We start from the raw sequence: 57092 nt of genomic DNA on the forward strand, positions 1-57092 counted from the left end.
GTGTCGACACCGACGCGCGCATGGCCGCCTTCGCCCGCGACCGCGGACTGAGCGTGGACGTGGCCCCGTTCGAGACCTGGGACGCCGCCGGGCGCACCTTCGACGCGGTCGTCGCCGCACAGACCTGGCACTGGATCGACCCCGTCGCGGGTCCCGCCAAGGCGGCCCGGGTGCTGCGCCCCGGCGGCCGCCTCGCGCTCTTCTGGAACGTCTTCCGGCCCACGCCCGAGATCGCGGAGGCGCTCGGCGCGGCGTACCGCCGGGCCCTGCCCGACGCGCCCCGCGACCCCTGGACGCGGCCCGCCCTCGACGCGTACGGGACCGTTTTCGCCAGGACGGCCGAGAGCCTGCGCGTCACGGGCGACTTCGAGGAGCCGGATGACCAGCGTTTCGAGTGGGAGCGTGCCTACACCCGCGACGCGTGGCTGGAGATGCTGCGCACCACCGGCGAGACCGGCCGGCACACCCCACGGCAGACCGAGGAGCTCATCGCCCGGACCGGCGCGGCTCTCGACGCCCTCGGCGGCACGTTCACCATGCCGTACACCGCGGTCCTGATCACCGCCACGCGGACCGGAGCCGACTGACCGGTCCGGCCGCCGCCCGGGTTCAGCGGCTGCGACCGCTCGGCCGCTCGAACCAGTGGCAGGCGGCGCCCGCGGCGACCAGCGCGGTGGCGATGAGCAGGCCGTGGCCGACGACGATGCCGACCCCGAGAAGGACCAACGCCAGGATCAGGACGGCCCAGGTACCGCGCCGGTCGTACTCGCGAGGGCGCCGCGGCCTGCCCCGGCTCAGGCCGTCGGCGAACCGGGGATCCTGTTCCTCCAGACGCGTCGCGATGGCCGAGAGCGTGTTGTCGTGGCTGTCCCGCATCTGCGCACCTCCGTGTCGGGTGGTGCCCCCACCGTCGCGTGCGGCGCGCGCCGTGACCATGGGGTGCGACCCCCAGATACGGGGGAGCGCACCCTGCATGCGGGCGGCACGCCCGTGAATGGGTGCTGACCCCGATGGACACCGTGGCCGCTGACCAGGGAGCCTGGACGGAGGCAAGCCGTACCGTCCCACCCGGGAGGCCGCACGTCCGTGTCCCTGTTCTGGCGGATCTTCCTGCTCAACGCCACCGTCCTGCTGGCGGCGGTGGCGCTCCTGCTGCTCGGCCCCGTCACCGTCTCCACCCCCGTCCTGCTGACCGAGACGCTGATCCTGGCGGTCGGTCTGGTGGTGATGCTGACGGCCAACGCGGCGCTGCTGCGCATCGGCCTGTCCCCGTTGCAGCGGCTGACCCGGGCGATGACGACGACCGATCTGCTGCGCCCCGGCGAGCGGCCCGCCACGTCCGGGCACGGTGACGTGGCCGCCCTCATCGAGACGTACAACGCGATGCTCGACCGCCTGGAGGCCGAGCGGGCGGCCAGCACCGCACGGGCCCTGTCGGCGCAGGAGGCCGAACGGCGCCGCGTCGCCCAGGAACTGCACGACGAGGTCGGCCAGACCCTGACCGCCGTCCTGCTCGAACTCAAGGGAGCCGCCGACCAGGCGGGCCCGCCGCTCCAGGACGACCTGCACCGCATCCAGGAGACGACCCGCGCGGGCCTGGACGAGATCCGGCGCATCGCCCGCCGGCTGCGGCCCGGGGTCCTGGAGGAGCTGGGCCTCGTCAGCGCGCTGCGGTCCCTGGCCAACGAGTACACCGACTGGGCCGACACCGTGGTCGACAGCCGGCTGGCGCCGCATCTGCCGTCGCTCGGGGACGAGGCCGAACTCGTCGTCTACCGGGTGGCCCAGGAAGGACTCACCAACGTCGTGCGCCATGCCGGCGCCTCCCGGGCCGACCTCGTCGTGAGCGCCGCCGACGACCGGGTCACGCTCCTCATCCGTGACAACGGGCGCGGCATCGGCAGCCGGGCCGAGGGCGCCGGCATCCGCGGCATGCGCGAACGCGCCCTGCTGGTCGGCGCCGACCTGACCGTCGCCCCCGCCGAGGGCGGCGGCACCCTCGTACGCCTCGACGTTCCGGTCACGGCCCCGGGGCGCGGTCGGTGAGCGCCCGCGAGATCCGCGTCCTGCTGGCGGACGACCACGCGCTGGTGCGCCGGGGCGTGCGGCTCATCCTGGACCGCGAACCCGATCTCACCGTCGTCGCCGAGGCGGGCGACGGGGCCGAGGCCCTCGACCTCGCGCGGACCGAACAGCCCGATCTGGCGGTCCTGGACATCGCGATGCCCCGGCTCACCGGACTCCAGGCCGCCCGCGAACTGGCCCGCCGCCAGCCCGACCTGCGCATCCTGATCCTGACGATGTACGACAACGAGCAGTTCTTCTTCGAGGCACTCAAGGCCGGGGCCTGCGGCTACGTCCTCAAATCTGTGGCCGACCGCGATCTGGTCGAGGCCTGCAGGGCGGCCGCCCGCGACGAACCCTTCGTGTACCCGGGAGCGCTGAAGGCGCTGATCCGGGACCATCTGGAGCGGGTCCGCCGCGGTGAGGGGCTGCCCTCGCGCCCCATCACGGAGCGCGAGGAGGAGATCCTCAAGCTGGTCGCCGAAGGGCACACCTCGCAGCAGATCGCCGAGCTCCTCTTCATCAGCGTCAAGACGGTGGAGCGCCACCGTGCCAACCTGCTGCAGAAGTTGGGCCTGAAGGACCGTCTGGAGCTCACGCGCTACGCGATCCGCGTCGGCCTGATCGAGCCGTGACGGCGGGTCTCCCCGCCGCCCCGGGCCGTCAGTGCGTGTACACCTCCGCCCGGTCCACGCTCACGAAGGAGGCCCCGGACGACGCGCTCCGCTCACCCGTCACCCGGACCCGCAGCGTGTGCTCGCCCGCCGCCAGGCGCGGGCTGAGGTACTGCAGCGTCTCGCCGGTGCGGATCGCGCCGTAGAAGTCGACCCGCTGCTCGGGGCCGCCGTCCACACTGATCGCTGCGATGCCGTTGCCCGTGTCGCGGACGGACAGCAGCGCGATCCGGGTGCCCGTGAAGCTGAACGTCGCGGTGTTGCCCGCCTGGTCGCTCCAGTGGTCGTCGCTCCAGAAGCACTGCGCGGCGCAGCCCGCGCCGGAGTTCCAGGTGCCGGTGTACGCGACCGTGCCGTCGCCGCTGGAGCGCCCGTCGTCGTTGATCCAGTAGTTGCCCGATCCGGGGTCGCCGGAGGGCAGGTCCTGGGTGGCGCCCATGGCGAGCGGGGTGCCGAGGTTCGGGCTGCCGTCCGCGTTCCAGGTGATCTTCTGGGCGCGGGTCGTGCGGTTCGTGTACGTGTTCACCGACGTGGTCTTGGCGTGGTAGACGAGCCAGTCCTCCGTGCCGTCGGGGGACTTGAAGAAGGCGTGGTGCCCGGGCCCGAACACCCCGCGGTCGTCAGCGCGGGAGAACACCGGCCCCGCGTGCCGGCTCCAATTGCCCGGGACGAGCGGATCGGTGGTGTCGGGCAGCGACATCATCCAGACCTGGTAGTCGGGCTTGCCGGTGTCGCAGGTCGAATACGTCATCCAGGTACGGCCGTTGCGGTTCAGGAACTCGGGCCCCTCGCGGACCTCGGGGCAGCCCCCTGCCGCGTCGATCGCGACGGCGTCGCCCGAGACCGTGTACGGGTTCGACATCGGCGCGATGTTCAGGCCGTTGTGCTGGTACGGGTTGATGCCGCTGTAGGCGAGATAGAGCTTCCCGTTGTGCTGGAGGATCCCGGGGTCGATGGCGAAGTCGTTCGTGTGGTTGGGCGGGGTGAGCTTCGCCTTGAAGTGGTAGGGCCCGGCCGGGTCGTCGCGCTCCGACTCCAGCACGAACAGCCGGTGGTGGTCGTCCGTGCCGTCGTCCGCGGTGTAGTAGAGGTACCAGCGGTCGCCGAAGCGGTAGAACTCCGGCGCCCAGATGTGCTGGTTGCGCGAGGCGTCGGTGTCCGTCCAGACCGTGACCGGGTCGGCGTCGAGCAGCGTGCCCAGGGACGGCGAGCGCCACATCTTGATGCTGTCGCCCTGGGTCGTGGTGAGGTGGTAGGCCCCGTTGGCGTACGCCAGGAACGGATCGGGGCCCGTGTTCAGCGGATTGCGGAAGGTGCCCGCGGCTGCGGCGGACGCCTGTCCGGCCGCGGCGGCCTGCGGCGCGCAGACCAGGCCGACGAGCAGGGTCAGGAGTGCGGCGACCAGAGCGGTACGGGGCCGGGCGCGCATGAGCGGCTCCTTACATCGATGTAAGTTCCACGGCTTCAGGACGGTAGGGAAGGGACAGGGGGCTGTCAACGGGGCGGGTGGGCCGGCGAGCCGACACCGCTCACTGGCCGCCGAGGCCGGTGGTCGCCACGGACTTCACGATGTGCCGCTGGAAGAAGACGAACACGATCACGAGCGGCAGCGCGGCGAGCACGGCCGAGGCCATCGTCTGCGCGTACTGGATGCCGTAGGCGTCCTTCACCGACGTGATCCCGACGGGCAGGGTCATCAGCGACGGGTCGGACGTCGACACGAACGGCCACAGGAAGTTGTTCCACGCGCCGATGAACACGAAGATCGCCACGGCGGCGAGCATCGGCCGCGACAGCGGCAGCAGCACCGACCAGAAGATCCGCCAGTGCCCCGCGCCGTCGATCCGGGCCGCCTCCTCCAGTTCCTTCGGCAGCGAGTCGAAGTGCTTCTTCAGGATGAACACCATCACCGGCGCCACCGTCTGCGGCAGGATCACCGCCGCGTACGTGTCCAGCAGGTGCAGGGTCAGCATCTGCTGGAACCACGGCACGATCAGGATCTGCGGCGGTACCAGCACGGCCGCGACCGTCACGGCGAACAGCCAGCGGCGGCCGGCGAACAGGGTGCGCGAGAAGGCGTATCCGGCCATCGCGGAGACCAGCACCGTGATCACGGTGACGGCGGCCGAGATGAGCAGGCTGTTGAGCATCCACAAGGGCAGATCGCCGCGCTCCCAGACCGTCCTGAACCCGTCGAGCGTGAAGCCGTGCTTCGGCCACACCCAGTTCAGCGGGTCGCTCGCGTCCTGCTCGGACTTGAACGCGGTCAGCACGGCCCACGCCATCGGCAGCAGCCAGACCAGGGCGGCGACCGCGAGCACGGTCAGGGCGAGCACCCGGGCCGTGCGGCTCGCCCCGAGCGTCAGGTTCGTCTGTGACCGGGCGGGACGCCGAGGTGCTCTCAACGGACGTACGGAGGTGGTCACGTGGCGAGCGGACTCGGCGCGGACGGGGGTCTCGGTGGAGGTCATGGTCACTTCTCCCGGCGGCGGAGTGCGAAGAACTGGGCGGCGGAGGCGAGGACGACGAGAGCGAAGAAGATGTAGCTGATCGCCGAGGCGTAACCGAGCCGGTAGCCGGTGAAGCCGACGTCGTAGACGTACTCGACCACGGGGCGCGTCGAGCTGTTCGGGCCGCCCTTGGTGAGCAGGTACACCTGGTCGAAGACCTTCAGGGACGCCAGGATCTGCAGCACGGTGATCACCGTCGTGATGCGGCTGAGCTGGGGCAGCGTGATCGACCACAGGCGCCGCCACGCCCCGGCGCCGTCGATCGCCGCGGCCTCGTACAAGTGGTCCGGGATCGACTGCAGGGCGGCCAGGTACAGCAGGAAGTTGAAGCCGACCGTCCACCACAGGGTCGTGAGGGCGATCGCCCACATGGCGACCGACTCGTCACTGAGCCACGCGAACCCGCTGAGACCGACCTTGTCGAGCAGGTGGTTGTAGAGGCCGAGGTCGGGCTGGTACAGCCAGATCCACAGGAGGCCGACGACACCGACCGGCAGCAGATACGGCGCGAAGAACGCCAGCCGCCACACCCACTGTCCGGGCAGCCCGGTGTGCACGAGCAGCGCCATACCGAGCGCCACCACGACCAGCGGGACCGTCGAGATCAGGGTGAACAGGACCGTGTGCCACAAGGACCGCCACATCTCCGCGTCCTGGAAGGCCTCGGTGAAGTTGCCGAGGCCGATGAACGACGGGGCGTGCGCCGACAGGGCCCGGTCCGTCAGGCTCATCCACAGCCCCTGGCCCATCGGCCAGATCATGAACACGGCGAACAGGACGAGGAAGGGCAGTGCGAACAGCAGGCCGGGGGAGAACAGCCGCCGCACCGACAGGGCCCCTGGCCGGGGCGAGGCGTGGGGAGAGGACATCGTTGTGCCTCCTGCGAGGTGGTCGCGGCCGGTCAGGCCGGGCTGGGCTTGGCGAGGAAGGTGTTGAGGCGCCGCACCATCGCGCGCGCCGCACGGTCCGGGGAGAGACCGTCCAGCAGGGCCTGCTGCAGGACCTGCGACATGGAGTTCTGGAAATCGGAGCCCGCGCCCGCGAACCACACCGCCGGGTCCAGGACGACGTGGTCCTGGGCCGCCTTGTAGTGCGCCTGCGGCAGCAGGCCGGCGTACTCCTTCGTACGGGTCACGGGCCCGTACGCGGGGATGTGACCGGCGGTCGCCCAGATCTGACCGGCCTTGAGGATCGCGGCGACCGCCCGGTGCGTGCGGCGGCGGTGCTCCGCGTCGGGGCTCTCGTGGTGGGGGAGCACGAACGAGTGCGAGTCGGCGTACACGGCCGGGGTGCCGAAGACCGTCGGCATCGGCGCCGCGCCCACGTTCTTGTCCGCGGCCCGGAACGTGCCGAGCTCCCACTCGCCCGAAAGGATCATCGCGGTCTGCTTGTTCGTGAACGACGCCAGTCCCGCCGGGTAGTCCAGGCGCTTCGGGTTCACCCGGCCGTCGATCAGCTTGGCCATGAACGCGATGACCTCGGCCATCCGGTCGATGTCCACCTCGGCCGGACCGCCGGTAGGCAGCTTGAACGCGCCGCCGGTCTGCCGGTACAGGCCGTAGAACAGCCGCCAGCCCTGCGCGGTGTCCGTGACGTAGCCGAAGGAGATGCCCTGCTGCCCGGAGGCCCTGGCCAGCTCCTTGCCGGCCGCGAGGAACTTGTCGGGCGACGAGAACGCGTCCGCGTCGAGCGTGCCGTCCTTCGTCAGCAGTCCGGCCTTCTTCACCGGCTCCGGGTGGAAGAACACGATGAAGGGGTGCGTGTCGAGGGGGATCGCGTAGGTCTGCCCCTCGTACTGCGTACGTGACCACACCGCGTCGGTGAAGTCGCTCCGCCGCACGCCGTACTCGGCCAGCAGGCCGAGGTCCCACGGGTCGACGAGGCCGGTGGGCGCGTAGCCCGCCAGGCGCGACATGTGCGACACGGCGACGTCCGGACCGCGCCCGCCCGCCGAGGCCATGGCGAGCTTCGTGTAGTACGGGGTGCCCCACTCCAGGACGGTGCGCTCGATACGCGTGCCCGGCATGTCGGGTCGCGCCGCGCGCACCATGTCGTTGAGCAGGCCGCCGTCGGCCCCGCTGAACAGGTCCCACAGACGGACGGTCGAATCGTCGGCCGCCAGCGCGCTGCCGCAGCCGCTGAGCGCCCCGGCGCCGAGGGCCGTGGCCCCGGCGGCGAGCGCGGCGGTCAGCGCGCGTCGTCTGGTGAGTGCGGGGCGACCGACGGGTGCGGGTGTGCCGGTCATCTGGCTCCTTCCCCGGGTGGCGACGCTGCCACCCGGTCATACATCGATGTAAATCGCGGGCGTGAGTGAGCTAGTTCGAGCCTTCGAAGGCCGCGGGGCGCAGCTGGGCGGCGCGCAGCAGGGCGGTGTCGACCTTCTCGCCGCGGTCGAACCGGTAGACGCCGTTGCGCTCCTGGAAGACGTCCGTGAGCTGGGTGTAGCAGTAGCCGAACATCTCCGGGTCGTCGAGCAGCACGCCCGTCAGACCGGTGAAGCGGTCCACGAACTCCTCGGCGCTGCGCGGCCGTTCGCCGTACCCCCAGGACGCGTCCACCTCGTTGCCCGCCGCCTCGGCGGCCGCCTGCGCGTCCCACCAGATGCCGCCGAACTCGCTGCAGAAGTAGGGCTGGCCGCGGTACGGCTCGGACCAGGGGCGCCCGTCGGGGCCCGCGTTGACGTACGGCTTGTCCTGCGCGAGCCCCTGCATCGTCTTCGCGAACGCGGCCGGGTCCTGCTCGTAGCAGTGCGAGTCGTAGACATCGGTCTCCGGGACCCGGTGCGCGTACCCGGAGGCGTCGATGACGGGGCGGGTGCCGTCGGCCTGCTTGGTGGCCAGGAACATCGCCCGCGTCACGTCGTCGAGCTGGGTGATGCGGTCGTGCAGGTGCTGGTACGTCTCGTTGAGCGGGCACCAGCCGATGACCGAGGGGTGCGAGTAGTCGCGCGCGACGGCCTCCAGCCACTGCGCGACGTACGACGCGTCGGGGCGCTGGTTGTCGTCGCGGACGCCGACCTCGCAGCCCCAGTCGCCGAACTCGCCCCACACCAGGTAGCCGAGCCGGTCCGCGTGGTACAGGTACCGCTCCTCGAAGACCTTCTGGTGCAGCCGGGCCCCGTTGAATCCGGCGGCCAGACCGAGCTCGATGTCGCGGACCAGAGCGGCGTCGCTCGGCGCGGTCATCAGGCCGTCCGGGTAGTACCCCTGGTCGAGCACGAGCCGCTGGAAGACGGGCTCACCGTTCAGGAGCAGCCGCCTGCCGTCGACGGAGACCGAGCGCAGGCCCGCGTACGAGCGGACCCGGTCCACGAGCCCGCCCTGCGCGTCCACGACCTCGAAGGTCAGGTCGTACAGGTGCGGGTCCTGCGGCGACCAGACGCGCAGCCGGTCCGCGGGCACCGGCAGGGCGAGGCGGGGCGTCAGGTCGAGGTCGGCGCGGGCCTCGGCGGTGACGACGGTGCCCATCTCGTCGGCCAGGGTCGCCCGGACCCGGTGACCCGGCGCGTTCCCGGTCAGCGGCAGCTCCAGGAAGAACGAGCCCGAGGCCAGGTCCGGGGTGACGCGCGGGCGCTTGAGGGCGACGGCGCGGGGCACCGGCTCCAGCCACACGGTCTGCCAGATGCCGGTCGTGCGGGTGTAGTGGCAGTGCGTGTTGGCGTACCAGGTGGCCTGCTTGCCGCGGGCCTGCGGTCCGTGCCGGCTGTCGCGGGCCCGCACCACGAGCGTCAACTCCCGCCCGGGTACGGCCACGTCGCCCAGGTCGGCGGTGAACGGGGTGAAGCCGCCGCGGTGCCGGGCGACCTCGACGCCGTCCGCCCACACCGTCGTGTCGTGGTCCACGGCCCCGAAGTGCAGCAGCACCCGGGCGTCGGTCCAGTCGGCGGGCACCGTCACGGTCCGCCGGTACCAGACGGCCTCCAGGAAGTCGGTCTCGCCGATCCCGGACAGCTCCGACTCCGGACAGAACGGCACGGTGATCCGGTCGCTCAACTCGCGCTCGCGCAGGCCGCGCTCGAGTCCCGTGTCGGCCCGGTCGATCTCGAACTGCCACTCGCCGTTGAGATTGAGCCAGGCCTCACGGACGAACTGCGGCCGCGGGTACTCGGGCCGCGGCACGGCCGGGAAATGCGGAACGGGCATGGTGCTCCTTGCTCGTGAGTGCGGTGCCACGTGGTGCGGGGTCATGGCACCATGACGATTACAACGATGTAAATATCCGGGACGGCCGAGGAACCGGCCCGAGACCGATTCGTGATGGTCGGTACGATCACGGACGGCAGACGGAAGGAAAGAACAGCGTGGCGGCCAGACCCAGGATCAAGGACGTGGCGGAGTACGCGGGCGTCTCGCCCAAGACCGTCTCCAACGTGATCAACAACTTCGAGCACGTGTCGGACCGGACCCGTGAAGTCGTGCGCGAGGCCATCGACGCCCTCGGCTACCGGGTCAACATCGCCGGCCGTCAGCTGCGCCAGGGGCGCACCGGCATGATCACCCTGGCCGTGCCCGAGCTCGACGTCGCGTACTTCTCCGAACTGGCCCGGCACGTCATGGCCGAGGCCGACCGGCGCGGACAGACCGTGCTGCTGCACCAGACCGGCGGTGTCCGCGAGCGCGAACTCGCCGCGCTGCACGGCTTCGACGCCCAGTTCACCGACGGAGTCATCCTCAGCCCGCTCGCCCTGCACCCTCGCGATCTCGCCACCCGGGACCGCGGGCTCCCGGTCGTCCTGCTCGGTGAGCGCCCCGCCGAGGGCAGCACCGACCACGTCGCCATCGACAACGTACGGGCCGCGCGCGAGGCCACCGAGCATCTGCTGGCCCGCGGGCGGCGCCGGATCGCCGTGGTCGGCGGTACGGTGCGCGGCCGCCAGGGCACCGACCGGCTGCGCACCGACGGCTACCGCGAGGCGCTGGAGACGGCCGGGGTCCCCTTCGACGGCGACCTGGTGGTCCCGGTGGACGCCTACCACTGGAAGGACGGCGCGCGGGCCGCCGCCGCCCTCATGGACTCGGCGTCCTGCCCCGACGCCCTGCTCTGCCTCAACGACCACCTCGCCCTGGGCGCGCTGCGCGCCCTGCACGAGCGGGGCCGGAGCGTGCCCGGAGACCTGGACGTGGTCGGCTTCGACGACATCGAGGCCTCCCGCTTCAGCGTGCCGAGCCTGACCACGGTCTCCCCGGACAAGAAGGAGATCGCCCGCGCCGCCGTGGCGCTCCTGCTGGACCGGATCGAGGAGCCCGCGGCCGGTCCGTTGCAGGATCATGTGGTGGGTCACGAGCTGAAATTGCGCGAGAGCACCGGGAGTTGACGCCCTGACGGCGAACCGTCTACGGCATTTGCAGGAGTCCGATACCACTTCGTTCTCGGAAACCCCTCGTCACACCTTGCGCAGCTCTTCGACGCGCCGGGTGCGACCGTTAGGATGAATCGCTGAGGCATCCTCAAATGCCGTGGTACACGGGGGAGTTCGTGGAGGACGAGTGACGAGCGTGCTGTTCATCCACGGCACCGGGGTGCGCGCGCCGGGCTACGCGGAGGCGTTGCGGGCGGTGCGCGCGGGGCTCGCCGAGGTGCGGGCCGACGTGACGGTGGCGGAGTGCGACTGGGGTTCCGCGCTGGGCTCCTACCTGCGGGCCGACGGCGCATCCATCCCCGGCTACGTGCCGGACAAGCCGGTCGAGGGACCGCTCCCGCAGGACGAGGAGCGCGCCCGCTGGGCCCTGCTGTACGCCGATCCGGACGCGGAGCTGAATCTGTTCGCCCTGGCCGGGCAGCAGGCGGCGGCGCCCTTTCGGCCCGGCGCGCTGCCCCCCGGACGACAGCTGTGGGCCTGGACGGAGGAGCTCGCGGCAGCGCCCGCCGTCCGGGACGCGTGGCGGGCGGCGGACCTCGGCGCGCGACCGGACGGCGACGTGGCGGCGCTGCTGACGTCGGAGACCTTCCGGCGGGCCTGCGACGCGGCGGACGGCGCGGGCGCGGCCGGCCTGGCCCGGCTGACCGGGAGATCGCTGGCCGCACGCGCCCTCGCCGGTCATCCGGGCGGCCCGGGAGCGGTGCCGCCCGCCGGACGGGACGCCATGGTCGCCGCCGTCGTCGATCAACTCGGCGGCGAGGAGCGGGGGTTGGCGGACGGCCTGGGCAGGGCCCTGGGCGCCTCCGCGCGGCTGCTCGAGCGGGCGGGCGGATCACGGTTCGTCGTCGGCCGGCGCAGCCGGATCAGCGAGCGCTCCCTCGGCTTCGCCGGGGACATCCTCAGCTATCTCGTACGGGGCGAGGCCGTGCGCGCGTACGTCGCGGACCTGGCGCGCCGCCTCCCGCCCCCGGTCGTCCTCCTCGGGCACAGCCTGGGCGGCATCGTCGCCTTCGACCTGCTCGCCGGGGAACCGGGCACGGCGCCCGACGTGGCCCAGCTGGTGACGGTCGGTTCCCAGGCGCCGGTGCTCTACGAGCTGGACGCACTGCCCTCGCGCCCCTACGGCACCGGACTGCCCGCCGCCTTCCCGCGCTGGCTCAACATCTACGACCGGCGCGACCTGCTGTCGTTCGTCGGCGCCGAGGTCTTCGGGCAGCGCGTACGCGACGTCGAGGTGGACAACGGGCAGCCGGTGTCGGCCGCCCACAGCGCGTACTGGACCAATCGGCACCTGTACGAGGTGCTGGCGCAGGAACTTCCCGGGTGACGCCGGATGTTACGCAGTGCGAGGGGGACGCACGTGCCGCAGGGCGCAGACGGACGGCAGGCGAGACAGCGGACCCTGCGGGAGATGGTCGAGGCGCTCGGCGCGTCCACCCCGCTCGCGGACGAACGGGGGCGGCTGCAGTGGGCGCGTGAACTGGGCGACGAGTTCCCGGACCTGGACCTGGAGGGATTCCACACGGCACGGCAGGCCTTCGCGGAGGCGGTCCGGCACTGCAGCCGCCTGGAGGACGGACTCGAACAGCTCGTCATCACCACGGAGTTCCTGGCTCCGGCCGTGGCCGGCCGGCTGCGGCCGCTGCTCGACGAATGGCACGCCATCGACCTCTACCGGGGCCGCGACTGGTCGGCCCTGCGCGAGGGCCTCGACCTCGCCCTGCCCGAGCTGCCCGCACTGGTCGCCGCCGCCACCGAGGACCGGATCCGCCTGCCCCGTCACTGCCGCTCGGCCTGGCACGCCTTCGTGCACCTGGCCTGCCACAACGCGCCGGTCGGCGGTCTCGAACCGAGCATGGCCCTCCTGGAGCACCTGATGCTGCGCACCGAGGCCGCGCACCTGGTGGGCGAGATCCGGTCCTGGAACGACCACTTCGCGGGGGAGTGGGGCAAACGCGAGGGGCCGCGGGGGCTGCGCGCGCTGCGCGAGAAGCTGTCCGGGCGGCCGGATCCGGCCGGACGCAGGGCCGTGACCGACGCGGGGCACGGCTCGGCGGCGCCGGACGACGGGTTCGCGGAGCCGCATGTCCCGGTCATCCGGCTGTTCATCAAGGTCGCCCCGGACCTGCGTCCCTCGGATGCGCAAGCGGCGCGCGAGGGGCGGCCGGAAGCGTACTACCGGATCTCGTCGCGGGTCCGGTACGCCGAGTCCGTGCGACTGCACCGGGAGGACTGCGACCCCGAGGAGCCCGTGCCACGCAGCAGACTCCCGTACGCCGTCGCGGACCTTCTGTCCGCGACGGCCGAGCTGTGGCAGGCTCGGGACGAGAACGTGGTCCTGGAATTCTTCCTGCCGGCGGAGTTGCTCACGGAACCCGTCGAATGGTGGGACAGGAATCCCCGACTGGGGCATTCCAACCCGCTGTTGAGCAAGTACCCGTGGGTGTACGTGCACAGCCTCGAACGGATGCAGCGGCGCGATCTGCACCACGCCTGGCGCAGGCGCTGGACGCGCTGGAAGAGCGACCCGGGTGGCGGACGCGCCCACTGGTGCGACCCGGAGGGTCGCCCCGACACCGAGCATCTCGCCCTGCTGGATGCGCGGATCGGCAAGGAGGAAGGGGTGGTCTGCATGGTGCTCAGCGACACTCCACGGGCGGGCGACGGCACGGGGTCGCACGAACTGCGGCTCGGCCTTGATCTCGGCGTGCCGGTGATGATCTTCCACCGGGCGGCGGACGATCCGGAGGCCTTCCACGGTCTGGTGAAGGAACTGTTGGCCGGGGAGGGTCTGGCCAACCTGCCCGCCACTGCACGACAGTGGAGGAGCGATGCGGCAGCGGGCACGGCGGAGGTACGCGACAAGGCGTTGATCCAACAACTGGGCGTGGTCTGGGACGATCCGCAGCAGCTCCTCGACGGTGATGCGTGCGCTCCCGCCGCCTTCGTAGGGGGGACCGAGTGAACGCGCACGAGGCCAATGGGCTGCCCTACCGCGGCAGCGGCAGGCCGCGCCCCCAGGAACCGTACGACGAGCGGAGCTGGCCCGAGGGCCCGCGCTGGCGGAGCTTCGCCGGGGGACCGGTCCAGCCCCAGCCGCCCGACGAGGACGAGGCCGACCGCAGGCTCGGCCCCGCCGACGCGCCGCGCAGGCCCCCACGGGACGAGACCCGCCTGGTGAACGCTGCGATCCTGCTGCGCCGGCCACTTCTGGTCACGGGCCGCCCAGGTGTGGGCAAATCCGCTCTCGCCTTCCGCATCGCCCGCGAGCTGAGCCTCGGCCGGGTCCTCCAGTGGCCCGTCACCAGCCGCACCACGCTGGCCTCCGGCCTGTTCGAGTACGACGTGATCGGCCGCGCCCAGGCCGGGCAGGCCTGGTATCTGGCCCAGCAGCAGCACGCCGCGGACACGGAAGCGGCGACGGAAGGCGAACTCCCCACGGATGTAGGCCAGTTCGTGCAGTTGGGGCCGCTCGGAACCGCGCTCCTGCCGCACCGCATTCCGAGGGTCCTGCTCATCGACGAGATCGACAAGTGCGACGTCGACCTCCCGCACGATCTGCTGTCGCTGTTCGAGGACGGCCGCTACGCCGTGCCTCCACTCGTTCGTGTGAGCAAGAAGCAGCCCGAGGTCACCGTGCACACCGCCGATCCGGGCGGAGTCGCTCGGATCACGGACGGAATCGTTCGGGCACGCGCATTTCCCATCGTGATCATGACCTCCAACGGCGAACAGGAGTTCCCGGAGGCCTTCTTGCGCCGGTGTCTGCGTTTGGACATGCCGGACCCCGATGCGGAAGGGTTGGGCGAACTGCTCTCCGCCCACTTTTCCGACCGACTCGGTGACATGCACGGCAAGTTGATCCAGGACTTCACGTCCCGCAGCGAGCGCACCGACGGTCTGGCCGCCGACATGCTGCTGAACGCGGCGCATCTGGCGACGTCGGGTGCCTACACGTACGCGGACGGCGACGATGCGGAGTGGCAGGCGGTCCTGCGGGCCATCTGGCACTCGCTGAAGGCCGACGGGACAGGGCTCAGTGACTGAACGCCCGCCCGCTTCCGAGGGCAGGGGACCGGATGCGCACGGCCCGCGTCCGTCCTCCGGCCGCCCACGCCTGCCCGTGGGGGACCTGCACTGGTGGGAAGTGGCCGACGCGCTCTGGATCGCCGAGCAGCACCCCGAACTCCTCGGCGTGGAAAGGGAATCCGCGCCCCCGCCCACGGCGGCCCCGAAGCCGCCGCCGCAGCCCCGGCCGCAGCCGCAGCCTGCCCCGGACGCCACCGCCCCCGTACACCAGGACGAGCACGACGCCGACGCGGGCGCCGACGTGCCCCACACGCCGTTACGAGCCCCGGAGGCGGCCGCCGAGGAGCGCGCGGCCCCGCCTCCCGCCCCGGCCGAGGAGAGCGCGGACGGCGTACCGCGGCAGGGTGCGGGGCGCCGGCGTACGGGTCGCGCGCGCCGCAGGACCGGGCCCTCGGCCAGGAACCTCGGCCGCGCCCTGCGGCCCTTCCGGCAGATCCGCCGCACCTCGCCGGTCGAGGAGGTCGACGAGGAGCGCACCGGCGAACAGTTCGCCGAAGCCCCCTGGCTGCCGCCCGCCCTGCGGTCGGCGCCCGAGGCGCGCTGGGACGTGGTCCTCGTCGTCGACAGCGCGCCCCACATGGCGATCTGGCGGGCCACCGCCGACCGCCTGGCCGGAGTGCTGCGCCGCTACGGCGGCTTCCGCGACATCGTGCTGCGCCGCCTGGACACCGACTCCACCGGCGGCGTGGTGCTGCGCGGACCCGGCCGGCGCGGCGCCACCCACCCCGTGCGCAGCCTCGTCGACCAGTCCGGGCGCCGGATCGTGCTCGTCCTCACCGACGGCGTTGCGGCCGCCTGGCGCAGCGGCGCCGTGCACACCGCGCTCGCCCTCTGGGGCCGGCACCAGCCGCTCGCCGTGCTGAGCACGCTGCCGCAGCGTCTGTGGCACCGCACCGGGCTGCGCCCCGAGCGGGTCAGGCTGCACCTGTCCGGACGCGGGGCCGCCGGCGAGGCCGTCGACTGGGCGCCGACCCGGCCGCACGGCACCGACGACTGGGTGGCGCCGCTGCGCCGGGCCCACGCGCTGGCCGTGCCCGTCCTCGAGGTCTCCGGTGAATGGCTGTCGCCCTGGGCCCGGTTCGTGACCGGCGAGCAGCCGCGCTGGACGGAGGTCGCCGCCCTCATGGTGACGCCCGACGCGCCGCACGAGCCCGCCGTCGAGCAGGAGCCGGCGCGCCAGGACGTCTCCGCGGCCGAACAGGTCGCCCGCTTCCGCGTCTGGGCCTCGCCGGAAGCGTTCGAACTCGCGGTGCGGCTCGCCGCGGTCCAGCTCGACCTGCCGGTCATCGCCGCGGTGCAGCGCGCGATGATGCCCGAGTCGGCGCCGGTCCATCTGGCGGAACTCCTGATGAGCGGTCTGGTCGAGGTGCTGCCGGGGGACGACAGCGCGTACGTGTTCCGCCCGGGCGTGCGCGAGGAACTCCTGGCGGCCGGAACCAAGCGCACCACCTTGCAGGCCTCCCGCAGGGCCGCGGAGGTGCTCGCCTCCCGCAGCGGCGCGGCCCGGGAACTGCTGGCGCACTACGAGGGCCGTGAGCAGCCGCCCGAACCGGAAGTGACGGCGGAGAACGCGCGCTTCCGGGCCGTCGAGCACGCGGTGCTCAGCGTGCTCGCCGGTGAACACCTGCCCAGGGCCAGGCGGCTCGGCCGGCTGATCGCGGCCCACACGGAAACAGCACAGCCGACGGACGCTGGGGAGCGTGGCGGAGTGATATCGGACGAATCACCACGAGGCACAATGAAGCACCCGAACTCGCAAGATGGCCCGAGTCGCACCGATTCCACGTATCCCTCGCAGTCCCCGACCGCCGGGCCCGCAGGCAGGGGATCGGGTGCGCCCGGCCCGCTCCAAGGAGGCACGCCAGTGACCACGGTCGTCCCCGGGACCGCCGCCCCCGCCACCGATGGCCGGGAGGATCCGGCCGGCGCCGCACCGCACCCCTTGCGTGCGGCAGGCCCCGCGATCCTCGGCAACATGCCGCCGCGCAACCTCGTCTTCACCGGTCGCGACGACCTCCTGGACCGCCTGGAGGCCGACCTCGGCGAAGGCCCGACCGCCGTGCTGCCCCATGCCCTGCACGGCATGGGCGGTGTCGGGAAGTCGCAGCTCGCCCTGGAGTACGTGTACCGCAACGCCGCCCGCTACGACGTGGTCTGGTGGATCCCCGCGGAGCGTCCCACGCAGATCGCCCAGGCGCTGGTGGAACTCGCGCTCCGGCTCGACCTGCCGGTGACCGGTGAGGCGAACACGGCCGTGCCCGCGGTTCTGGAGGCCCTGCGCACGGGACGCCCCTACGCCAACTGGCTCCTGGTCTTCGACAACGCGGAGAGTCCCGAGTCGGTGCAGAGCTACTTCCCCCTCACCACGGGCGGCGGCTCCTCCGGTTCCATTCTCGTGACGTCGCGCAACCCGCAGTGGAACACCCTGGCGCATCCCCTTGAGGTCGACGTGTTCAAGCGCGAGGAGAGCATCCAGCTGCTCCAGCGGCGCAACCCGGACCTGCCCCACGACGAGGCGGACCAACTCGCCTCCGTCCTCGGTGACTTGCCGCTGGCCGTGGAGCAGGCGTCCGCCTGGCGCGCGGAGACGGGCATGCCCGCTGAGGAGTATCTGCGGCTGTTCGCGGAGAAGCGGGCGGAACTGATGGCGGTCTCCCCGCCGACCCAGTACGAGCAGACGGTGGCGACCGCCTGGAACGTGTCCCTCGACCACCTGGAGGGCAAGAACTCCGCCGCGCTGCAACTCCTCCAGGTCTGCTCGTACTTCGCCCCCGAACCGATCGCCCGCTCGCTCTTCTCCGGAGCGCCCGTCGAGCCGATCGCCCCCGACCTGGACCGTGCGCTGACCGACCCGCTGCGGCTGGGCCGCGCCATCCGCGAGATCAACCGCTACTCCCTCGCGAAGATCGACCACCGCACCAACTCGATCCAGATGCACCGTCTGGTCCAGGCCGTGCTCAACGCCCGCATGTCGCAGGAACAGCGCGACCGGCTGCAGCACGGCGCCCACCTGCTGCTCGCCGCGGCCACCCCGCGCGACCCGCAGGACCCCTCGCACTGGGGCCGCTTCGGCGAGCTCTATCCGCACGTCGTCGTCTCCGACGCGATGAGCTCACCTTCCCGGCACGTCCGCCAGATGGTGCACGCCGTCGCCGAGTACCTCTACTACTGGGGTGACCACGAGGGGTCGCGGGAGTTCTCCCAGCGGGCGTACGACATCTGGTCCGAGCTGCACGGCGAGGACGACCGCCAGACGCTGATGCTCGGCCGCCACCTGCGCTACGTGCTGTGGGCCCTCGGCCGCTACCACGACGCCGCCGCCCTCAGCACCCGCATGCTCGCGGTCCTCGAGGAGCGGCCGGGCTCCGACGTGGACGACGAGTTCCTGCGCGTGCGCGGCCTGGCCGCGTCCGACAGCCGGGCCGGCGGCGACTTCAAGGCGGCCCGCGACATCAACCAGGAGGTCTACCAGCGGGCGGTGCGCGCCTACGGCGACGACGACCCCGAGACCTTGATGCACGCCCACAACCTGGGCGTCAGCCTGCGGGTGAACGGCGACTTCAGGGCGGCGCTGGAGCTCGACCGGCAGACCTGGCAGCGCCGGGCCCAGATGTTCGGCGAGGACTCGCTGAGCAGCATGCTCACCGAGTCCAGCATCGCGCTCGACCGGCGTGAGCTGGGCGAGTACGTCGACGCCGTGCAGCTCTTCGAAGGCATCACCGAGCGCTACCAGCTGCAGATCGGCGCCAACCACCCCAACACCCTGCGCAACGTGGCCCGCCTCGGTGTCTCCCTGCGCAAGGCGGGCCGGCACGCGGAGGCGGCCGAGCTCACCCGGCGGGCCCGCAAGGAACTCCTCAGCCGTTACGGGCCGGAACACCCCGACTCCCTGGTCGCCTCGCTCAACCTCTCCGTCGACCTGCGCCAGTCGGGCGAGCTCAGCGACTCGATGCGGCTGGGCGAACAGACCCGCGACCAGTTCGCCCGCGTCTTCGGGCCCGACCACCCGCACACCCTGGAAGCCGAGATGGATCTCGCCATCACCTACCGGCTGCTCAACAAGGTGGACGAGGCCCGCAGGCTCAACGAGTCCGCGCTGGAACGCTGCTCGGCCCTGCTCGGCGAGGGCCACCCCGACACCCTGGTGTGCCGGATCAACCTCGCCAGCGACCTGTTCGCCCAGGGGGAGGTGGCCGCCGCCCTCGCCCTCGACGAGACGACCCTGCGCGCCGCGAAGGAGACGCTCGGCGAGGACCACCCGACGGTCCTGGTGCTGACCAGCAACCTGTCCCAGGACCTCAGGGCGCTGGGCCGGCGCGCGGAGTCCGAGGAGCTGCGCCGCATCGCCGTCGAGGGGATCGCCCGGGTCCTCGGCGAACAGCACCCCGCCCACGCCGACGCCGTGGCCTCCCGCAGGGCCAACTGCGACATCGATCCCATGCCGATCTGACGGGCCTGCCCGGTCCCGTCAGGCCGGCGCGAGTCCGTCGAGCCAGGTGACGAACGCGACGGGGCCGGGGGCCGCCCCGCCCCGGCGGCCCAGTGCGCGGTGCACCGCGCACGCCAACTCCGGCTGTCTGCGGGCGACATGGCCCGGAGCGTCCGGCCCCCGTGCGCGCAGGGCCAGCAGGAGATCGGCCCATGACGACGTCCGGCCCGTGCCGTCCTCCAGCAGGGCGGTGACCGCGGCGCGCACCGCCCCCGCCTCGTCCCCCTGGACGTGGAGGGCGTGGGCCGGGCGCGCGTCGTGCGGCAGTTCGGGCTCGGCGTGCCCGGTCAGCCGGAGCCGGTACAGCGCCGCGACGACGTCGAGGCGCGGCACCTCGGGGCTCGGCCGCAGCCGGGCGGCACCGGTAGGGCCGGGCGTCAGCGGGGCGGGCCAGGCGTCGGCCAGCGCGGTCACCGTCGCCGGGTCCGCCGTCATGTGGTGCAGCCGCCAGCTCATCGTGTGATGGTCGGCGGCATCGCGTGCCATGGCGTCCACGGCGCCGAACCGCTCGGGGTGCTCCCACTGCGTCACGGCCTCGCCCAGCGTCCGCACCAGTCTGCGGCCGAGCGCCGTGAGCCCCTTGTGCGTCTCCAACTCGCCCAGCACCCGCAGCAGCTGACGCCGCCACAGGGCGTACTCGAAGCGGGCCGTGGTCCTTGTCTGCGGGGCGAGCAGGGCGCGGCCGCGCCAGAACCGGGTCACCGCGGTGAACGCGTAGACGCCCTGGAGCAGTCCGCGCAGCGGGCGTGGTTCGTCGCGCCACGGGGTGTAGAACAGGGTGTCGTCGTCGGGCTCGTACAGCTGGTAGAGGTGCATCAGCACACTGAGCTTGGTGTGCTGGATCTCGTGCGCGAGGACCGCCGCGAGCTGCTCCGCGTCCGCGGGCCGGGCGGAGGCCAGGCGCCCCGCGCCGTCCCCCGACGTGGCGCTGGTCAGCCGCTCGCCGTCGGTCCGGGCCAGTGGCTCCACGCTGTGCAGCAGCACCGAGACGTCCGCGGCGGACTGGGCGTCCGCCTCCGCGAGCAGGGGAGTCGCCTCCCGCAGCAGGGCGGTCCAGCGGTCCGCCTCGTCGGCGGGCAGCCGCCCCGGGGGCCGGCCCTGCGGGGTCGGCACGATCCGGTGCAGGCCCTGGTCGTCGAGGAGTACGGAGCGCCTCTCGCCCAGCGCCGTGAGCCGGACCCTGCGGGCCGGCTCCCAGTCCGGCCCCGGAGCCGTGTACGGGGCGGGCGCCCGGACCGTGTGCTCCCCGATCTCGACACTGACCTCCCGCGCGGAGCCCGTGACGCGGGCCCGGCCCCAGGGGGCGCCGCCGGGCACGACGGCGCGTCCGACGCCGGGCAGCCACACCGTGCCGTGCCGCGAGGGCACGGTCAGCGTGAAGTCGGCACCCGTGCGCAGCGCCGCGGCGGCCGCCAGGGCGTGGAAGTGCCCGGTCTCCACCCACAGCGGTACCGGTGTCGCGGCGGGAGCCGCCGTGCCGCGCAGCGTGCGCAGGGTCCCGGCGAGCCACAGTCCGGTCTCGGGCGCCATCAGCAGCTCCTCGACCGCGGCGTGCCCGCGCCGGTCCGCTTCGACGAGCAGCTGCCACGGCTCGTCCGCCGGGTCCAACGGGCCCACGGACCAGGGGTGCTCACGCAACAGGTCCAGGAAGAGATCGATCAGGAGGAGGCGGTGGCTGCGCTCGGCCCGCCACAGGCTGCGCAGCACGCGTGTGCTGCCGCCGCCTCCGGCCAGGTCGTCGAAGTCCGCCTCGGAGAACCCGTGCCGCCGCAGCGCGCCGGTCGAAGGGGTGGGCTCAGCGGACATCGTCCGGCCCCGGCCCCCTGCCCGCCGCGCCGCGGGGGCGCTCAACTCTTGTCGTCGCCGCCGAAGTTGACGTCGGGATCGTCGAGCTTGCGCAGCAGTCTCCGTTTGCCCTGCGCCCGCTCGGCTCCGGTATGCGCGCGTAGCTGCTCAAGCGTCCATCCCCCGAGGTCTACAAGCTCCGACTCGACAGCGCTGTCGGCGTGATCCATGGTGCCGTTGCCCTCCCAGCATCTGGGCCGCCGATGCCGCCGACGCCGACCCCTTGTGCTCCATCATGTCCCCTGCACTCATGCTCGGGAACCCCGCGTCTCAGTCATCCTTTTCGGTCAACTCCCGTGCTCTGGCCGAGAATTCGGTGTACGCCAGCGTTCCCGGGTCCACCATTTCCAAGGCGTCGCACAACTCGTCGAGACCGTCGGGAAACTCCAGACAGGTGTCGACGAGGTCCAGCAGCGCGGGTCTGGTGATCGCCGACTGCGGCACACTGGCGGCGATCTCCGGCGGCAGCTGCCGGATGACCCGGGCGCGCGCGTCGGGCTCCCGCATCGCCGGGACCCGCTCCAGCGCGAGGACCAGCTCACGGCGCCGGGCGCGCGCCGGACGTGCCGGGCCGGCCGGTGCCGGGGCCGGCCGCCGCCACTGCTCGCTCTGCCCCTGTGGCCCACAGTGCCAGAAGTACGTGGGCGTCTGCGCCGCCGTGCCCTGGGCGGCGACCCGCTCGCGCACCTGGTCGGCGAGGGCCCGGGGGTCCGCGGGCCAGGAGCCCGCCCCGCCTCCCTCGTCCCACAGGTCGTGCACGGCGGCGGTGAAGACGCCGGGTCCGCCGGTGCGGCTGCCGCGCGCCGACTGGCCCGGGGCGCACGCGAACAGGGCGTGCTGGCCCGGGCGTTCGCGCAGCGGCCGCACCGGGACGGGATCGGGCGCCAGCGCGCCGTCGAGCCGCGCCGGATCGGCGAACAGCTGACAGGCGTCGAGCAGCCACAGCTGATGCGGGAAGGACGGCACCAGGTCCGAGCGCCACGCGGCGAGCGCCGCGTCCAGGTCCAGGCTGCGGATGTCCCGCTCGGTGGCGTCGGCGTACAACAGCCGGCGATGCCCGTCGGCGGCCACCAGCCCGTGCCCGGACCACGCCAGGAAGAAGAAGTCACCGCTGCGCGAAGGGAGTTCGCGGAAGAGCGCCTGGTGCACGGCCTCCCGCCCGGCCCGCCTGAAGCCCAGCCCGGCCTCCGCGGCGAGGTGCTCGTTGTGCGGCGCGGGGGACAGGAGCAGGGTGATCCGCTCCGGTGGCAGCCCCGCGGCGAGCAGCCTGCGGGCGTGGCCGACGGCGTCGCGCACGGGCCCGTCCAGGTCCCAGCCCGGCCCGCCGTCGTAGCGCTCCACTCCCACGATGACGGCGTGCGTCGACGCTATCCGGTCCGGCATGGGGGGTTACTCCCCGGGAAACGGCGGGGCGAATCGTGCGGAGCGGGGCGTCCGCCGCCGGCCGCCTCCGGTGCGGAGTTTGCGATGTGTACGCATACGTACCGTTACATGACGTATGGGGCCCCTTGACATGAAATGCGTACGTTCGTAGGTGTCGCCGCGAACCACCGGGGCGGCCGCCCTCACACCCGACAGCGATCCTGAAGGTGCCCCTCATGCCCCTGACCTCGCGTGCCCTGCGCACCGGCATCGTCACCACCACAGCCGCGGCGGCGATCGCCCTCGGTACCGCCTCCGGAGCCCTGGCCGCCGTGCCGCACGGTGCGGGCGTCACCGCGGAGTCCGGTGCGCCCACCGCGGCGAAGCGCACCTATGTGAGGACCGTCGCTCTCGCGGTCAAGGGGGACAGCGCGAAGGTCTATCGCCTGGGGAAGCACGCGTACCAGGCCGAGATCACCGACCACGGCAAGAAGATCGCCGACCTCGTCGCCCTCGGCAAGGCGGCCGCGGCCGATGTGCACGGTCTGCGCGTCACGCTGTCCCCGGACGGTGGGCTCACGAGCCGCCGCGGCACCCACACCGCGGTCCCGGCGCACACACCGAGACCCGCCGCCCGGACTCCGGGGAGGACGGCGCAGTCCACCCCGGCCCCGGACAGTTCCGCGCAGCCGGACGACCAGGACTTCGACGACGGCGGCATCGTCGGCCTCGCCCGTCTGCCCCGCACCCTCGACCCCGGCCCGATGTCCTCGGGCCGGGTGGCCTGAACCGGGCCGTCGGCCGAGGACACCCGCCCGTTCCGCACGCCACGAAAGGCCCACTCGTCCCATGACCGCGAGCCGCGCCCGTCCGCGCGCCCTCCGCGCCCTCCTCATCGTCCTCGGCGCCCTGGCCGCCACCGCGATGCCGACCGTGGCCGCCTTCGCCGACCCGCCGCGGGTGCCGGCCACGGAGTCGCACAGCACGCCCCGCGAGGAGATCCAGCCCGCGGCCCACATCGTCGCCGAGGTGGCCCGCAAGACCGCTCACCGCTCGACGGGCCGGCCGCTCGGCCTCGTCCCGGACCTCGCCGGACCGCGGATCGGGCTCAAGGCGCCCCAGCACACCGGACCCGACGGGCCCGCGGCGGTCACTCCCCGAGCGGCTGGGTGAAGCGCAGCAGATTGCCCGCCGGATCACGGAACGCGCAGTCGCGCACGCCGTAGAACTGGTCCATCGGCTCCTGCACCACATCGGCGCCGGCCTCGCTGACCCGCTTGAACGTGGCGTCGCAGTCCTCCGTCGCGAAGAGCACGCCGCGCAGCAGCCCCTTGGCCAGCAGCTCCGCCATCACCCGCCGGTCGTCCTCGGACGCGTTCGGATCCGCCAGGGGCGGCTCCAGAACGACGCTCACGTCCGGCTGCGACGGCGAGCCGACGGTCACCCAGCGCATCCCCTCGTACCCGACGTCGTTGCGCACCTCCAGGCCCAGGACGTCGCGGTAGAAGGCGATCGCCCGGTCGGGGTCGTCGACGGCGATGAAGCACGTGGAAAGCTTGATGTCGTCCATGCGGCTCAGCCTACGACCGGGCGGCGGACCCCGCTTGTCCGTTCCTGACGGGCCGCGTGTGGATCTTCACGATGCAGGCCGGGATCGCGACGGCGTCGTCGTGGGCGCGGGCCCGGTACGCGCTCGGCGTCTCCCCGACCAGCTCGGTGAACCGCGAGCTGAACGAGCCCAGCGACGTACACCCCACGGCGAAGCAGACCTCGGTCACCGTCAGGTCGCCGCGGCGCAGCAGCGCCTTGGCCCGCTCGATGCGACGCGTCATCAGGTAGCTGTACGGCGTCTCGCCGTACGCGGTCCGGAAGCTCCGGGAGAAGTGTCCCGGCGACATGAGGGCGTCGCGGGCCAGCGCCGTCACGTCGAGGGGCTCGGCGTAGTCACGGTCCATCCGGTCACGTGCCCGCCGCAGCCGGACGAGGTCGTCGAGCTCCTGCCGTTTCACCCCACGAGTTTCCCACAGGGGCGCGCGGCCGGGCCGGTCCACTGTCCCGCCGCGGCACCCCCGGCCCCCTCGGCTAGGCGTCCGCCACCCAGCTCCCGTGGAAGCCCAGCGGTACCCGGCCGGGCAGGTGGACGCGGGCCAGCGGGTGGCCTGTGAAGTCCTGCGCGGCGAGGACCACCAGGTCCGTCGCGCCGCGGTCGGGGTCGTGGACGTAGGACAGGATGTAGCCGTCGTCCTCGTCCCGGCCGCCGCGGCGCGGTACGAACACCGGCTCGCTCGCCGCCGCGCCCCGGGAGAAGCGGTGCACCTGCCGGCTGCCGCGCAACAGGTCGTGTTTCACCAGGCAGTTGGAGAACTTCTCGTCCGGCGGCACTCCGTCGACCGTTTCGTAGGCGCGCCACATCTCGGCCGCGCTCGCGGTGTATCCGTAGCGGTGACGACGGGAGACCAGGGATTCGTTGACGCGGGGGAACTCCTGGGGCAGGTCGTCCAGGCGGGTGCCGGTGACGCGTCCCGAGCGCAGGTCGACGACCCAGCGTTCGAGCGTCGGCGTGCCGGTGCTGGAGGGGCCGCCGTTGCCCCGGCCGGCCGCGTAGAACGGCGCGGGCATGGCGGTGTACTCGACGACCACGGTGTCGCCCTGGTCGTAGGCGTTGAGGGTGTGCGAGTAGAACACCGGGTCGATCTGGAACCAGCGGGTCGCGCCCCCGGTCCGTGGCATCACGCCGACCCGCATCGGATGGCGCTCGTTCCAGAGGTACGGCACGAGCGCGCCCGCCTCGGCCGCGGCGGCGTCGAACGTGAGGGGCACGTCGACAATCACCACGTACTTCCCGGTGAGCGCGAAGTCGTGCATCATCGGCGCGTCCGCCACCGGGATCCGATGGGTCGCGGCCACCCGTCCGGTCCGGTCGATCATGATGTGCCGCACGTGGTCCCACGTCGCGTAGTACGCCACCGCGTGCAACTCGTCGGCCGTCGCGTCGTACTTGGTGTGCGCGGTGAACGCCCCGGTGAGCGTGGACCGGAAGTCGTAGGGGCGCACCGTGGCCAGCTCGCCGTCCAGCTCGTAGGGCAGCGGGCCGCTCTCCTGCAGCGCCAGGATCCGGCCCTTGTACGGGATCACGTGGGTGTTGCACGCGAAGTCGTCCGGCGGCGCCTGGCCCGGGTAGCGCTCGCCCAGCTTCTTCGCCACCTGCGCGGAGCGCACCCACCGGTTGCGGTACCACTCGGCGCGCCCGCCCCGCAGCCGCACACCGTGCACCATGCCGTCGCCCAGCATCCAGTGGTGTGCCCGCGGATCCTCCAGGCCGAGGGCGTTGGGGCCGGTGCGCAGATAGCGGCCGTCGAGGTCGCGGGGCAGGCGGCCGGTCACCTTCAGGCCGAAGGCCGTCAGCTCCTCGGTGACCGGGGCGAAGGCGCCCTCCAGGAACGGGAGCGAACCCGTCCCGCCCGTCGCGGGCCGCGCGGCGGCCGCGCCGGTGCCGGCCCCGAAGCCGCCGACCACACTGCCCGCCGCCGCGAGCGCCGCACCCTTCAGGACCCTGCGTCGCGTAGGACCGCTCATCGTCTCTCTCCTCTGTCCGTCGTCGGCTACGAGACGAAATCCTGCTCCGGCAACGGGAGTTGGACAGGAGGCCTGAGGCCCGGATCAGGGGTGGTGCCGGCACCACCCCGGCAGCCGGAGCGACGCCGTCCGTGTGGCAGAGTGCGGGGACGATCGACGTACGGTCTACGAGCACGGCGACGGCTACCTCGTGATCGCCGAGGGGATGACCCAGACGTTCGAGTACGAGTTCACGCTCGCCCGCGTCGTGCACGACAGCCGCCCCGACATGCCGGTGGCGCCACCGCAGCCGGTGACGCCACCGCCTCCCGCCGCCCCGCCGTACCAGTGAGCCGGCGGGGCGGCGGGCCTCAGCCGAGGGCGCGCAGCGCCGCGACCACGGCGTCGATCCCCCGCGCCGCCTTGGCCCGTGGGCAGCCGACGTTGAGGCGCAGGAAGCCGGGCGCCCCGTACGAGGTCCCGGGCATCACGGCCACCTTCTGGGTGTCGACGAGCTCGCGCTGCAGCGCCTCGTCGTCGATGCCCAGGGGGCGCACGTCGATCCAGGCGAGGTAACCGGCCTGCGGAGGCGTCCAGCCGAGGTCCGGGAACGCCGCGTCGAGCCGCTCGGCGACGTGCTCCAGATTGCCGCGGAGGTAGCCGCCCAGCGCGTCGAGCCAGGCGCCGCCCTTCCGGTACGCAGCGATGTGCCCGACGAGCGACAGCACCGACGGCGACGACAGGCCGTCCGCCTCCTTGAGGTGGCGCAGATACCCGTCGCGGGCCGCGGGATCGCCGATGATGCCGTAACTTCCGGTCAGCGCGGGGATGTTGAACGACTTCGACGCCGACGTGACCATCGCCCAGCGCGCCCCGGGAGCGCCGTGCAGGGCCCAGGGGCGGTGGACGTGCGGCGGGTGCGCGAGGTCGGAGTGGATCTCGTCGCTGATCACCGCCACGTCGTACCGGGCGCACAGGCGGGCCATCCGGTCCAGCTCGTCCCGCGTCCAGACATGGCCGGTCGGATTGTGCGGCGAGCACAGCAGGAGAATCGCCGTGTCGGGCCGCGCGAGCAACCGCTCCAGGGTGTCCCAGTCGCCCAACGGGCATTCCAGCAAGCGGCGTTCGTGCGCGGCGATCGTCTTGGGGAACGCGTCGTACATCGGCGTGTGGACCACGACCCCGTCACCGGGCCGCGACCACAGCTGCAGGAGCCGGCCGATCTGGTAGACGACGGACGGGCCGTAGACGATCGTGTCGGGGTCGACCGTGGTGCGGTGCCGGGTGCCGTACCAGTCGACGACCGCGGAGAGGAAGTCGGCCTGGCGCCACCGGGAGTAGCCGAGCACCCCGTGGTCGAGGCGGCCGCGCAGCGCCGAGAGCACCTCGGGCGCCGTCTCGAAGTCCATGTCGGAGATGGTGAACGGCAGCAGGTCCGGGACGCCGAAGCGGTCCTCGACGTAGTCCCACTGTGTGCACCAGGTGCCGTGCCGGTCGACGGGCGTGTCGAAGTCGTAGCCGGAGCCTTCGACGCCGTCGGCGGGGGAGTCGGCGGGGGAGGGGAGTGGCACGGCTCAGCCCACCGGGACCATCGTGGCGATCGCGTCCTTCACCGACTGCACCTGCGGGCCGATGATGACCTGGACGTTGTGGGCGTCGAGCTTGATGACGCCGACCGCCCCGAGCTTCTTCAGGCGCTGTTCGTCGACGCGTTCGGCGTCCGTGACGGTCATCCGCAGGCGGGTGATGCAGTTGTCGAGGGACTGGATGTTGTCGGCGCCGCCGATCGCGTCGAGGATCGCCACCGCGTCGTACTTGCCCGCGACCAGCTCGCGCGGCGCGCCGTCGGTGTCTTCCTGCCCGGCGGATTCCGCTTCTTCGGCCGGCTCGTCCCGGCCGGGCGTCTTCAGGTCGAAGCGGACGATGGCCCAGCGGAACAGGAAGTAGTAGGCGGCGAACCAGACGGCGGCGATCACCGGGACCAGGTACCACTTCGTGGTCGAGCCCTGGAGGACGCCGAAGACGAGCCAGTCGATGACGTTGCCGTCCGTGTTGCCGATGAACACGCCGAGCACGGCGGCGGTCAGGAATCCCAGGCCGACGAGGACCGCGTGGACGAGGTACAGCCACGGTGCGATGAACAGGAACAGGAACTCGAGCGGCTCGGTGATGCCGCCGACGACGCAGGCGACGACACCGGACACCAGGAGCGCCTTGATCTCGGGGCGCATCTTCTTGTTCGCGCAGTGGTACATCGCCAGCGCCGCGCCCGGCAGTCCGCCGAGGTAGGCCGCCATCTTGCCCTGGGACAGGAAGTGGGTGGCATCGGTGACCGAACCGGTCGGCGCCTGCGAGCAGTTGAGCTGCGCGTAGAAGAGGTTCAGCGCGCCGGAGACGTGGTCGCCGCACACGGTGCCGGAGCCGCCGACATCCGTGAAGCGGAACATCGCGACGAGGATGTGGTGCAGGCCGATCGGGCGCAGCAGGACCTCGCCCATGCCGAAGAAGAACGGGCCGAAGACACCGGTGTGACCGATCGCCCGGCCCAGATCCGTGATCCAGCCGTTGAACGTCGGCCACACCAGGGGGATCAGCAGGCCGAGCACGCTCAGGGTGAGCGCCGAGACGATCGGAACGAACCGCAGACCCCCGAAGAAGGCCAGCGCGTCCGGCATCCGCTGGGTACGAAAGCGCCGGTGGAGGACGCTGACAACGATGCCAACGGCTACCGCGCCGAGCAGTCCCGTATCGATGGACTGGATGCCGATGACGTCCGCGATGCCGTAGTGCGCGATCGCCTTCTCGTCCTCGAAGTCGACGCCCTTGGCGGTGAGGAAGAAGTTCACCGCCAGGTTCATCGCGGCGAAGCCGACGAAGCCGGAGAACGCGGCGACGCCCTTGTCCTCGCGGGCCAGGCCCAGCGGGATGGCTATCGCGAACATGACGGGCAGGAACTTGAAGGCGACCAGCCCGGTGTTGGCCATCCACGTGAAGACCAGATGGAAGCCCTCGCCCTGGAGGAAGGTCAGATTGTCGGTGACGGCGTCGCTGGAGAGCGACGAACCGATGCCCAGCATGATGCCGCAGAACGCGAGCAGCGCCACCGGGAGCATGAACGTCTTGCCGAGCCCCTGGAGGAATTCCCAGAGTGCGGCCTTGGTCTTCTGCATGTGGGGGGTCTTTCGTGCCTGAGCGGAAGGCGTGCGGGACGGATGAGATCACAGCAGGTGGGGAGCTGTCCATGAGTGCGCGGGACCGCGAGGACCGCCGCGTGCGCCCAGCAGCGCCCGACGGCGGTGTGCGCCGTCCTGTGCCTCAACCTCCGCCCTGGGCGCCGCCCGGCCTCTCTCTGCGCGTGCTGTGCGCCCCCACGCGGGGGTTCGTCCGGCGCCGGACCCGGTGATAACGCTGGAGACACGGGCTCAGCGGACGGGGGGACGAAAGGAATCGGCATGGCACCTGTCGCAGTTCTTGAAGCGGGACGACTGTCCGCCATAGCGAAGATCCTCGACCGGGCGGGCGGTCACCTCAGCGCCGCGGCCCACGACGACGCGGAGATGTCCGGCATCCAGTCGCTCCTCGCCCTCTCGCGCAGCGCGTCGTACGACGTGACCTGCGCGGTACGGCATGCGGGCACCGGCGATCTCGGCCTGGCCCACGCTCACCTGGAGGCGGCCCGGAGCGCGCCCGACCAGCTCGCGGCCGTGGCCGCCGGCATGCCCTCCCCGCTGCCGGCCGGAGTGCGCACCGCGCTGCAACTCCTGCGCGGCATCACGGGGTTCTTCAGCGCGGAGACGGAGGACGCGTTCGTCCGCGCCCTGCGCATCGACGTCGCCGGGGGCCGGACCGCCGGCTGACGGCGCGCGGCTCACCGCGCGCGGCGCACGACCAGCGTCTCCGCGTCGCACGCGACGTCCTCCAGACCCGCACGCCGCCACTCCTCGCGCAGCACGGGCAGGGGCAGTGGGTACAGGGGGAACGTGTCGCGGTGCTCGCGGATCACCCGGCCGTCCCGTTCCACGGTGTAGGTGAAGGACACACTGATCAGCCGCTCCTCGGCGCGCGTCGTCATGGTGGCGCCGAACACGTCCTCCCCGACGCGCACCCGAGGCAGTCGCTCCACCTGCTCCCGGAGGGGCGGCTCCGTCGGCGGCGTGTCGAGGACGGCATGGCCTCCGGGGGCGAGTGCGCGGCCCAAACCCCGCCACAGCGCGTGGCGTTGGCCCGGCGGGAGTGTCGGCACGACGTTGTTGCACACGACCAGATCCGCGCGCGCCGACAGTGCGCAGGCGTCGAGCGTCCACGGGTGCACGGTGACGCGCGCCCGCTGGTCGGCGCGCAGGCCGGCCAGCCGCGTCATCAGCAGGGCGCGCATCGGCGCCGCCGGTTCGACCGCGTGCACCGTCGCGGACGTCGACTCCAGCGCGAGCACGGTCAGCAGGCCGCTGCCCGCCCCCGCGTCGACCACGACCTCGGCCCGCTCCAGACGGGCGCCGTACAGCCGTGCGGCCCGCCGCCGGTCCTGGTCGGCCTGCAGGATGTCGTAGAACTCCGCGGTGTCGGAGTAGTCGTCGCCCGTGGTCCGTTCCCTGGTCACGTCGGCACTGTGCCCCGCGGGACGGCGTCGGACGCGATGTCGGCCCGATCGGCGCAATGCCCGGCCGGTGCCTGTCGTCCGGTGCCCGTGAGCACCCGGCTTCCGCGTCCGGTCCGTCACGCGGCCGGACTTTCCGTCGAAGAAGCCGCCGTGGCGGACCGGGACCGCCGTCGTCCCCGACCGTCCCCGCCCCCGGCGCCGCGCCGACGGCGTGCACATCGCCCTCATGCCCCGGCGGAGCGCCTGCCATGCCTCGGCGCGTCCGATCCGCGGCCCCTGTGACGCCCGGGTCCCCGGTGCGGTGGGTTTCCCCGCGACTGCCTTGACAGGGTCACGACCGCTTGTATGGTCTAGTCCAAGCAGCAACGGCCGTTCCGCTTACGGGAGTTCGCCCTGCGTTCATGGGCGGTCCTTCCCGTGTCCCTTCGCGCCTCTTGGCCCCACCCACGAGAGGCCGACCTGACCGCGCGCCCCCACGTTTCGCGCGTTCAGGAAGACCTGAAGTGAAGGAGTACGCATGAACGCCAGAAGGAAGACGGCCGCGCTCATCGGCGCGGCGCTGGCCCCGGTCATCGCCGTCAGCCTGCCCGCCGGACCGGCGAGCGCGCACGGCTACATCAACACCCCGCCCAGCCGTCAGGCGCAGTGTGCCGCGGGCACCGTGTCCTGCGGTGACATCACGTACGAACCGCAGAGCGTCGAGGGCCCCAAGGGTCTGACCAGCTGCAGCGGCGGGAACAGCCGGTTCGCCGAGCTCGACGACGACTCCAAGGGCTGGGTCGCCACGCCCGTCCAGAAGTCCACCACCTTCGAATGGAAGCTGACGGCCCAGCACGCCACCAGCACCTGGCAGTACTTCGTCGGTGGCCAGTCGATCGCCGAATTCAATGACAACGGTGCCAAGCCCGGCGCCACCGTCACGCACCAGGTCGATTTCGGTTCGCTGACGGGCCGTCAGAAGGTGTTGGCCGTCTGGAACATCGCCGACACGACGAACGCGTTCTACGCCTGCATCGACGTGAACGTCGGCGGCTGACGGACGCTCCGAACGGCGGCGCCGCGAGCCATCCCCACGGCGCGCATGCGCGTCATGGCTCGCGGCGCCGTACCCCCCACTCTTCCGTCCGATTGGAGCGCCCCCATGCGCCGTCGCCTCCTCGCGCTGCTGACCGCCGGCGCGTCAGCAGCCACCCTCGGAGTGTTCGCCCTGGCCGGCACCGCGTCCGCCGAAAAGGCCGACGCCCAGGCCGACTTCATCGTCAGCCAGGCACAGTTCGACCAGATGTTCCCGAGCCGGAACTCCTTCTACACGTACGACGGGCTGACCGCCGCGCTCAGCGCGTACCCGGAGTTCACCGGCACGGGCAGCGACACCGTACGCAAGCAGGAAGCCGCCGCCTTCCTAGCGAACGTGAGCCACGAGACCGGCGGGCTCGTCTACGTCGTCGAGCAGAACACCGCCAACTACCCGCACTACTGCGACACGTCGCAGTCGTACGGCTGCCCGGCGGGCAACGACAAGTACTACGGCCGCGGCCCGATCCAGCTCAGCTGGAACTTCAACTACAAGTCCGCCGGCGATGCCCTCGGCATCGATCTGCTCAACAACCCCGATCTCGTGCAGAACGACTCGGCGGTCTCCTGGAAGACCGGCCTGTGGTACTGGAACACCCAGACCGGCCCCGGCACCATGACCCCGCACAACGCGATGGTCAACGGCTCCGGATTCGGCGAGACGATCCGCAGCATCAACGGCAGCATCGAATGCAACGGCGGCAACCCCTCGCAGGTCCAGAGCCGCATCGACAACTACAAGAAGTTCTCGCAGATCCTCGGCGTCGACCCCGGCGCCAACCTGAGCTGCTGACCTGCCCGTCGCCGGACCCCTACGGCCGGCTCACGGACTCGTCCCCGGTCCGTGGGCCCGCTGTCCGGCGGGGTGTGATCTGATCGACCACCATGAGCGCGCCGTAGGACCCCGCACCTGACGTGACCGACCTGACGGCCAGGATGGAGCGGAACCTGGCCGAGCACGCCTGCCACCTGCACCGCCGCCTCGACGGTGCGTCGGTCGCCGCGACCGACGATCTCCTGATCGCCGACAGCGGCCTCGACGACGACACCTTCAACATCGTCGCCGCGGCCCGCTTCACCCCCGACGACGCGCCCGCCCGGATCACCGTGACGACCACGGCCCTGGCCGCCACGGGCCGCCCCTTCTCCTGGTGGGTGGGCCCCTCCTCGACACCGCCGGATCTCTCGGCCCGGCTGACGACCGCCGGTCTGCCCGTGACCGAGCACGAGACGGCCATGTGGGCCGAGCTGACCGACGCCCTGCCGCAGCCCTGCGCCGACGACCTGGACATCCACCCGGTGACCACGCCGGAACAGCTCGCCGACTACGCCGCCGTCCTCGCCGCGAACTGGCACCCGCCCGCCGCGACCGTCCGGCACTTCTTCGAACGGACCGCCCCGCACGCCCTCGCCGCCGACGGTCCGGCCCGCTATCTGGTCGGTTACGTCGCGGGCCGCCCGGTCTGCTCGGCCGAGGTCTTCCTGCACGCGGGCGTCGCCGGGATCTACAACATCAGCACCCTGGCAGCCCACCGCCGCCGCGGCTACGGCGGCGCCGTCACCCTCGCCGCCCTGCACACGGCCCGCCGGCACGGCCACCGCCTCGCCGTGCTGCAGGCCTCCGAGGACGGCGAGCCCGTCTACCGCCGGCTCGGCTTCCGGGCAGCGGGCCGCTTCACCGAACACGCCGTCCTTCCCGGAAAGCCGCTGCCCGCAGGCGTCTAAACTGGGGCGTCGGTCTGCGCGGAAAGGACAGGAGAGAGACAGTGGCGGCAGGTTCTCCAGGGTCGGCCGAGGCCGGGTTCAGCGATCCGTCCGCCGAGGTGCTCGACCAGGCGGCCGAGGCCTTCGGGCTGCTCGCCGCCCCCACCCGACTGCACATGATGTGGGCGCTGGCCGAGGGCGAGTGCGATGTCACCGGGCTCGCCGAGCGGGTCGGCGGCGCGCTGCCCGCCGTGAGCCAGCACCTGTCCAAGCTCAAGCTCGCCGGCCTCGTGCGCTCGCGCCGCGAAGGCCGCCGCCAGGTGTACTACGTCGACGACCCGGACGTGGTGACGGTGGTCCGGCTGATGGTCGGCCAGCTCACCGAGCGGGCCGAGCAGTCCGCCGCGCCGGTCCGCCGGCTGCGCGGCGCCGGAGCCTGAGCGGCGCGGTGTCCGCCCACGACCCCGCTCCCGCCCGTGCGGCCGCGGCCCCCGCGGTGGGCCCGGCCCCCGGCGACCTGTCCGCGCTGCAGGTGCTGCGTGCCCTGGACGGCTCGCCGCGCGGACTGACGGAGTCGGAGGCGGAGGACCGGCTCGCCCGCCACGGGGCGAACATCCTTCCCGGACACCGCCCGGTGTCCCGGCCGAAGCGGCTGTGGCACAGCCTGCGCGACCCGTTCACCGCCGTGCTGTTCTGCCTCGGCCTGGTCTCGGCCGTGGTCGCCGCGTGGGGCACCGCCTGCGTGATCCTCGCGCTCGTCGCCGTCAGCTGTGTACTGCGCGCGCAGGGCGAGCACCGCGCCGACCGCTCCATGGACCGGCTGCGCGGACTCGTCGCCACCACCACGAGCGTCCAGCGCCGCACGGCACCCGACGCCGCCCCGCGCGTGCGGGAGATCCCCGTCGACGACCTGGTGCCCGGCGACGTCGTCCGCCTCGCCCCCGGCGACCTGGTGCCCGCCGACCTGCGTCTGCTCAAGGCCCGCGGCCTGACCGTGCACCAGGCCGCCCTGACCGGCGAGTCCGCGCCGGTGCCCAAACAGCCGGTGGACCTGCCCGGCGCGGGCGACAGCGCGCACCTGCTCTTCCAGGGCAGCAGCATCGCCTCCGGCGGCGGTACCGGCCTCGTGGTCGCGACCGGCGCCGACACCCGCTTCGCCACGGTGCGCACGGCCGGCCGGCGCGCCCGCACCAGCGCCTTCGACCGCTCGGTGCACGGCATCTCCTGGGTGCTGATCCGCTTCATGCTCCTCACCCCGCCGCTGGTCCTGATGGCGAACGCCGCGCTGCGCGGCCGGGGCCTGGAGACCCTGCCGTTCGCCGTGGCCGTCGCGGTCGGCCTGACCCCGGAGATGCTGCCGGTCATCGTCACCACCTGTCTGGCGCGCGGCGCGTCCCTGCTCGCCCGCACCCACGGGGTGATCGTCCGGCGGCTGCCCGCCCTGCACGACCTCGGCGCCGTCGACGTCCTGTGCGTCGACAAGACCGGCACCCTCACCCAGGACCGCCCGGCCGTCGACCCCGACCGCACCGACGCGGAGGCCCTGCACTGGGCCGGTGTCTCGGCCTGGTGGACGCTGCAGACCGCCGAACCGGCGGACCCCGACCCGCTCGACGAAGCGCTGCTGGCGGCCACCGGCCCCGAGGACTGGGAGGCGTACGACGGCGTCGACGCGCTCCCCTTCGACCCGGTCCGCCGCCTCGCCACCGCCGTCGTCCGGGAACCCGGCGCGCTGGGCACCCACACCCTCGCCGTGAAGGGCGCCGCGCAGGACGTCCTGGACCGCTGCGCACTCGACGCCGACGAGCGCGCCGAGCTGCGGAAGCAGGCCGCGGAGCGCGCGGCCGACGGGGTCCGCCTGCTGGCCGTCGCCACCGCGCGGCGCACCGCCCGCACCCGCGCCTACACCCCGGCCGACGAACGCGGACTGACCTTCCGCGGCTTCGTCGCCTTCCGCGACGCCCCCGCCGACACCGCGCACGACGCCGTCCGCGCTCTCGCCGCGCGGGGCGTCGCCGTCAAGGTCCTCACCGGCGACGACCCGGCCACCGCCGCACGCGTCTGCCGCGACCTGGACATCGACCCGGGCGAGGTGAGCACCGGGGAGCGGCTGAAGGACCTCACCGAGGGACAGCTCGGCGAGCTGGCCGCCCGGACCACGGTGTTCGCCCGCTGCACCCCCGAGGACAAGGCCCGGGTCGTCGCCGCGCTGCGTGCCCACGGACGCACCACCGGCTACCTGGGCGACGGCGTCAACGACCTGCCCGCGCTGCGCGCCGCCGACGTCGGGATCTGCCCGCGCGACGGGGTCGACGTGGCCCGCGAGAGCGCGGACGTCGTCCTGGCGGAGAAGGACCTCACGGCCATCGAGCACGCCGTCGTCGCCGGCCGGCACAGCAGCGCCAACATCGCCTCGTATCTGCGCATCACGCTCTCCTCCAACCTCGGCAACGTGATCGCGATGCTCGTGGCCGCGCTCCTGCTCCCCTTCCTGCCGATGCTCCCGGCGCAGGTCCTCGTGCAGAACCTGTGCTTCGACGGGGCGCAGCTCGCCCTGGCCCACGACCGGCCCGACCCGGCGGCCCTGCGCCGCCCCACGGTGCTGCGGCCGCGCTCCTTCCTCCGCTTCATCACCGGGTTCGGCGCGCTCGGCGCCCTCGCGGACCTCGCCACCTTCGGCGTGCTCGCCCTGTGTCTGCCGGGCACGCTCGGCGCTCGCGACGAGGCGGCCTTCCACGGCGGCTGGTTCACCGAGAACCTGCTGACCCAGGCCCTGGTCATGCTCCTGCTGCGCACCGGCCGCCGCGCGGCCGAGGGCCGCACCCCGGGGCCCGTGCGCTGGGCGGCCACCGGGCTCGCGGTCATCGGCATCCTGCTCCCGCTGACCCCCGTCGGCCCCCTGCTCGGCATGGCGGGCCTGCCCGTCGTCTACTACCTGCTGCTCGCCGCGGTCCTCGCGCTCTACGCGGCCGCGCTGCACCGGGCGAGCACGCGGAGCCGCTGACGGGGGCGGGGACCGTCCCCCGCCGTCGGGTCAGGCCGCCCGCGGATGCGTGAGCCGGGCCAGCAGGTCGTCCAGGGTGACCAGGCCCGTCAGCCGTCCCGTTCCGTCGCGGACGACGGCCAGCGAGGCGCGGGCCCGGCGCAGCCGGTCGATGGCGTCGCCCACCGTGTCGGTGGCCGACAGCTCCGGTACGGGCCGGGCGAGCTCGCGGGCGGTGGCCGCACGGTCGCGGGCCCGGGCGATCAGCGCGTCGCGGGCATGGACCGAACCGACGACGCGCGTGCCGTCGAGGACCAGCAGGCGGCTGCGGTCGGCCGCGGCGGACCGGGCCAGCACGTCCTCGACGCCGGCCCCGGCCGGCACCGAGGAGATCCGCTCCGCCGGGACCTGGAGGTCCCCGACGGGGGCCTGCGGTTCGGTGAGCGAGCTCGTGATCAGCTCGGAGTCGTCCGCGCTGATCAGGCCGAGCCGCTCCGACTCGGCGACCAGGCGCGTGAGCTGCTCGCGGTCGTGCACGGCCGTCAGTTCGTCGCGCGGGGTGACCCGGCACCACCGCACCAGCGCGTTGCTGATCCTGTTCAGCAACCAGATGAGGGGGCGGACGACCTTCACCACCGCGCGGAACGCGGGGGAGAGCAGCATCGCCGAGCGCTCCGGGTGCGCGATGGCCCAGGACTTGGGGGCCATCTCGCCGACGACCATGTGCAGGAAGACGACGACGACCATGGCGACGGCGAACGAGACGCCGTAGCTGAGACCGCTCGGCAGCCCCCAGTCCCGCAGCAGCGGGTCGAGCGCGTGGGACACGGCCGGTTTGGAGATGGAGCCGAGCCCCAAGGTGCAGATGGTGATGCCGAGCTGGGCCCCGGCGAGCATCAGGGACAGCTCCCGCATCCCGGCCAGCGCCGCATGAGCGCCGCGCTGCCCCTGGGCGACGGCCTTCTCCATCCGGTGCCGCTTGGCGGCGACCAGCGCGAACTCGGCGGCGACGAAGAACCCGCTGCCGATCAGCAGCAGCACGGTCACGAACAGTGCCATCGGAAAGCTCATCGCCGGCTCCCTTCCTCGTCGGCGGATCCGGCGGCCGCGGTCTCGGCGGACCGGCGCTCGATGCGGACGCGCTCGGCGACGTGCCGTTCCAGGGCCCGTACGTCGATGAGCGCGCGGGTACCGTCCGGCAGATCGACCGTGAGGCGGTCGCCGATCGCCGGGAAGCGGCCGAGGCGGTCGACGATCAGCCCGGCGAGGGTGTCGTAGTCCTCGCCCCTGGGCAGCTCGATGCCGGTGGCCTCCTCGATCTCGTCGAGACGGCGGCCGGCGTCGACGATCCAGCCGGCGCCGTCGGCCACGGCGAGGCGGGTGACGGTGTCGGTCTCGTCGGCGATGTCACCGACCAGTTCCTCGGCGATGTCCTCGTACGTGACGACGCCGGCGACGCCGCCGTGCTCGTCCAGGACGACGGCGAACTCGTCGCCGCGCTCCCGCATCCGGTCCACCGCGTCGGGCAGGGCCAGCGTGTCCGGCAGCAGCAGCGGGCGGCGGGCCAGTCCGCCCGCGGTGCTGGTCGCGTAGGCATGCAGCGGCAGGCGGGTCAGCTCGCGCACCCCGACGACTCCGGTGATGTCGTCCGGGTGGTCGCCCAGCACCGGGTAGGACGAGTGACCGTGCCGGGCGATCAGCCCGACGGTCTCGTCGGCGGAGGCGTCCTTGCGCACGAAGACGGCGTCGGCGCGCGGCACCATCACCTCGTCGAGCGTGCGCTCGTTGAACTCCAGGGCGTGGTCGAGGAGCAGCGCCGTGTCCCCGGGCAGCTCGCCCTGCTGGTGGGACTCGCCGATGAGATGGCTGAGCTCCTCCAGGGTGGCGCCGTGGTGCAGCTCCTCGACGGGCTCGATGCCGATCCTGCGCAGCAGCCTGTTCGCCGCGCTGTCGAAGAGGCGGACGACAGGGCCGACCACCTTGAGATAGGCGAGGGTCGGGCCGGCCAGTGCCTTCGCCAGCCGCTCGGGCACGGCCAGCGCGAGGTTCTTCGGGGCCAGCTCGCCCAGCACCATCTGCACGACCGTGGCCAGCACGAAGGCGAGGATCACGGACATGCCGGTGACGGCGGCGTCCGGGACGCCCACGCCGGACAGGGCGGGCCGCAGCAGCGCGGACACGGACGGCTCGGCGAGGAAGCCGACGACCAGGCCGGTGACCGTGATGCCGAGCTGTGCGCCCGAGAGCATGAACGACAGCCGCTCCAGCACCTTCAGGGCGCGGGCGGCCTTCTTGTCGCCCGCTTCGGCCTCCCGGGCGAGCGCGATCCGGTCGGCGGCGACGTAGGCGAACTCCTGCGCGACGAAATAGCCGGTCCCCGCCGTGAGGACGAGGACGGCGACCAGGCCGAGTGCGGCACTCATCGAACACCACCCCGCCGCGTGCCGCGGTCATGCCTCGTAGGGCGGGGTGGTCGGGGACTGTGCCCCGGGGGGTCCGTCGGTCTGGCGGACAACGCAGGTGCTCCTCGGGTAGTGCTGTCTGACGACAACGATTCTGGTCGCGCCCCGGTTCCCCGGCCATTCGTGCGCGGAGTCAGCTGCCCTCGGCCCGGGGCAGCGTGGCCTCGCTGCTCGCGCTGTCCTTGGCGGCGTTCTCCTCCTTCATCGCCTGCGTCTCGCTCTTGAGGATGCGCAGCGACTTGCCCAGGGAGCGGGCGGTGTCCGGGAGCTTCTTCGAGCCGAACACCAGGATGATGACCAGCCCCAGGATGAGCAGGTGCCAGGGTTCGAGTGCGTTGCGGAACATGGTGGGGACTCCTTGCCGTGATCGTGCCGACGGGTGCGGCGTGCGTACCGCATCCTCAGTTTTACTTGCTACATTGCGCAACCGTACAACCCTGGGGCGGCGTCGCACGTCACCTCTCGCAGGACGCACAGGATGAGGGCATCGATGACGCAGATCCCCGAGGCGCCACCCGAGCGCACCCGCCGCAGGGCCCAGGGGGCACGCGGCGACACGGGGCGCCGTGGCGCGCGGGCCCGGCGCCGCCGGCGCGGCAGGCTGCGGTTCGGCCTCGTCACGGGGCTGGCGTTCCTCGTCCTGGTCACGGCCGGCGCGGGCTGGCTGTATCTGCGGCTGAGCGGGAACATCGACACGTTCTCGTCGGACGGCGTCTCCAAGAACAGGCCCGACGCCGAAGCGTCAAAGGGTGAGAACGTCCTGGTCATCGGCACGGACGCGCGTACCGGCGGCAACAGCGAACTCGGCGGCGGCGACAAGGACGACATCGGCCGCTCCGACACCGCGTTCCTGCTCCACGTCTACGCGGACCACGAGCACGCCGTCGGGGTCTCCATACCCCGCGACACCCTCGTCACGATCCCGCCGTGCAAGCTCCCCGACGGGTCGTGGAGCACGACGCGGACCGGCGAGATGTTCAACTCCGCCTACTCCACGGGGCAGACGGCCGAGGGCAATCCGGCCTGCACACAGAACACCGTGGAGGAACTGACCGGGCTGCGCGTCGACCACACCATCGTCGTGGACTTCAAGGGCTTCTCCCAACTCACCGACGTGGTCGGCGGAGTGAAGGTCTGCCTCCCGCAGGACGTCTACCAGAACGACCTCAACCCCCACCGCACCACGCGGGGCAAGCGCCTCTTCGCCAAGGGCGAGCAGACGGTCTCCGGGCAGCGGGCCCTCGACTACGTCCGCATCCGGCACGGCATCGGCGACGGCTCCGACATCGGCCGCATCAAGCGCCAGCAGGCGTTCGTCTCCAGCCTCATCAAGAAGATCAAGGACGACGGGTTCACCCCCACCAAACTGCTGCCGCTCGCCGACGCCGCCACCAAGTCCATGACGGTCGACCCCGGCCTCGGCTCGGCCGACAAGCTGCTGACGTTCGCTATGGGGCTGAAGAACGTGGACCTGCACAACACCAAGTTCGTCACCATCCCCTGGAAGTACGACGGCGACCGCGTCGCCGTCGTCCAGCCCGACGCCGACGCGCTGTGGGCCGCGCTGAAGGACGACCGCACTCTCGACGGCAAGGACGCGGGCGCCAAGAACGGCGCGCGGGCGTCCGCCTCCCCGTCCGCCACCGGGGACGTGTCCGGCGCGGGCATCTCCGTCGCCGTCTACAACGGCACCACGACCATGGGCCTGGCCTCCACCGCCGCCAGGGCGCTGACCGGACACGACTTCACCGTCACCGGCACCGGCAACGCCACCACGCAGGACCACGACTCCACCACGATCGAGTACGGGGCCGGGCACAAGGCCGACGCCGAGGCGGTCGCCCGGCTCTTCCCCGACGCCGCGCTGCGGGCCACCGGCACGGCGGGCGTCGCCGTCGTGCTGGGAGCGGACTACACGGGCGCCGCCTCCGCCTCGCCGGCCCCCACGTCCGTGCCGTCCAGCGTGGCCGACGACGCGCGTTCGGCCGACGAGGACATCTGTTCGAACCTGTCCTACGGGTGAGCGGGCGCCGCGACGGGGCTCACACGACGCCCTGTCGACTTCACGCTGCTGCCTCAGGTGCCGGCCGCGGGCGCGCCAACAGGACGCAGCGCGTACCGCTGTAGACGGTCGGCATGCCGTCGCGGAGCCGGACCGAGCGCTGATCCGGCCGGCTGAGGGAGCCCCGAGGCCGGCCCGAACCCCCCGCCCGTGACCGTACGTGACGCCCTGTCAGCCGACAGTGCATCCATCTTCGTGTCGATCCTGTGCTTCTTTGCAGGCAGCCGCATGGAACCCGGACGAGGCCTCCCATCTCGCTCCGGGACGGTCGTCGCACCCGTGATAACACGGAGTGATCAGCTTCGAAGGGGAAGACGACATCATGGGTATCTTCAACCGTCGCCAGACCGCGACGCTCGAGCCGGCGCCGGCGGTCGGCCCCGGTACGCCCTTCCCGGCGTCCGCGGACAGCGGTGTCGCGCTCGACCCGGCGCTGCGCGCGCTGACCGGGCAGTGGACCATCGACCGTCCGCACAGCCGGATCGGCTTCTCCGTGCGGCACGCGATGGTGACGACGGTGCGCGGCGCCTTCAGCGACTACGACAGCACGCTGTACTTCGACGGCGCCCGGCCCTCGCAGTCGCGGGCCGAGCTCGTCATCCGGGTCGCCAGCGTCGACACCGGCGTCGAGCAGCGGGACGCGCACCTCATCGGCAAGGACTTCTTCGACGCGGACCGCCACCCGGAGATGGTGTTCCGCAGCACCGCCACGGTCCACGAGGGCGGGGAGACCTTCCGCATGGCGGGGGAGCTGACCATCCGCGGTGTCACCCGGCCCGTCGAGCTGCAACTCGACTACCTCGGCTCGGTCCTCGACCCCTTCGGCTACGAGCGCGCGGGCTTCGACGGCACCACCACCATCGACCGCACCGAGTGGGGCCTGGTCTACAACCAGCGCCTGGAGGCGGGCGGCACCATGGTGAGCGAGAAGGTCCGGCTCCAGTTCGACATCTCCGCGATCCGGTCCACGCCCCTGGCGTAGCGCCCCGGCCGGTCGAGGAGACGCGACCGGGCGTGCGGCGGCCTCGACGCGGGCGTTAGGCTGCTGCCCTGCAGTCGCCTGCACGGATTCTCCGCGGGCCACTGCGCGGCGGTGGGGCTCGCCGTACCCGAACCGCGGCATCGGTGCCGCCGACAGTCCCTACTTGCGAAGGAGCGCGCCCGCACGCCCGGGCGCCCGGCGAGTAGGAGATGCGCATTCATGACGGCCCCCGAAACTGGAGTGATGGACGAAGCCACGGACGCGGACGTCGGTCCGCGCGCGCCCGCGCGGCGGGCACGGCCGTGGCGGGAGCAGGCGCCGATCGTGGCGGTGGTCGCCGCCGGCGGTGCGATCGGGGCCTCGGGGCGCTACGCCGCGTCGCTCATGTGGCCGGTCGCGGACGGCGGTTTTCCGTGGACGACCCTGTGGGTCAACGCCGTCGGCTGCGCCGTGATCGGCGTGTTCATGGTGCTGATCACCGACGTGTGGGCGGCGCACCGGCTGGTCCGGCCGTTCTTCGGGACCGGAGTCCTCGGCGGTTTCACCACGTTCTCGACGTACGCCGTGGACATCCACCAGCTCGTCGAGACAGGCGAGGTCCGCACGGGCCTCGCCTATCTCGCGGCGACGGTCGTCGCGGCGCTCGCGGCGGTGTGGTGCGCCGCGAGCGCGACGCGCCGCGTGGTGACCTGGAGGCAGCGATGACGAGGCCGGCCGGTCGCGCCCTGCGCGTGACGATCTTCATCGGCGAGAACGACACCTGGCACCACAAGCCCCTGTACGCGGAGATCGTGCACCGGGCCCGCGCCGCGGGCCTGGCCGGCGCCTCCGTGTTCCGCGGCATCGAAGGGTTCGGCGCGTCCTCGCTCATCCACACGAGCCGGCTGCTGTCGCTCAGCGAGGACCTGCCGGTGGCCGTCGTGATCGTCGACACCGAGGAGCTGGTGCGCGGCTTCCTGCCGCAGCTGGACGAGCTGGTGGACGAGGGGCTCGTGATCCTCGACGACTGCGAGGTCATCCGGTACGTGGGGCGGGAGAAGGACCGGTGAACTGGCTGTTCGTGATCTGTGGCGCGATGGTCGGGGCGCCGCTGCGGTATCTCACCGACCGTGCCGTGCAGCGGCGGCACGACACCGTCTTCCCCTGGGGCACCTTCACCGTGAACGTCGTGGGCAGCCTGGTGCTCGGGCTGCTGACCGGCGCGGTGACGGCCGGGGCGGCGTCGTCGCAGGTGCAGCTGCTGGTCGGGACGGGGCTGTGCGGGGCGCTGACGACGTACTCGACGTTCTCGTACGAGACCCTGCGCCTGGCCGAGGGCGGGGCCCGCTTCCTCGCCGCGGCCAACGTCGTGGCCAGCGTGGTCGCCGGACTCGGCGCCACCTTCGTCGGGTTCGCCCTCGCCGAGGCACTGTGGACATGACCGGGGTGACCACGGCGCGCGTGTGACCTGTGGGGCGGCGCCCCGACGGCTCGCCGCGCCGGGCCCGGCCGAGGCGTGTCGCCGCCCTCAAGCCGCTGTCGTGCCACGGGTGTTCGGAAGCCCCGGAGGGCAGTACGTTCCCAGGTACCGCGCACCGGGTTGCGCGGCAGCAAGGGGGTGTCCGCCGATGTCGCACACCACGAGGACCGCCCGTCTCACCATTCATCTGGACGGCGCCACGCTCTGGCGTCACCGTCCCGCGTACATCGAACTGGTCCAACGCGCCCATCAGACAGGCCTCGCCGGGGCGAGCGTCTTCCACGGCGTCGCGGGCTTCGCGTTCGGGCCCGAGGTCCGCCGGCTGCGGCCCTGCATGCTCGTCCTCGTCGACGGCGAGGACCGGCTGCGGCTGTTCCTGCTGACCGCGCAGGACGTCCTGGAGGCCGCCCGCGCGGTCGCCGTCCTCGATCACGTCCAGGTGCACGAAGGGGCGGAGGAGGCGGCGGACGCGGGGTGAGCACGAGGTGGCCGGGGGCGCCGGTCAGCCGTTGCGCACACCCTCGTCACCGCGCTCCTGCGCCGATGACCGCCGGTACACCGAGGGCGGCACCCCGTACCGCTCCCGGAAGGCGCGGCTGAAGTGGAAGGGGCTCGTGAAGCCCGAGGCGCGTGCGACCTGCCCGATGTCCAGATCCGTTGCGTCCAGGAGCCGTTGCGCATGCGTGAGGCGGGCGGCACGAACCGCCCGCATCGGCGTGTGGCCGGTCTGCTCGGCGTACAGATGCGCGAACCGTGAGGGGGACAGGGCGACGTGGTCCGCGAGGGAGCGGACCGTGTGCGGAGCGCCCGGAGCCGCGGCGATGATCGCGTCGGCCTGCCGGACGCGGGGATCACCCTGCGCGCCCGCGGTGGCGGAGCCGGTGGCCAGCAGCAGGATCTCCTCGACGGCGCCGAGGGCGAGTTCGCGGCCGGGGCCCGTGCCGGCGATCGCGATGACCGTCGGGTCCGGGACGGGCGGCATCCCGCCGTCCGTCCAGCGCGCGTCGGTGTGCAGCCGGCGGAAGGCCGCGTCGACCCGGTCACGGACCGCGGCCGGGACCCCGCGCACGCAGTGCACGCCGTCCCGGGTGTGGTCGCGCAGCCAGGCGGGCCAGGCCGCCCGCGGCGGGAAGTGCACCCACCAGCCGGCCCAGGAGCGTGCGGCGGGATCGGTGCGGTAGGCGTGCGGGCGACGGGACGGCAGCACGACGAGATCGCCGGGCTCCTGCGGGAGCCACGGGCCGGTGCCGCGCACCTCTCCGCGCCCCGCGGCGGTCCACATCAGCAGCCAGTTGGCGGCGCCCGCCGTGCGTGTCACCGCATAGCCGGCGGGCTCGTCGAACCGGGCGGCGATGAGGGACCGCGCGGGCGGTGAGGGAGTGTCGGCGGCAGTTTCCGGCATGTGCGTGATCGTGCCCGTCATTCGCTGTCCGCCGCTCCGGCCGTAGTTTCGGATCGGTCCGCCGCCGAGCCCTTCGCGCGTCCGCGGCAGTCCAGCACAGGGGCGGCGCAGGACTCAAGACCGACTCAAGCCCGGACTCAAGTGCAGTACTGAAGAGGTTGCCCGTGTGCGCGATCCGAGAGAGGAAGGCTCAGTGCAGAACCCCGCGTCCGACACGTTCCAGGAGCAGTTCCGTACCCGTGGCTACGCGATCGCCCCGGGCCTCTTCGACCCCGCCGAGACAGGTGAACTGACCGACGAGTTCATGCGGTTGCAGGCCGCGGGTCCCGTGCCCGGCCACTTCGAACCCGAGCCGCAGCCGGCCGAGGGCCCCCTCGATCCCCTGCGGACGTATCCCCGGGTGATGCACCCGCACCGCTTCAACGCGATGGCGCGGCGCCGGCTTCTCGACCCCCGGCTCGGGGCCGTCCTCACCGGGCTGTTCGGCGAGGAACCGCTCGCCGCGCAGAGCATGTTCTACTTCAAGCCGCCGGGCGCCCGCGGCCAGGCCCTGCACCAGGACAACTTCTACCTCCGGGTCGAACCGGGGACCTGCATCGCGGCCTGGGTCGCCCTCGACCGCATCGACCGGGAGAACGGCGGTCTCGAAGTCGTCCCGGGCACCCATCTGCTGGACCTCTTCTGCCCGGAGGAGGCCGACCCCGGCCTGTCGTTCGCCCGCGAGTACGTGCCACCGCCGCCGGGACTCGCCCCGGTCCCCGTGGACATGGCCCCCGGCGACGTCCTGTTCTTCAACGGCACCCTGGTCCACGGCTCCGGCCCGAACCGCACGGCGGACCGCTTCCGGCGCTCGTTCATCTGCCACTACGTGGGCCGCTCCACGCAGCGCATCGCCCGCCACTACGACCTGTTGACGATGGACGGGCGCGCGGTGCGGGCGGAGGAGAGCACGGGCGGCGGGCCGTGCGGCGGCGCGTTCGTGAGCACGCCGCACTGACGCGGGCCGGGCGCGGGCGCAGCGCTCGGGGCGGTGTCACAGCCGGCTCACACGTTTTGCATAATGCGAAGACCGCGCCGGGTGGCGCTCAGGCCCACCTCGCCGCCTCGGTGCGATCCGGTGAGCTCGATGGGGGTGTGGCGTGCGCGGGGAACGCGACCGGCCCGCTCCGGGGCTCGCGGCCCACTTGAGGACGGTGCTGTGGGGGCCCGCCGAGTTCGTCGGTCTGCCCGGCCGGAGCCTGCTGACGGAAGGGCTGTTCGCGGGCGGCGCCGCGGGCCTGGCGGTGGTCGGCGCGGGCTTCGCCGGCATGTGGGTCGGGCCGTCCGCCCTGCGCAGCGGGGAACTGGGACTCGTGGCGGTCGCGGCGCTCACCCTCTATCTGCTGGTGCTGCGGGCCGGACGCGTCCTCATCGGCCTGGTCGTCCTCCTCGGGGCGTGTCTGGCCCTGTACGCACCGCGGGTCGCCACCGACGTCGTCCTGGCGGAGCGCGGCCTCGAGCAGTACGTGCGCGTGACCGCGGTGGAGGACGACGGCGCCCGGGGCGACGCCCGCGGCGACCATTTCTGTGTCGTCGCCGGTGACGCGCTCCCCCTCCCGGCCGGCACCAGGATCCGGCGGGGCTGCGGGAGTTCGACACGGCCGGGCGACGTGCTTCCCGTGCTCTACGACCCGCGCGGCCGGGCCGCGACACGCGGTGTGGCGAGCCGGGGCGAGGTCCGCGCGGAGAAGCTGCGGCTCGCGGGCCTCGCGGCGGCGTTCGTGGGCGGGAGCACGCTCGCGGTGGTGCGCTCGTTCCGGCTGACCGGTGCGCGGCACGGACCGTGAGCAGCGGAGCGTCGCCGGGCGGTCACCTGGATTCGAGCCGGCCCAGCGGATGGGCGTTCTCGGCGAGGACCTTGCGCGCCGCCGTCCAAGCGGTGCTGTCGACGCCGAGTGCGTGGCGGAGGTAGGCCCAGGTGACCTGCTGGACGAGGGAGACCCGTGCGGGGTTCTCGTCGGTGGTCTCCTTGGCCTCGTGGCCCGCGATGCCGCCGAGGGAGTGCTCCGCCCCGAAGAGCGTGAGCAGGCTCTTGCCGCCGGGGCCGAGGACGTAGGGATCGGCCATCCACTCCGGTCCGCGCACGCTCAGCGGGGAGTCGTCGCGGTCGCCCACGACGACCAGGGCCGGTGTGGTCATGTGCGCGAAATCCGGGTTCATGAAGGGGAAGTGCTCGGCCGCGAACGGCGTCAGGTCGGGGCCGCCCCGGCCGGCCGTGGCGAGCAGCACACCCGCCGAGACACGTGGATCGGACAGATCCTCTGCGCGGCCCGTCACCGGGTCGAGGACGCGCAGCCCCAGCAGATTGCCCGCGGTCTGGCCGCCGAAGGAGTGCCCGGCGGCGGCGATACGGCTCAGGTCGAGGCGGCCGGTGAGACCGGGGACGGCTGCCGCCAGCGTGTCGAGGTGGTCGAGGACGTGCTTCAGGTCCTCGACCCGGAACCGCCAGATCCGTGGCGTGCGGGGGTCGTCCTGGGGAAGACCCACGGTCCTGGAGTCGAGGTGCGTGGGCTGGATCACGACGAACCCGTGGGCGGCCCAGTAGTCGGCCAGCGGACCGTAGCCCTCCAGCGACGAGCCGAAGCCGTGCGCGAACAGGACGACGGGCAGATCGCGGCCGGTCACGGGCGCGGACACGCGTACCCGAAGATCCGTGCCGCGCTCCGGAGCGGGCAGCACGACCGGCTTCACGGAGACGACGGGGACGGCGGCGGGGACAGGGATGTCATACGGGGGCATGGAAGGCTCTGCTCTCTGACGGGGGAGCGGACCGCTGGTCGCGGTGCGGCCCGCACGTCGTACGCTAGAACCTGACGTCGACGTCAGAGGCAAGGTGTGTGGCCCGGCTCACGAAGGAGGAACCCGATGCGTATCGGCGAGCTCGCCGCCCGGACCGGGGTCAGCGTCCGGGCCCTGCGCTACTACGAGGAGCAGCACCTGCTCACCGCGGACCGCAGCACCAGCGGCCAGCGGCACTACCCGGAGAGCGCCGTCGACCGCATCGAGCTGATCCAGCAGCTCTACGCCGCCGGCCTGTCGAGCAGAACGATCGTCGACCTGCTGCCCTGCGTCGTCGACGGTGACGCCACTCCGGAGCTCATCGAGCGGCTCGCCGTGGAACGCGACCGCATCGACCGTCAGGTCGCCGATCTGGCCACCACCCGCGACAGGCTCGACACCGTCATCACCGGTGCCACGAAGAACCTCCGCACGGGCCGGCCGTGCCGGGACAGGCCCACCGGGTGACACCCCGGCCCCGCATGACCCTCACCCCATGAGCGCCCGCCGGGTGTCGGGGTCGGACACGCCGAGGCCCGTGCGCGGCGCAAGGGCCAGCACGCCCACCTTTCCCGTGTGCCGGCCCCGCTGGACCAGGCGCGCGGCCTCCCCGGTCTCCTCCAGCGGATACGTCGCCGACAGCGCGGGGCGCAGCCGGCCGATCTCCAACAGGCGCTGCATGGCGGCCAGTTCGGCGAGGTTCACGCCGTGGCTGCCGATGACGCGCTTGAGCCGCATCCACAGGTAGCGGTTGTCGAACTCGTGCTGGTAGCCGGTCGTGGAGCCGCATGTCACCACGGTCCCGCCGCGCCCCACCACGTACACGGACACGCCGAACGTGGCCCGTCCCACGTGCTCGAACACGATGTGCGGGTCCGCGCCGACGGCCGCCCTGATCAGTTGGCCGAGCCGGCGCCCCGGCACGGCCGGATCCGCGGGCACCCCGCCGTCCAGACCGATCTCGCGCCGGTCGATGACGGCGTGGCACCCGAACTCCCGCGCCGCGCGCGCCTTCTCCTCGCTGCCGACGACGCCGACCGCGATCCCGCCGCCGCTGCGCACCAGTTGCGCCGCGTAGGCGCCGAGGCCGCCCGCCGCCCCCCAGATCAGCACGACGTCCCCCTGCTTCATCCGGGCGCCCCGGTCGCTGACGAGCATCCGGTACGCGGTGCCCGCGCACAGGGGGTTGCTCGCCGCCTCCTCCCATGTCAAGTGAGCCGGTTTGGGCAGGAGTTGGCTGGCGCGGGCGACGCAGTAGTGGGCGAGGCCGCCGAAGTTCGTCTCGAACCCCCAGGCCAGCTGGGAGGGGCCCATCATGCCGTCCGCGTGCGTCGCCGGGTCCTCGTCGTCGACGTACACGGGGGAGACCACGACCCGGTCCCCGATCCGCCAGCGCCGGACGCCCGAGCCCGCGCGCACGACGACGCCCGCCGCGTCCGAGCCGATGACGTGCTGCGGGGCGTCGTGCCGTGCCGCCCAGCCGCCGTCGCCGCCGAACTTCCGCAGGAAGGAGAAGGTCGGGACCGGCTCGAACATCGCCGACCATACGGTGTTGTGGTTGATGCCGCTCGCGAGGACCGCCACGAGGACCTCGTCCGGCGCGAGTTCGGGCATCGGCACCGCGCCGACATGGATCGACTTGCGGACGTCCTTGTCGTCCACGCCGCTGAAGGTGTCCTGGTCCTCGGCGCGCAGGTGGGCCGCCAGGTAGTGCTGCGGGACGGGCAGTTCGGCGAGGGTGGCGGCCGGGGCGTCGGCCACCACGGCCGCGGCGAGGGGGTCGGTTTCCATGGCGTTCCTTTCGGGCTTGAGGGGCGGGCGGAGGTCAGTTCGTGGGGAGTCCGAGTCCTGCGGCGAGCGTCGGCCAGGAGGCCTTGAACTCTCCCTGCCAGGACGACCAGGCGTGCGATCCGCCGTGGTACAGGTGCGTCTGTGCGGGCACGCCGAGGGCGGCGAGCCGGTCGGTGAACTTCCGCGCCTGCCCCCACAACGTGCCCTCCAGGACGGCGCCTTGGAGATTGCCGAAGTCGGTGCTGGGGATGCCGCTGCCCTGCGAGACGTACAGGCGGGTGCCCTTGAGGTGCTCGGCGAGGGCGTACGGGTTGTGGGCGGTCCAGTTCGCGCGCTGCAGGACGGGGCCGCCCCACAAGGAGCCGGGCAGCTCGAGTTCCCGCGCGACGATCGCGTTGACGACGGTGACCATGCCCACCGCTGTCGTGTCGAGGACCCCGCTGTACGACGCCGCGGCGGCGAAGGCGCCGGGCCTGCGCGCGGCGAACGCGAGGGCGCCGTAGCCGCCCGTGGACACTCCCGCGACGGCGCGCCGCTGCCCCGCGTGGAACTCCTCGCGCAGCAGCCGCATCACCTCGTCCACCTGGAACGTCTCGTAGTCGGGTGTGCGGCGGCCGAAGTTCCACCAGTCCGTGGGGATCCCGGTGGCGCCCGACGACGGCATGACGGTGATGACGTCCTGCCCGGCCAGGAAGTTCTCGACGTCCGTCTCGCGGGTCCAGGACGTGTAGTCGTCGTGCGCGCCCTGCAAGAGGTAGAGCACGGGCCGTTCGCGGTCGGGCGCCTGGGCGTACGAGGCGGGCAGGAGGACGCGGACCGGGACGTCGGCGCCCACGGCCGGGGACCGCACCGTGAGATCGACGGTCCGCTCGTCGAGCCAGTTGCGCGCCACGATCCTGGCTCCGTCCTCGGCCGTCACGGCCTGCCCGGCGGACGGGGCGGGCGCGCCCTGGGCGGGGGACATCCCGAGCGCGCCGCCGGTGGCGAGGAGTGCGACGGTGGCGGTGCAGGCCGCGAGTCGGGTACGGGCGGGTCCGCGGTGGCGGCGTCCGGGCATGAGGGCTCCAAGTGCTCAGCGGGAAGGTTCAGTTGGGGTCGACGGCGCGCGTCAGGTCGTCGGCCAGGGCGCCCACCACCGGGGGATCGAGAAGGGCCAGGTGGTGACCGGGGAGCGGGGTCACCGTGAGGTCGGTGCAGTGCGCGTCCCAGCCGAGGGCCGCGTCGGTGCGCTCGTAGCGGAGATCCCGGACCGTGTGGGGTGCCGGCTGCGTGGCCCGGTAGAGGAGGGTCCGGCCGTCGTAGCGGCGGGGTGTGTGACGTTCCCCGCTGCGCAGGTCCAGGTACGAGGTGCGCTGGTGCGCCAGGACGGCGGCGGGCAGATCGACGGCCTGCTCCAGGAGCTTGAGCACGAGATCGACCTGGGCGCCGTCGTCCAGGCCGCCCAGTTCCGCGTAGGGCAGCGGGAGTTCTGCCCCGTAGGTGGTCCGGATGTACTCCGCGAAGTCCGCGAAGCGGCGCCGGGCCTCGGCGGCCGGGCTGTCCGCGGGCGGGGCCGGCAGCGGGAGCACCGAGTCGATGAGGACGAGCGCGGCGACCTCCCCGTGCGGCGCCAGCAGCCGCGCCGCCTCCTGGGCGACGAGCCCGCCGTACGACCAGCCGCCCACCACCCAGGGTCCGTCGGGCCGCAGTCGGCGGATGCGGTGGGCGAACTCTGCGGCGCGGCCCGGCACGTCGGCCGGACGCTCGACACGGTCGAAGCCGAACACCGGACGGTCACCGTCGAGGTGGACGGCCAGCCGCCCGTACACGTCGGACGAGCCGCCCGCGGCGTGCGCGAGGAACAGCGGGGTGCGCGGACCGTCGCCGGGGAACGAGCGCAGGATGCCCGGTGTGCCGAAGGACGGCTCGGCGGGATGCGTGAGCGAGGGAAGCGGGGGCGCGGGCGCGTCGTCGAGGAGCGCTGCCACTCCCCGCAGCGTGCCCTGGCGCAGGAGCACGCCCGGTTCGGGCGCCACGCCGAACTCCCGCTCCACGGCCGTGCGGATACGGACCGCGGTGAGCGAGTCGAGACCGAGGTCGGTGAGCGGGACGTCCGGATCGAGGCGGTCGGGGCCGAAGCCCATGACGCCCGCCACCACGGACCGCAACCGGTCCAGCGGCGTGGCCGCCGTGGCCGGTGCCGCTTCCACGGGCGGCGCCTCGGGTGTCTCGCCCGCCCAGAAGCGGCGGTGCTGCCACGGGGGCGACGGTACGTCCACGATCCGGCCGCCTCGGTGCAGCGTCTCGCGCGCCGAGGGCACCCGCACCCCGTGCACCAGAAGGGAGGCGAGCGACGAACGGAACGTCAGCGCGTCGTCGGTGCCGCGCCGCAGCGTCGGAAGGATCAGCGGACGGTCCACCCCGGCGTCCTGAAGCGTCCGGATGAGGGGATGCAACTGCGTCGCGTGCGGGGCGACTTCGACGAAGACGCGATGTCCGTCCTCGGCCGCCGCCCGCACCGCCTGCCTGAACCGGACAGGGCGGCGCACATTGGCCAGCCAGTACGCCGTGTCGTACGGGTCGTCGGCCCGCGGGTCGTCGAGGACCGTCGAGTAGCGCCGGCACCCGGGCGGCCCGTGCCGCACCGCGCCCAGCTCCCACGCGAACTCGTCGAGCAGCGGCTCGACGTCCGGGGAGTGTCCCGCCGCGGTCACCGGCATCGCCCGCGCGAAGCCGCCGTCGGCGGTGACCCGGGCGACGAGCGCCTCCACATCGGATGTCGAGCCCGTCACCACGCACTGCGCGGGGGAGGCGTGCACCGCGACGTTCAGTGTCCTCAACTCCCTTGCCAAGAGCGCGATGTCCGTCGACGGGAGATCGGCCACGGCCATCGTGCCGCCGCTCAGGGTGGCCAGGAGGCGGGAGCGCACCGCGACGATGCGCGCCCCGGTCGACGGATCGAGGGCGCCCGCCGCGACGGCCGCCGCGATCTCGCCCAGGGAGTGACCGACGACCGCCGAGGGCTCCACGCCGTAGGACCGCCACAGTTCGGCGAGCGCGACCTGAAGGCCGTACAGGACCGGCATGACGACGGTGAGGGAGGACAGGTCGGCATCGGGCTCGGTGGCGGCCCGCAGCGAGACACCGGTGTGCTCGCGGAGCAGGGGTTCGAGGCGGTCGACGGTCGCGGCGAACACCGGCTCGGTGGCGAGGAGTTCACGTCCCATGCCGGGCCACTGCGACCCGTATCCGGAGAACACCCAGACGGGTCCCGGCGCGCCGGCGGCGAGCGGGGCCCGGTCGGCGGTGACCAGATGAGTGTCCGGTGCGCCCGTGGCGAGGCGGTGCAGGGCGGTGGTGGCGGAGGGCAGGTCACGGCTGACGACCGCGGCGCGCCGGCGGCCACGACCGGTCCGGCCCGCCGCAGTCCGGGCCAGGTCCGGTAGGCGGACACCGCGGCTCGCCGGGGAGTCGAGCCAGTGCGCCAACGTGCCCGCCTGCGCGCGGAGCCGGGCGTCGGTGGGTGCGTCGAGCAGGACCACGGAGGGCTGGTCCGGGCTGCCCGCGGGCCCGGGCACCTCCGTCCGGTACTCCGCGAGTGCCACGTGCGCGTTCGTGCCGCCGAAGCCGAACGCCGAGACGCCCGCCGTCGCCGTTCCCGAGTACCGCGGCCAGGGTTCCGGCGAGGTGACGACGCGCAGGCCGAGCGCGTCGAGGTCGACGTGCGGTCCGGGCTCGGTGAAGTGGAGCTGGGCCGGCAGTTCGTCGTGGTGCAGGGCGAGGACCGTCTTGATGAGCCCCGCGATCCCGGCGGCCGCTTCCATATGTCCGAGGTTCGTCTTCACCGAGCCGATCAGCAAAGGCTGTTCGGGGGAGCGACCGCGGCCCAGCACGGCACCGAGCGCGCCCGCCTCGACGGGGTCGCCGAGCGGGGTGCCGGTGCCGTGTGCCTCCACGTAGTCCACCAACCGGCCTTCCGCGCGGTGGACTTGAGCCAGCAGGGAGCGCTGCGCGGAGGCGTTGGGTGCGGTGAGCCCGTTCGAGCGGCCGTCGGAGTTCACCGCCGTGCCGGTGATGACGGCGAGGACCCGGTCGCCGTCGCGCTCGGCGTCCGCGAGCCGCTTGAGGACGACGACGCCGCAGCCCTCGCCGCGCACCATGCCGTCGGCCGCCGCGTCGAACGCCTTGCACCGCCCGTCACCGGCCAGCGCGCCCGTCCGCTGGAAGCCCAGCGTCACGGCGGGCGAGAGCAGTACGTTGACGCCCGCCGCGAGCGCCATGTCGGAGGCGCCGTCCGCCAGACTGCGCACCGCGTGGTCCACGGCCACCAGCGACGACGAGCACGCCGTGTCGACGGCGAGGCTCGGACCGCGCAGATCGAGCGTGTACGAGAGACGGCCCGCGGCGACACTCAGCGCGCCGCCGGGCGCGGTCCACGGGGTCACCGACTCCGGCCGCGCGGCGGTGAGATGGGCGTACTCGGTGCCGCTGATGCCGACGAACACCCCCGTCCGCGTCCCGGCCAGGGAGGGCGCGGGAAGCGCCGCGTGGTCCAGGGCCTCCCGCGTCACCTCCAGCAGCAGCCGCTGCTGCGGGTCGAGGGCGACGGCCTCGTCGGCGGCGATGCCGAAGAACTCGGCGTCGAAGTCGGCAAGCCCGTCCAGGAAGGCACCGTGCCGGCTGAGGTCCGCGGGCAGCGTGGACCCGGGCGGCACGAACTGCTCCCAGCGCCCTTCGGGCACCGTCCCGACGGCGTCCCGCCCCTCGGAGAGCAGCCGCCAGTACGCGGTCGGGGAGTCGGCCCCGCCCGGGAACCGGCAGCCGACCCCGATCACGGCGACGAGCGAACTGCTCGTAGGGGCCGGGGAACTGGCCGGTTCGGGCAGCGGTTCCTCGTCCGCCGTCGTCAGGGCCGCCACGAGCGCTCCCGGGGTCGGCGTCTCCCACAGGAGCGTCGCGGGCAGCCGGCGTCCCGTGACCTCGCCCAGGAGCGCCGTCAGGGCGACGGCGTCCCGTGAGGTGAGGCCGAGTTCGGCGAGCGGCCGGTCGTCGGTCACCTCGTCGGGCGGCACCCCGTACCACGCGCCGAGCCGGTCGACGAGCACCTCGCGGACGCGCTGCGCGGCGCTCGTCACAGCGCCTCCGCGTGCAGCGCACCGGACAGAAACCGCTCCCGGCACGCGGCCCGCGCCACCTTCCCGCTCGACGTCCGCGGCACCGTGCCCGCCGGGACCAGCAGCAGTTCGGCCAGCCGCAAGCCGTGCCGGGTCGCGATCGCCCCGCGGGCCGTGGCCGGGGCCTCGCGCACCGCCGTCCCGTCGGGTGCCGCTCCGCGCCGCGTCTCGGCCACCACCACGAGCTCCTCGCCCTCCGCACCGTCGCCGCACGGCACGAGGAACGCGGCGAGCCGGTCCCTGCGGACCACGTCCAGCGCCGACTGCACGGTCTCCTCGACGTCCTGCGGATAGTGGTTGCGGCCGTCCACGACCATCAGATCCTTGAGCCGCCCGGTCACCAGGAGCCGCCCGTCGCGCAGCGCCCCCAGGTCACCGGTGCGCAGCCACCCGTCACGGAACGTCCCGGCGCCGCGCTCGGGCTGCTTCCAGTACCCCGCACCGACGTTCGGCCCCCGCACCTGGATCTCGCCGACCCGCCCCTCGTCGAGCACGGCCCCCGTCTCCGGGGCGGCGATCCGCACCTCCTGCCCGACCGGCCGGCCGCAGTCGACGAGCCGTGCCGCCGCGCCGGGGCGCTCCTCGACGCGGCCCGCGCCCAGGGCGTCGGCGTCGCACTCCACGGTCGTCGCGGGCCGGTCGCGCGGATCGGCCGTCACGAACACGGTCGCCTCGGCGAGCCCGTACGCCGGACACAGCGCCTCGGCGGTGAGCCCGGCCCCGCCGAACGCGCCGAGGAACCGCTCCAGCGTGCCGGGCCGCACCGGCTCGCTCCCGTTGAGCAGCGCCGCCACCCGGTCGAGGCGCAGCCCCGCCGCCTCGTCCGCGTCGACGCGGGAGACGCAGTAGTCGTACGCGAAGTTGGGCGCCGCGCTGATCGTCCCCGGATAGCTGCCGAGCAGCCGCAGCCAGCGCGCCGGCCGCTCCAGGAACGCCACGGGGTCGAGCAGCACGGACGGGAACCCCGCGTGGACGGGCGTCGCCACGCTCAGCACGAGTCCCATGTCGTGGAAGAGCGGCAGCCAGCCCACCGACGTGTTCCGCCCGGGCGCGACATCGAACGCGGTGACCGCCTGCCGCGCGTTGGCGACGACGTTCGCGTGGGTCACCATCACCCCGGACGGGCTGCGGGTGGAGCCCGACGTGTACTGCAGGTAGGCGACGTCGTCCGGCGCGGGCCTGGGCAGCTCCGCCGCGGGCGGCGCCTGCGGAAGCGCATCCACCGCGAGCACGGGCAGGCGGCCGCCCGTGAACGACTCCACCGACGCCCGCGACGCCTCGTCCGACAGCACGCAGGACGGCTCGCAGTCGTCGAGAACCGCCGCCAACCGGCCTTCGTGGCCCGGCAGTTCGGGCGTGAACAGGGGCACCGCGATCACTCCGGCGTACAGGCAGCCGAGGAACGCCACCGCGTAGTCCAGGCCCTGCGGCACCAGCAGAGCCACCCGGTCGCCCGGCCGTACCGTGCGCACCAGCTGCCCGGCGACCGCGCGGGCCCGTGAGTCGAGACCGCGCCAGCCCAGCGTGCGGTGCAGCCCGGGAGAGTGCGGTTCGGGAAAGTCGACGAACGTGAAGGCCCGCTGGTGGGCGCGCTCGTCGGCCCACCGCCGCAGCCGGTCGGTCAGCAGCGGCGCGTGCGCGGGCGTCGTCGTCTCGGTCATCTCGGCGGCTCCCTCTGTGACGGACGGTGGTGACGGACGGTGCGGCTGAGGCCCCAGGTTCCGCCGCTGGGGGACATCGGAGAAAGACGAGGCGCTGACAGTTCGTCCGGAGCGGACTGTCAGCGCGGTGACAACTCCCGCGGCCGGATTCGGCAGCCGGTGCAGGAGAGCGCACCCGGTCCGCGCCCCCACAATCCGGTGGGCGAAGCGACGCAAGAAGCCCACGTGAGAAGCCGACGTGAGAGTCCGACGGAAGGGGCAGGGCGATGCATCGGGGAAGACTGTCGGCGCTCCTGGTCCTGCTGTCCCTGTCCGGATTCCTGACCACGCTCGACAACACGGTCATCAACGTCGCCCTGCCCACCGTGCAGGACGAACTGGGCCTGGACGTGCCCGACTTGGAGTGGGTCGCGACCAGCTACGTGCTGTCCTTCGGCGCGCTGCTGCTCGCCGGAGGACGCCTCACCGACCTCCTCGGGCGGCGTTCCGTGCTCGCCGTCGGCCTCGTCGTGTTCACCCTCGCCTCCGCCGCGGCCGCCCTCGCCGACAGCGGCACCGCACTCGTCGTGGCCCGCACCGTGCAGGGCGCCGGGGCAGCGCTCGTCCTCCCCGCCTCCCTCGCGGTCGTCGCCGCGGACCTGCCGGAGCGGCGCCGCTCCACCGCCGTCGGACTGTGGACGGCCTCCCTCGCCGTCGCCCTCGCGCTCGGCCCGGTCATCGGCGGGTTCGTCACCGAACACTGGGGCTGGAGCTGGGTGTTCCTGCTCAACGTGCCCTTCGGGGCGCTCGCGCTGCTCCTCGTGCCCGCCGTCCCGGCCGCCGGACGGCGCCGCGCCGCAGGCCTGCCCGCCCTCCTCGACCTGCCCGGCGTCGCCCTGTCGGCCCTCGCCCTGTTCCTCCTCACCTACGCCCTGGTGAAGGGCGGCGAGGACTCCTTCGTCACGCCGCCCGTCCCGCTGTGCCTGTGGCTGTCGGCCGCGACGGGCCTGATGTTCCTG

Annotated in this window: 51 protein-coding genes (2 of these 51 cut by a window edge); 27 read left to right on the forward strand and 24 right to left on the reverse strand. The window is 72.9% G+C overall.

The genetic code is table 11. The annotated features are described in order from the left end of the window. On the forward strand, positions 1-587 hold the 3' portion of the coding sequence (locus tag ACVHNB_RS15230; protein ID WP_456228334.1) for a class I SAM-dependent methyltransferase. Its footprint begins 238 nt before the window's first position; the window shows 587 of its 825 coding nt (coding positions 239-825); its start codon lies off the left edge, out of view; its stop codon occupies positions 585-587. A gap of 22 nt (positions 588-609) precedes the next feature. On the opposite strand, the gene ACVHNB_RS15235 is transcribed toward ACVHNB_RS15230, so the two are convergent. Further along, on the reverse strand, positions 610-876 hold the full coding sequence (locus tag ACVHNB_RS15235; protein WP_428950629.1) for a DUF3040 domain-containing protein: 267 nt from the start codon (positions 874-876) through the stop codon (positions 610-612). A 210-nt stretch (positions 877-1086) separates the two neighbouring features. On the opposite strand from ACVHNB_RS15235, the gene ACVHNB_RS15240 reads away from it, so the two are divergent. Next, a complete protein-coding gene (locus ACVHNB_RS15240; RefSeq protein WP_456228335.1) occupies positions 1087-2046 on the forward strand; it encodes a histidine kinase in 960 nt (319 codons plus the stop codon). Then, positions 2043-2699 (forward strand): response regulator, encoded by a 657-nt coding sequence (locus ACVHNB_RS15245; protein ID WP_456228336.1) that lies wholly within the window; start codon positions 2043-2045, stop codon positions 2697-2699. Before ACVHNB_RS15240 ends, ACVHNB_RS15245 begins: the two co-directional genes overlap by 4 nt. A gap of 28 nt (positions 2700-2727) precedes the next feature. Here ACVHNB_RS15245 and ACVHNB_RS15250 read toward each other — a convergent pair whose 3' ends face one another. The 5 genes from ACVHNB_RS15250 to ACVHNB_RS15270 form a co-directional block, all read right to left on the reverse strand. Next, on the reverse strand, positions 2728-4167 hold the full coding sequence (locus ACVHNB_RS15250; protein WP_456228337.1) for a family 43 glycosylhydrolase: 1440 nt from the start codon (positions 4165-4167) through the stop codon (positions 2728-2730). Between the two features lie 100 nt (positions 4168-4267). Then, positions 4268-5209, reverse strand: a complete 942-nt coding sequence (locus ACVHNB_RS15255) for a carbohydrate ABC transporter permease (RefSeq protein WP_456228338.1) — start codon at positions 5207-5209, stop codon at positions 4268-4270. A gap of 2 nt (positions 5210-5211) precedes the next feature. Continuing rightward, complete coding sequence (locus ACVHNB_RS15260) at positions 5212-6117, reverse strand: carbohydrate ABC transporter permease (protein ID WP_428950624.1); 906 nt, start codon at positions 6115-6117, stop codon at positions 5212-5214. Positions 6118-6149: 32 nt separating this feature from the next. Further along, positions 6150-7493, reverse strand: a complete 1344-nt coding sequence (locus tag ACVHNB_RS15265) for an extracellular solute-binding protein (RefSeq protein ID WP_428950623.1) — start codon at positions 7491-7493, stop codon at positions 6150-6152. A 70-nt stretch (positions 7494-7563) separates the two neighbouring features. Then, complete coding sequence (locus ACVHNB_RS15270) at positions 7564-9390, reverse strand: glycoside hydrolase family 2 protein (protein ID WP_428950622.1); 1827 nt, start codon at positions 9388-9390, stop codon at positions 7564-7566. A gap of 158 nt (positions 9391-9548) precedes the next feature. On the opposite strand from ACVHNB_RS15270, the gene ACVHNB_RS15275 reads away from it, so the two are divergent. The 5 genes from ACVHNB_RS15275 (at position 9549) to fxsT (ending at position 19146) form a co-directional block, all read left to right on the forward strand. Then, the gene (locus tag ACVHNB_RS15275; protein ID WP_456228339.1) at positions 9549-10562 is read left to right on the forward strand and encodes a LacI family DNA-binding transcriptional regulator; all 1014 of its coding nucleotides are present in this window, start codon (positions 9549-9551) and stop codon (positions 10560-10562) included. Between the two features lie 172 nt (positions 10563-10734). Next, positions 10735-11934, forward strand: coding sequence for a hypothetical protein (locus ACVHNB_RS15280; RefSeq protein WP_456228340.1), 1200 nt, complete (start codon positions 10735-10737; stop codon positions 11932-11934). Positions 11935-11967: 33 nt separating this feature from the next. After that, the gene (locus tag ACVHNB_RS15285; RefSeq protein WP_428950619.1) at positions 11968-13572 is read left to right on the forward strand and encodes a VMAP-C domain-containing protein; all 1605 of its coding nucleotides are present in this window, start codon (positions 11968-11970) and stop codon (positions 13570-13572) included. Continuing rightward, positions 13569-14654: an AAA family ATPase gene (locus tag ACVHNB_RS15290; protein WP_428950618.1), complete on the forward strand. Its 1086-nt coding sequence runs from the start codon at positions 13569-13571 to the stop codon at positions 14652-14654. Before ACVHNB_RS15285 ends, ACVHNB_RS15290 begins: the two co-directional genes overlap by 4 nt. A gap of 100 nt (positions 14655-14754) precedes the next feature. Then, entirely contained in the window at positions 14755-19146 is a 4392-nt protein-coding gene (gene fxsT / locus ACVHNB_RS15295) for an FxSxx-COOH system tetratricopeptide repeat protein (protein WP_456228341.1), read from the forward strand. Positions 19147-19164: 18 nt separating this feature from the next. On the opposite strand, the gene ACVHNB_RS15300 is transcribed toward fxsT, so the two are convergent. The 3 genes from ACVHNB_RS15300 to ACVHNB_RS15310 form a co-directional block, all read right to left on the reverse strand. Further along, positions 19165-20991 carry an HEXXH motif domain-containing protein gene (locus ACVHNB_RS15300; RefSeq protein WP_456228342.1) on the reverse strand — a complete coding sequence of 609 codons (1827 nt, stop codon included), beginning with the start codon at positions 20989-20991 and terminating at the stop codon, positions 19165-19167. A gap of 41 nt (positions 20992-21032) precedes the next feature. Continuing rightward, entirely contained in the window at positions 21033-21200 is a 168-nt protein-coding gene (locus ACVHNB_RS15305; protein WP_356490695.1) for a hypothetical protein, read from the reverse strand. Positions 21201-21300: 100 nt separating this feature from the next. After that, the gene (locus tag ACVHNB_RS15310; protein WP_428950615.1) at positions 21301-22413 is read right to left on the reverse strand and encodes an effector-associated domain 2-containing protein; all 1113 of its coding nucleotides are present in this window, start codon (positions 22411-22413) and stop codon (positions 21301-21303) included. A 215-nt stretch (positions 22414-22628) separates the two neighbouring features. On the opposite strand from ACVHNB_RS15310, the gene ACVHNB_RS15315 reads away from it, so the two are divergent. Both ACVHNB_RS15315 and ACVHNB_RS15320 read left to right on the forward strand, forming a co-directional pair. Next, entirely contained in the window at positions 22629-23180 is a 552-nt protein-coding gene (locus ACVHNB_RS15315; protein ID WP_428950614.1) for a hypothetical protein, read from the forward strand. Positions 23181-23241: 61 nt separating this feature from the next. Beyond that, entirely contained in the window at positions 23242-23565 is a 324-nt protein-coding gene (locus ACVHNB_RS15320) for a hypothetical protein (RefSeq protein ID WP_456228343.1), read from the forward strand. Here ACVHNB_RS15320 and ACVHNB_RS15325 read toward each other — a convergent pair. From ACVHNB_RS15325 to ACVHNB_RS15335, 3 genes are all read right to left on the reverse strand, one after another. Further along, entirely contained in the window at positions 23543-23962 is a 420-nt protein-coding gene (locus tag ACVHNB_RS15325; protein ID WP_428950612.1) for a VOC family protein, read from the reverse strand. The genes ACVHNB_RS15320 and ACVHNB_RS15325 overlap by 23 nt on opposite strands. Positions 23963-23972: 10 nt before the next feature. After that, a complete protein-coding gene (locus ACVHNB_RS15330) occupies positions 23973-24347 on the reverse strand; it encodes a helix-turn-helix transcriptional regulator (protein WP_456228889.1) in 375 nt (124 codons plus the stop codon). Positions 24348-24474: 127 nt separating this feature from the next. Then, complete coding sequence (locus ACVHNB_RS15335; RefSeq protein ID WP_456228344.1) at positions 24475-25968, reverse strand: carotenoid oxygenase family protein; 1494 nt, start codon at positions 25966-25968, stop codon at positions 24475-24477. A gap of 133 nt (positions 25969-26101) precedes the next feature. On the opposite strand from ACVHNB_RS15335, the gene ACVHNB_RS15340 reads away from it, so the two are divergent. Further along, positions 26102-26299: a hypothetical protein gene (locus ACVHNB_RS15340; RefSeq protein ID WP_428950609.1), complete on the forward strand. Its 198-nt coding sequence runs from the start codon at positions 26102-26104 to the stop codon at positions 26297-26299. Positions 26300-26318: 19 nt separating this feature from the next. Here ACVHNB_RS15340 and ACVHNB_RS15345 read toward each other — a convergent pair whose 3' ends face one another. Together ACVHNB_RS15345 and malX are read right to left on the reverse strand one after the other, a co-directional pair. After that, positions 26319-27518, reverse strand: coding sequence for a MalY/PatB family protein (locus ACVHNB_RS15345; protein WP_456228345.1), 1200 nt, complete (start codon positions 27516-27518; stop codon positions 26319-26321). A 3-nt stretch (positions 27519-27521) separates the two neighbouring features. Next, the gene (gene malX / locus ACVHNB_RS15350) at positions 27522-29117 is read right to left on the reverse strand and encodes a maltose/glucose-specific PTS transporter subunit IIBC (protein WP_456228346.1); all 1596 of its coding nucleotides are present in this window, start codon (positions 29115-29117) and stop codon (positions 27522-27524) included. 282 nt (positions 29118-29399) lie between these two features. On the opposite strand from malX, the gene ACVHNB_RS15355 reads away from it, so the two are divergent. Further along, a complete protein-coding gene (locus ACVHNB_RS15355; RefSeq protein WP_428950606.1) occupies positions 29400-29804 on the forward strand; it encodes a hypothetical protein in 405 nt (134 codons plus the stop codon). 11 nt (positions 29805-29815) lie between these two features. Here the strand turns inward: ACVHNB_RS15355 and ACVHNB_RS15360 are convergent, their stop codons facing one another. Continuing rightward, positions 29816-30544: a class I SAM-dependent methyltransferase gene (locus tag ACVHNB_RS15360; protein ID WP_456228347.1), complete on the reverse strand. Its 729-nt coding sequence runs from the start codon at positions 30542-30544 to the stop codon at positions 29816-29818. 517 nt (positions 30545-31061) lie between these two features. On the opposite strand from ACVHNB_RS15360, the gene ACVHNB_RS15365 reads away from it, so the two are divergent. From ACVHNB_RS15365 to mgtA, 5 genes are all read left to right on the forward strand, one after another. Further along, on the forward strand, positions 31062-31580 hold the full coding sequence (locus ACVHNB_RS15365; protein WP_428950604.1) for a lytic polysaccharide monooxygenase auxiliary activity family 9 protein: 519 nt from the start codon (positions 31062-31064) through the stop codon (positions 31578-31580). A gap of 105 nt (positions 31581-31685) precedes the next feature. After that, the gene (locus tag ACVHNB_RS15370) at positions 31686-32411 is read left to right on the forward strand and encodes a chitinase (RefSeq protein ID WP_428950603.1); all 726 of its coding nucleotides are present in this window, start codon (positions 31686-31688) and stop codon (positions 32409-32411) included. Between the two features lie 143 nt (positions 32412-32554). Then, a complete protein-coding gene (locus ACVHNB_RS15375; RefSeq protein ID WP_428957451.1) occupies positions 32555-33343 on the forward strand; it encodes a GNAT family N-acetyltransferase in 789 nt (262 codons plus the stop codon). 41 nt (positions 33344-33384) lie between these two features. Further along, positions 33385-33762 carry an ArsR/SmtB family transcription factor gene (locus tag ACVHNB_RS15380; RefSeq protein ID WP_428950602.1) on the forward strand — a complete coding sequence of 126 codons (378 nt, stop codon included), beginning with the start codon at positions 33385-33387 and terminating at the stop codon, positions 33760-33762. Between the two features lie 8 nt (positions 33763-33770). Continuing rightward, positions 33771-36326, forward strand: coding sequence for a magnesium-translocating P-type ATPase (mgtA, locus tag ACVHNB_RS15385; RefSeq protein ID WP_456228348.1), 2556 nt, complete (start codon positions 33771-33773; stop codon positions 36324-36326). A 30-nt stretch (positions 36327-36356) separates the two neighbouring features. Here mgtA and ACVHNB_RS15390 read toward each other — a convergent pair whose 3' ends face one another. The 3 genes from ACVHNB_RS15390 to tatA all read right to left on the reverse strand — a co-directional run bounded on the left by ACVHNB_RS15390 (position 36357) and on the right by tatA (position 39113). After that, on the reverse strand, positions 36357-37376 hold the full coding sequence (locus tag ACVHNB_RS15390; protein WP_428950600.1) for a CNNM domain-containing protein: 1020 nt from the start codon (positions 37374-37376) through the stop codon (positions 36357-36359). Further along, the gene (locus ACVHNB_RS15395; protein WP_456228349.1) at positions 37373-38728 is read right to left on the reverse strand and encodes a hemolysin family protein; all 1356 of its coding nucleotides are present in this window, start codon (positions 38726-38728) and stop codon (positions 37373-37375) included. Before ACVHNB_RS15395 ends, ACVHNB_RS15390 begins: the two co-directional genes overlap by 4 nt. A 172-nt stretch (positions 38729-38900) precedes the next feature. Further along, entirely contained in the window at positions 38901-39113 is a 213-nt protein-coding gene (gene tatA / locus ACVHNB_RS15400) for a Sec-independent protein translocase subunit TatA (RefSeq protein WP_428950598.1), read from the reverse strand. A gap of 144 nt (positions 39114-39257) precedes the next feature. Between tatA and ACVHNB_RS15405 the strand changes: the two genes are divergently transcribed. The 6 genes from ACVHNB_RS15405 to ACVHNB_RS15430 all read left to right on the forward strand — a co-directional run bounded on the left by ACVHNB_RS15405 (position 39258) and on the right by ACVHNB_RS15430 (position 43748). Then, positions 39258-40790 carry an LCP family protein gene (locus ACVHNB_RS15405; protein WP_428950597.1) on the forward strand — a complete coding sequence of 511 codons (1533 nt, stop codon included), beginning with the start codon at positions 39258-39260 and terminating at the stop codon, positions 40788-40790. 361 nt (positions 40791-41151) lie between these two features. Beyond that, entirely contained in the window at positions 41152-41811 is a 660-nt protein-coding gene (locus tag ACVHNB_RS15410; protein WP_428950596.1) for a YceI family protein, read from the forward strand. A 219-nt stretch (positions 41812-42030) separates the two neighbouring features. Next, positions 42031-42516 carry a fluoride efflux transporter CrcB gene (gene crcB, locus ACVHNB_RS15415; protein ID WP_428950595.1) on the forward strand — a complete coding sequence of 162 codons (486 nt, stop codon included), beginning with the start codon at positions 42031-42033 and terminating at the stop codon, positions 42514-42516. Beyond that, complete coding sequence (locus tag ACVHNB_RS15420) at positions 42513-42860, forward strand: DUF190 domain-containing protein (RefSeq protein WP_428950594.1); 348 nt, start codon at positions 42513-42515, stop codon at positions 42858-42860. The genes crcB (ACVHNB_RS15415) and ACVHNB_RS15420 overlap by 4 nt, the downstream gene beginning before the upstream one ends. Next, entirely contained in the window at positions 42857-43231 is a 375-nt protein-coding gene (gene crcB / locus ACVHNB_RS15425) for a fluoride efflux transporter CrcB (RefSeq protein ID WP_428950593.1), read from the forward strand. Before ACVHNB_RS15420 ends, crcB (ACVHNB_RS15425) begins: the two co-directional genes overlap by 4 nt. Before the next feature lie 187 nt (positions 43232-43418). Beyond that, entirely contained in the window at positions 43419-43748 is a 330-nt protein-coding gene (locus ACVHNB_RS15430; protein WP_428950592.1) for a DUF190 domain-containing protein, read from the forward strand. A 24-nt stretch (positions 43749-43772) separates the two neighbouring features. Here ACVHNB_RS15430 and ACVHNB_RS15435 read toward each other — a convergent pair whose 3' ends face one another. After that, on the reverse strand, positions 43773-44672 hold the full coding sequence (locus ACVHNB_RS15435; RefSeq protein ID WP_456228350.1) for a helix-turn-helix domain-containing protein: 900 nt from the start codon (positions 44670-44672) through the stop codon (positions 43773-43775). A gap of 193 nt (positions 44673-44865) precedes the next feature. Between ACVHNB_RS15435 and ACVHNB_RS15440 the strand changes: the two genes are divergently transcribed. Both ACVHNB_RS15440 and ACVHNB_RS15445 read left to right on the forward strand, forming a co-directional pair. Then, the gene (locus ACVHNB_RS15440; protein WP_456228351.1) at positions 44866-45669 is read left to right on the forward strand and encodes a phytanoyl-CoA dioxygenase family protein; all 804 of its coding nucleotides are present in this window, start codon (positions 44866-44868) and stop codon (positions 45667-45669) included. A 142-nt stretch (positions 45670-45811) separates the two neighbouring features. After that, positions 45812-46498, forward strand: coding sequence for a hypothetical protein (locus tag ACVHNB_RS15445; RefSeq protein WP_428950590.1), 687 nt, complete (start codon positions 45812-45814; stop codon positions 46496-46498). 22 nt (positions 46499-46520) lie between these two features. Here the strand turns inward: ACVHNB_RS15445 and ACVHNB_RS15450 are convergent, their stop codons facing one another. Then, a complete protein-coding gene (locus ACVHNB_RS15450; protein ID WP_456228352.1) occupies positions 46521-47450 on the reverse strand; it encodes an alpha/beta hydrolase family protein in 930 nt (309 codons plus the stop codon). A gap of 126 nt (positions 47451-47576) precedes the next feature. On the opposite strand from ACVHNB_RS15450, the gene ACVHNB_RS15455 reads away from it, so the two are divergent. Beyond that, positions 47577-47957 (forward strand): MerR family transcriptional regulator, encoded by a 381-nt coding sequence (locus tag ACVHNB_RS15455; RefSeq protein ID WP_428950588.1) that lies wholly within the window; start codon positions 47577-47579, stop codon positions 47955-47957. A 21-nt stretch (positions 47958-47978) separates the two neighbouring features. Here the strand turns inward: ACVHNB_RS15455 and ccrA are convergent, their stop codons facing one another. The 4 genes from ccrA to ACVHNB_RS15475 are packed head-to-tail and all read right to left on the reverse strand — an operon-like array spanning position 47979 to position 56094. Beyond that, positions 47979-49280, reverse strand: coding sequence for a crotonyl-CoA carboxylase/reductase (ccrA, locus tag ACVHNB_RS15460; RefSeq protein WP_428950587.1), 1302 nt, complete (start codon positions 49278-49280; stop codon positions 47979-47981). A 34-nt stretch (positions 49281-49314) separates the two neighbouring features. Continuing rightward, positions 49315-50337 (reverse strand): alpha/beta hydrolase, encoded by a 1023-nt coding sequence (locus ACVHNB_RS15465; RefSeq protein WP_456228353.1) that lies wholly within the window; start codon positions 50335-50337, stop codon positions 49315-49317. 28 nt (positions 50338-50365) lie between these two features. Then, the gene (locus ACVHNB_RS15470) at positions 50366-54394 is read right to left on the reverse strand and encodes an alpha/beta fold hydrolase (protein WP_456228354.1); all 4029 of its coding nucleotides are present in this window, start codon (positions 54392-54394) and stop codon (positions 50366-50368) included. Continuing rightward, positions 54391-56094: a fatty acyl-AMP ligase gene (locus ACVHNB_RS15475; protein ID WP_456228355.1), complete on the reverse strand. Its 1704-nt coding sequence runs from the start codon at positions 56092-56094 to the stop codon at positions 54391-54393. Before ACVHNB_RS15475 ends, ACVHNB_RS15470 begins: the two co-directional genes overlap by 4 nt. A gap of 266 nt (positions 56095-56360) precedes the next feature. On the opposite strand from ACVHNB_RS15475, the gene ACVHNB_RS15480 reads away from it, so the two are divergent. Beyond that, positions 56361-57092: the 5' portion of an MFS transporter gene (locus ACVHNB_RS15480; RefSeq protein ID WP_456228356.1), read on the forward strand. It continues 687 nt past the right edge of the window; only the first 732 of its 1419 coding nucleotides appear in the window; the start codon lies at positions 56361-56363; its stop codon lies beyond the right edge, outside the window.

It is taken from the genome of Streptomyces sp. YJ-C3 (assembly GCF_053891275.1).

Excerpts from the sequence above, each read along its gene's own strand:
- malX (WP_456228346.1), bottom strand. The coding sequence starts at position 29,117 with ATGCAGAAGACCAAGGCCGCACTCTGGGAATTCCTCCAGGGGCTCGGC.
- ACVHNB_RS15305 (WP_356490695.1), bottom strand. The coding sequence starts at position 21,200 with ATGGATCACGCCGACAGCGCTGTCGAGTCGGAGCTTGTAGACCTCGGG.
- ACVHNB_RS15260 (WP_428950624.1), bottom strand. The coding sequence starts at position 6,117 with ATGTCCTCTCCCCACGCCTCGCCCCGGCCAGGGGCCCTGTCGGTGCGG.
- ACVHNB_RS15330 (WP_456228889.1), bottom strand. The coding sequence starts at position 24,347 with ATGGACCGTGACTACGCCGAGCCCCTCGACGTGACGGCGCTGGCCCGC.
- ACVHNB_RS15365 (WP_428950604.1), top strand. The coding sequence starts at position 31,062 with ATGAACGCCAGAAGGAAGACGGCCGCGCTCATCGGCGCGGCGCTGGCC.
- ACVHNB_RS15370 (WP_428950603.1), top strand. The coding sequence starts at position 31,686 with ATGCGCCGTCGCCTCCTCGCGCTGCTGACCGCCGGCGCGTCAGCAGCC.
- ACVHNB_RS15465 (WP_456228353.1), bottom strand. The coding sequence starts at position 50,337 with ATGCCCGGACGCCGCCACCGCGGACCCGCCCGTACCCGACTCGCGGCC.
- ACVHNB_RS15250 (WP_456228337.1), bottom strand. The coding sequence starts at position 4,167 with ATGCGCGCCCGGCCCCGTACCGCTCTGGTCGCCGCACTCCTGACCCTG.
- ACVHNB_RS15335 (WP_456228344.1), bottom strand. The coding sequence starts at position 25,968 with ATGAGCGGTCCTACGCGACGCAGGGTCCTGAAGGGTGCGGCGCTCGCG.
- ACVHNB_RS15405 (WP_428950597.1), top strand. The coding sequence starts at position 39,258 with ATGACGCAGATCCCCGAGGCGCCACCCGAGCGCACCCGCCGCAGGGCC.
- tatA (WP_428950598.1), bottom strand. The coding sequence starts at position 39,113 with ATGTTCCGCAACGCACTCGAACCCTGGCACCTGCTCATCCTGGGGCTG.
- crcB (WP_428950595.1), top strand. The coding sequence starts at position 42,031 with ATGACGGCCCCCGAAACTGGAGTGATGGACGAAGCCACGGACGCGGAC.
- ACVHNB_RS15265 (WP_428950623.1), bottom strand. The coding sequence starts at position 7,493 with ATGACCGGCACACCCGCACCCGTCGGTCGCCCCGCACTCACCAGACGA.
- ccrA (WP_428950587.1), bottom strand. The coding sequence starts at position 49,280 with ATGGAAACCGACCCCCTCGCCGCGGCCGTGGTGGCCGACGCCCCGGCC.
- ACVHNB_RS15270 (WP_428950622.1), bottom strand. The coding sequence starts at position 9,390 with ATGCCCGTTCCGCATTTCCCGGCCGTGCCGCGGCCCGAGTACCCGCGG.
- ACVHNB_RS15355 (WP_428950606.1), top strand. The coding sequence starts at position 29,400 with ATGGCACCTGTCGCAGTTCTTGAAGCGGGACGACTGTCCGCCATAGCG.
- ACVHNB_RS15390 (WP_428950600.1), bottom strand. The coding sequence starts at position 37,376 with ATGAGCTTTCCGATGGCACTGTTCGTGACCGTGCTGCTGCTGATCGGC.
- ACVHNB_RS15310 (WP_428950615.1), bottom strand. The coding sequence starts at position 22,413 with ATGCCGGACCGGATAGCGTCGACGCACGCCGTCATCGTGGGAGTGGAG.
- ACVHNB_RS15255 (WP_456228338.1), bottom strand. The coding sequence starts at position 5,209 with ATGACCTCCACCGAGACCCCCGTCCGCGCCGAGTCCGCTCGCCACGTG.
- ACVHNB_RS15325 (WP_428950612.1), bottom strand. The coding sequence starts at position 23,962 with ATGGACGACATCAAGCTTTCCACGTGCTTCATCGCCGTCGACGACCCC.
- ACVHNB_RS15430 (WP_428950592.1), top strand. The coding sequence starts at position 43,419 with ATGTCGCACACCACGAGGACCGCCCGTCTCACCATTCATCTGGACGGC.
- ACVHNB_RS15320 (WP_456228343.1), top strand. The coding sequence starts at position 23,242 with ATGACCGCGAGCCGCGCCCGTCCGCGCGCCCTCCGCGCCCTCCTCATC.
- ACVHNB_RS15435 (WP_456228350.1), bottom strand. The coding sequence starts at position 44,672 with ATGCCGGAAACTGCCGCCGACACTCCCTCACCGCCCGCGCGGTCCCTC.
- ACVHNB_RS15450 (WP_456228352.1), bottom strand. The coding sequence starts at position 47,450 with ATGCCCCCGTATGACATCCCTGTCCCCGCCGCCGTCCCCGTCGTCTCC.
- ACVHNB_RS15475 (WP_456228355.1), bottom strand. The coding sequence starts at position 56,094 with ATGACCGAGACGACGACGCCCGCGCACGCGCCGCTGCTGACCGACCGG.
- ACVHNB_RS15315 (WP_428950614.1), top strand. The coding sequence starts at position 22,629 with ATGCCCCTGACCTCGCGTGCCCTGCGCACCGGCATCGTCACCACCACA.
- ACVHNB_RS15395 (WP_456228349.1), bottom strand. The coding sequence starts at position 38,728 with ATGAGTGCCGCACTCGGCCTGGTCGCCGTCCTCGTCCTCACGGCGGGG.
- ACVHNB_RS15455 (WP_428950588.1), top strand. The coding sequence starts at position 47,577 with ATGCGTATCGGCGAGCTCGCCGCCCGGACCGGGGTCAGCGTCCGGGCC.
- ACVHNB_RS15410 (WP_428950596.1), top strand. The coding sequence starts at position 41,152 with ATGGGTATCTTCAACCGTCGCCAGACCGCGACGCTCGAGCCGGCGCCG.
- ACVHNB_RS15375 (WP_428957451.1), top strand. The coding sequence starts at position 32,555 with ATGGAGCGGAACCTGGCCGAGCACGCCTGCCACCTGCACCGCCGCCTC.
- ACVHNB_RS15300 (WP_456228342.1), bottom strand. The coding sequence starts at position 20,991 with ATGTCCGCTGAGCCCACCCCTTCGACCGGCGCGCTGCGGCGGCACGGG.
- ACVHNB_RS15235 (WP_428950629.1), bottom strand. The coding sequence starts at position 876 with ATGCGGGACAGCCACGACAACACGCTCTCGGCCATCGCGACGCGTCTG.
- ACVHNB_RS15420 (WP_428950594.1), top strand. The coding sequence starts at position 42,513 with ATGACGAGGCCGGCCGGTCGCGCCCTGCGCGTGACGATCTTCATCGGC.